Annotated in this window: 49 protein-coding genes (2 of these 49 only partly in view); 31 read left to right on the top strand and 18 right to left on the bottom strand. The window is 72.1% G+C overall.

The genetic code is table 11. The features are described 5' to 3' along the window. Positions 1–431, bottom strand: partial view of a class I SAM-dependent DNA methyltransferase gene (locus tag ACFVFH_RS28740; protein ID WP_383773858.1) — the 5' portion only. It extends 259 nt beyond the left edge of the window; 431 of the gene's 690 nt are visible here — the first part of the coding sequence; its start codon is at positions 429–431; the stop codon falls past the left edge of the window. A 111-nt stretch (positions 432–542) separates the two neighbouring features. Between ACFVFH_RS28740 and ACFVFH_RS28735 the strand changes: the two genes are divergently transcribed. Together ACFVFH_RS28735 and ACFVFH_RS28730 are read left to right on the top strand one after the other, a co-directional pair. Then, positions 543–737 (top strand): hypothetical protein, encoded by a 195-nt coding sequence (locus ACFVFH_RS28735; RefSeq protein WP_383773856.1) that lies wholly within the window; start codon positions 543–545, stop codon positions 735–737. Positions 738–1,125: 388 nt separating this feature from the next. After that, positions 1,126–2,058: a LysR family transcriptional regulator gene (locus ACFVFH_RS28730; protein WP_383773854.1), complete on the top strand. Its 933-nt coding sequence runs from the start codon at positions 1,126–1,128 to the stop codon at positions 2,056–2,058. A 163-nt stretch (positions 2,059–2,221) separates the two neighbouring features. Here ACFVFH_RS28730 and ACFVFH_RS28725 read toward each other — a convergent pair whose 3' ends face one another. Together ACFVFH_RS28725 and ACFVFH_RS28720 are read right to left on the bottom strand one after the other, a co-directional pair. Next, positions 2,222–2,785, bottom strand: a complete 564-nt coding sequence (locus ACFVFH_RS28725; RefSeq protein ID WP_383773852.1) for an isochorismatase family protein — start codon at positions 2,783–2,785, stop codon at positions 2,222–2,224. A gap of 218 nt (positions 2,786–3,003) precedes the next feature. Then, complete coding sequence (locus ACFVFH_RS28720; RefSeq protein WP_383773850.1) at positions 3,004–3,582, bottom strand: TetR/AcrR family transcriptional regulator; 579 nt, start codon at positions 3,580–3,582, stop codon at positions 3,004–3,006. A gap of 79 nt (positions 3,583–3,661) precedes the next feature. On the opposite strand from ACFVFH_RS28720, the gene ACFVFH_RS28715 reads away from it, so the two are divergent. Then, entirely contained in the window at positions 3,662–4,555 is an 894-nt protein-coding gene (locus ACFVFH_RS28715; protein ID WP_383774093.1) for an NADP-dependent oxidoreductase, read from the top strand. A 434-nt stretch (positions 4,556–4,989) separates the two neighbouring features. Here the strand turns inward: ACFVFH_RS28715 and ACFVFH_RS28710 are convergent, their stop codons facing one another. Next, on the bottom strand, positions 4,990–6,030 hold the full coding sequence (locus tag ACFVFH_RS28710) for an RNA ligase family protein (RefSeq protein WP_383773848.1): 1,041 nt from the start codon (positions 6,028–6,030) through the stop codon (positions 4,990–4,992). A gap of 344 nt (positions 6,031–6,374) precedes the next feature. Here ACFVFH_RS28710 and ACFVFH_RS28705 point away from each other — a divergent pair, with 344 nt between their 5' ends. Next, positions 6,375–6,851, top strand: a complete 477-nt coding sequence (locus ACFVFH_RS28705) for a hypothetical protein (RefSeq protein WP_383773846.1) — start codon at positions 6,375–6,377, stop codon at positions 6,849–6,851. 142 nt (positions 6,852–6,993) lie between these two features. Further along, entirely contained in the window at positions 6,994–7,389 is a 396-nt protein-coding gene (locus ACFVFH_RS28700; RefSeq protein ID WP_383773844.1) for a RidA family protein, read from the top strand. A 20-nt stretch (positions 7,390–7,409) separates the two neighbouring features. Here the strand turns inward: ACFVFH_RS28700 and ACFVFH_RS28695 are convergent, their stop codons facing one another. Beyond that, the gene (locus ACFVFH_RS28695; RefSeq protein WP_383773842.1) at positions 7,410–7,853 is read right to left on the bottom strand and encodes a MarR family winged helix-turn-helix transcriptional regulator; all 444 of its coding nucleotides are present in this window, start codon (positions 7,851–7,853) and stop codon (positions 7,410–7,412) included. 108 nt (positions 7,854–7,961) lie between these two features. Between ACFVFH_RS28695 and ACFVFH_RS28690 the strand changes: the two genes are divergently transcribed. After that, positions 7,962–8,912, top strand: a complete 951-nt coding sequence (locus tag ACFVFH_RS28690; protein ID WP_383773840.1) for a zinc-binding alcohol dehydrogenase family protein — start codon at positions 7,962–7,964, stop codon at positions 8,910–8,912. Between the two features lie 102 nt (positions 8,913–9,014). On the opposite strand, the gene ACFVFH_RS28685 is transcribed toward ACFVFH_RS28690, so the two are convergent. Continuing rightward, entirely contained in the window at positions 9,015–9,473 is a 459-nt protein-coding gene (locus ACFVFH_RS28685; RefSeq protein WP_383773838.1) for a hypothetical protein, read from the bottom strand. Between the two features lie 501 nt (positions 9,474–9,974). On the opposite strand from ACFVFH_RS28685, the gene ACFVFH_RS28680 reads away from it, so the two are divergent. Further along, complete coding sequence (locus ACFVFH_RS28680; protein ID WP_383773836.1) at positions 9,975–10,667, top strand: restriction endonuclease; 693 nt, start codon at positions 9,975–9,977, stop codon at positions 10,665–10,667. Positions 10,668–11,180: 513 nt separating this feature from the next. Here ACFVFH_RS28680 and ACFVFH_RS28675 read toward each other — a convergent pair. After that, positions 11,181–12,398: a hypothetical protein gene (locus ACFVFH_RS28675; RefSeq protein WP_383773834.1), complete on the bottom strand. Its 1,218-nt coding sequence runs from the start codon at positions 12,396–12,398 to the stop codon at positions 11,181–11,183. Positions 12,399–12,552: 154 nt separating this feature from the next. On the opposite strand from ACFVFH_RS28675, the gene ACFVFH_RS28670 reads away from it, so the two are divergent. The 5 genes from ACFVFH_RS28670 (at position 12,553) to ACFVFH_RS28650 (ending at position 19,543) form a co-directional block, all read left to right on the top strand. Next, positions 12,553–13,152: a hypothetical protein gene (locus tag ACFVFH_RS28670; RefSeq protein WP_383773832.1), complete on the top strand. Its 600-nt coding sequence runs from the start codon at positions 12,553–12,555 to the stop codon at positions 13,150–13,152. A 236-nt stretch (positions 13,153–13,388) separates the two neighbouring features. Further along, positions 13,389–14,132, top strand: coding sequence for a FadR/GntR family transcriptional regulator (locus ACFVFH_RS28665; protein WP_383773831.1), 744 nt, complete (start codon positions 13,389–13,391; stop codon positions 14,130–14,132). Next, entirely contained in the window at positions 14,119–15,381 is a 1,263-nt protein-coding gene (locus tag ACFVFH_RS28660) for a CynX/NimT family MFS transporter (protein ID WP_383773829.1), read from the top strand. Before ACFVFH_RS28665 ends, ACFVFH_RS28660 begins: the two co-directional genes overlap by 14 nt. Continuing rightward, positions 15,378–16,493: a hypothetical protein gene (locus tag ACFVFH_RS28655; RefSeq protein WP_383773827.1), complete on the top strand. Its 1,116-nt coding sequence runs from the start codon at positions 15,378–15,380 to the stop codon at positions 16,491–16,493. The genes ACFVFH_RS28660 and ACFVFH_RS28655 overlap by 4 nt, the downstream gene beginning before the upstream one ends. Before the next feature lie 1,187 nt (positions 16,494–17,680). Beyond that, positions 17,681–19,543 (top strand): ABC transporter ATP-binding protein, encoded by a 1,863-nt coding sequence (locus ACFVFH_RS28650; protein WP_383774091.1) that lies wholly within the window; start codon positions 17,681–17,683, stop codon positions 19,541–19,543. A 356-nt stretch (positions 19,544–19,899) separates the two neighbouring features. Here ACFVFH_RS28650 and ACFVFH_RS28645 read toward each other — a convergent pair whose 3' ends face one another. Beyond that, positions 19,900–20,358 (bottom strand): MarR family winged helix-turn-helix transcriptional regulator, encoded by a 459-nt coding sequence (locus tag ACFVFH_RS28645; RefSeq protein WP_383773825.1) that lies wholly within the window; start codon positions 20,356–20,358, stop codon positions 19,900–19,902. A 63-nt stretch (positions 20,359–20,421) separates the two neighbouring features. On the opposite strand from ACFVFH_RS28645, the gene ACFVFH_RS28640 reads away from it, so the two are divergent. Continuing rightward, positions 20,422–20,790: a VOC family protein gene (locus tag ACFVFH_RS28640; protein ID WP_383773823.1), complete on the top strand. Its 369-nt coding sequence runs from the start codon at positions 20,422–20,424 to the stop codon at positions 20,788–20,790. A gap of 159 nt (positions 20,791–20,949) precedes the next feature. Here ACFVFH_RS28640 and ACFVFH_RS28635 read toward each other — a convergent pair whose 3' ends face one another. Then, positions 20,950–21,528, bottom strand: coding sequence for a TetR/AcrR family transcriptional regulator (locus ACFVFH_RS28635; protein WP_383773821.1), 579 nt, complete (start codon positions 21,526–21,528; stop codon positions 20,950–20,952). A 91-nt stretch (positions 21,529–21,619) separates the two neighbouring features. Here ACFVFH_RS28635 and ACFVFH_RS28630 point away from each other — a divergent pair, with 91 nt between their 5' ends. From ACFVFH_RS28630 to ACFVFH_RS28615, 4 genes are all read left to right on the top strand, one after another. Next, the gene (locus tag ACFVFH_RS28630) at positions 21,620–22,063 is read left to right on the top strand and encodes an anthrone oxygenase family protein (protein WP_383773819.1); all 444 of its coding nucleotides are present in this window, start codon (positions 21,620–21,622) and stop codon (positions 22,061–22,063) included. A gap of 304 nt (positions 22,064–22,367) precedes the next feature. Further along, the gene (locus ACFVFH_RS28625; protein WP_383773817.1) at positions 22,368–23,303 is read left to right on the top strand and encodes an FAD-dependent oxidoreductase; all 936 of its coding nucleotides are present in this window, start codon (positions 22,368–22,370) and stop codon (positions 23,301–23,303) included. A 145-nt stretch (positions 23,304–23,448) separates the two neighbouring features. Beyond that, the gene (locus ACFVFH_RS28620; RefSeq protein ID WP_383773816.1) at positions 23,449–24,591 is read left to right on the top strand and encodes a serine hydrolase domain-containing protein; all 1,143 of its coding nucleotides are present in this window, start codon (positions 23,449–23,451) and stop codon (positions 24,589–24,591) included. A 145-nt stretch (positions 24,592–24,736) separates the two neighbouring features. Next, complete coding sequence (locus tag ACFVFH_RS28615) at positions 24,737–25,321, top strand: hypothetical protein (RefSeq protein ID WP_383773814.1); 585 nt, start codon at positions 24,737–24,739, stop codon at positions 25,319–25,321. A 97-nt stretch (positions 25,322–25,418) separates the two neighbouring features. Here ACFVFH_RS28615 and ACFVFH_RS28610 read toward each other — a convergent pair whose 3' ends face one another. Continuing rightward, the gene (locus ACFVFH_RS28610; protein ID WP_383774089.1) at positions 25,419–25,760 is read right to left on the bottom strand and encodes a winged helix-turn-helix transcriptional regulator; all 342 of its coding nucleotides are present in this window, start codon (positions 25,758–25,760) and stop codon (positions 25,419–25,421) included. A gap of 228 nt (positions 25,761–25,988) precedes the next feature. Here ACFVFH_RS28610 and ACFVFH_RS28605 point away from each other — a divergent pair, with 228 nt between their 5' ends. Together ACFVFH_RS28605 and ACFVFH_RS28600 are read left to right on the top strand one after the other, a co-directional pair. Further along, on the top strand, positions 25,989–26,714 hold the full coding sequence (locus tag ACFVFH_RS28605) for an SDR family NAD(P)-dependent oxidoreductase (RefSeq protein WP_383773812.1): 726 nt from the start codon (positions 25,989–25,991) through the stop codon (positions 26,712–26,714). Positions 26,715–26,785: 71 nt separating this feature from the next. Beyond that, complete coding sequence (locus ACFVFH_RS28600) at positions 26,786–27,250, top strand: GNAT family N-acetyltransferase (RefSeq protein WP_383773810.1); 465 nt, start codon at positions 26,786–26,788, stop codon at positions 27,248–27,250. A gap of 122 nt (positions 27,251–27,372) precedes the next feature. Here the strand turns inward: ACFVFH_RS28600 and ACFVFH_RS28595 are convergent, their stop codons facing one another. Continuing rightward, entirely contained in the window at positions 27,373–35,778 is an 8,406-nt protein-coding gene (locus tag ACFVFH_RS28595; protein ID WP_383773809.1) for a type I polyketide synthase, read from the bottom strand. Between the two features lie 274 nt (positions 35,779–36,052). On the opposite strand from ACFVFH_RS28595, the gene ACFVFH_RS28590 reads away from it, so the two are divergent. The 3 genes from ACFVFH_RS28590 to ACFVFH_RS28580 all read left to right on the top strand — a co-directional run bounded on the left by ACFVFH_RS28590 (position 36,053) and on the right by ACFVFH_RS28580 (position 38,984). Next, a complete protein-coding gene (locus ACFVFH_RS28590; protein WP_383773808.1) occupies positions 36,053–36,916 on the top strand; it encodes an aminoglycoside phosphotransferase in 864 nt (287 codons plus the stop codon). 193 nt (positions 36,917–37,109) lie between these two features. After that, on the top strand, positions 37,110–38,066 hold the full coding sequence (locus ACFVFH_RS28585; protein WP_383773806.1) for a 4-hydroxybenzoate octaprenyltransferase: 957 nt from the start codon (positions 37,110–37,112) through the stop codon (positions 38,064–38,066). 24 nt (positions 38,067–38,090) lie between these two features. Next, on the top strand, positions 38,091–38,984 hold the full coding sequence (locus tag ACFVFH_RS28580) for an oxygenase MpaB family protein (protein WP_383773805.1): 894 nt from the start codon (positions 38,091–38,093) through the stop codon (positions 38,982–38,984). Between the two features lie 13 nt (positions 38,985–38,997). On the opposite strand, the gene ACFVFH_RS28575 is transcribed toward ACFVFH_RS28580, so the two are convergent. The 3 genes from ACFVFH_RS28575 to ACFVFH_RS28565 all read right to left on the bottom strand — a co-directional run bounded on the left by ACFVFH_RS28575 (position 38,998) and on the right by ACFVFH_RS28565 (position 42,441). After that, positions 38,998–40,176: a GDSL-type esterase/lipase family protein gene (locus ACFVFH_RS28575; protein ID WP_383773803.1), complete on the bottom strand. Its 1,179-nt coding sequence runs from the start codon at positions 40,174–40,176 to the stop codon at positions 38,998–39,000. Between the two features lie 280 nt (positions 40,177–40,456). Further along, on the bottom strand, positions 40,457–41,026 hold the full coding sequence (locus tag ACFVFH_RS28570; protein ID WP_383773801.1) for a TetR/AcrR family transcriptional regulator: 570 nt from the start codon (positions 41,024–41,026) through the stop codon (positions 40,457–40,459). 77 nt (positions 41,027–41,103) lie between these two features. After that, a complete protein-coding gene (locus ACFVFH_RS28565) occupies positions 41,104–42,441 on the bottom strand; it encodes a PLP-dependent aminotransferase family protein (protein ID WP_383773799.1) in 1,338 nt (445 codons plus the stop codon). A gap of 88 nt (positions 42,442–42,529) precedes the next feature. On the opposite strand from ACFVFH_RS28565, the gene ACFVFH_RS28560 reads away from it, so the two are divergent. Further along, positions 42,530–43,153: a DJ-1/PfpI family protein gene (locus tag ACFVFH_RS28560; RefSeq protein ID WP_383773797.1), complete on the top strand. Its 624-nt coding sequence runs from the start codon at positions 42,530–42,532 to the stop codon at positions 43,151–43,153. Positions 43,154–43,844: 691 nt separating this feature from the next. On the opposite strand, the gene ACFVFH_RS28555 is transcribed toward ACFVFH_RS28560, so the two are convergent. Beyond that, positions 43,845–45,611 carry an SMI1/KNR4 family protein gene (locus ACFVFH_RS28555; protein WP_383773795.1) on the bottom strand — a complete coding sequence of 589 codons (1,767 nt, stop codon included), beginning with the start codon at positions 45,609–45,611 and terminating at the stop codon, positions 43,845–43,847. Positions 45,612–45,864: 253 nt separating this feature from the next. Between ACFVFH_RS28555 and ACFVFH_RS28550 the strand changes: the two genes are divergently transcribed. The 3 genes from ACFVFH_RS28550 to ACFVFH_RS28540 all read left to right on the top strand — a co-directional run bounded on the left by ACFVFH_RS28550 (position 45,865) and on the right by ACFVFH_RS28540 (position 48,952). After that, the gene (locus ACFVFH_RS28550) at positions 45,865–46,860 is read left to right on the top strand and encodes a phosphotransferase family protein (RefSeq protein WP_383773793.1); all 996 of its coding nucleotides are present in this window, start codon (positions 45,865–45,867) and stop codon (positions 46,858–46,860) included. Between the two features lie 302 nt (positions 46,861–47,162). Next, entirely contained in the window at positions 47,163–48,194 is a 1,032-nt protein-coding gene (locus ACFVFH_RS28545) for a hypothetical protein (RefSeq protein WP_383774088.1), read from the top strand. Positions 48,195–48,313: 119 nt separating this feature from the next. Further along, a complete protein-coding gene (locus ACFVFH_RS28540) occupies positions 48,314–48,952 on the top strand; it encodes a GrpB family protein (protein ID WP_383773791.1) in 639 nt (212 codons plus the stop codon). 81 nt (positions 48,953–49,033) lie between these two features. Here ACFVFH_RS28540 and ACFVFH_RS28535 read toward each other — a convergent pair whose 3' ends face one another. Next, positions 49,034–49,561, bottom strand: a complete 528-nt coding sequence (locus ACFVFH_RS28535; RefSeq protein WP_383773789.1) for a hypothetical protein — start codon at positions 49,559–49,561, stop codon at positions 49,034–49,036. A 325-nt stretch (positions 49,562–49,886) separates the two neighbouring features. Between ACFVFH_RS28535 and ACFVFH_RS28530 the strand changes: the two genes are divergently transcribed. The 4 genes from ACFVFH_RS28530 to ACFVFH_RS28515 all read left to right on the top strand — a co-directional run bounded on the left by ACFVFH_RS28530 (position 49,887) and on the right by ACFVFH_RS28515 (position 53,023). Beyond that, positions 49,887–50,465, top strand: coding sequence for a GNAT family N-acetyltransferase (locus ACFVFH_RS28530; RefSeq protein WP_383773787.1), 579 nt, complete (start codon positions 49,887–49,889; stop codon positions 50,463–50,465). Positions 50,466–50,823: 358 nt separating this feature from the next. Beyond that, a protein-coding gene (locus ACFVFH_RS28525; protein ID WP_383774086.1) for an IS5 family transposase occupies positions 50,824–51,704 on the top strand; the annotation gives its coding sequence in 2 pieces (ribosomal slippage) (positions 50,824–51,184 and positions 51,184–51,704; 882 coding nt in all). Positions 51,705–51,824: 120 nt separating this feature from the next. After that, entirely contained in the window at positions 51,825–52,331 is a 507-nt protein-coding gene (locus ACFVFH_RS28520; RefSeq protein WP_383773785.1) for a DUF6624 domain-containing protein, read from the top strand. Positions 52,332–52,420: 89 nt separating this feature from the next. Continuing rightward, positions 52,421–53,023, top strand: coding sequence for a GNAT family N-acetyltransferase (locus ACFVFH_RS28515; protein WP_383773783.1), 603 nt, complete (start codon positions 52,421–52,423; stop codon positions 53,021–53,023). A gap of 441 nt (positions 53,024–53,464) precedes the next feature. Here ACFVFH_RS28515 and ACFVFH_RS28510 read toward each other — a convergent pair whose 3' ends face one another. After that, a complete protein-coding gene (locus ACFVFH_RS28510) occupies positions 53,465–54,031 on the bottom strand; it encodes a YciI family protein (RefSeq protein ID WP_383773781.1) in 567 nt (188 codons plus the stop codon). Positions 54,032–54,454: 423 nt separating this feature from the next. Next, positions 54,455–55,081: a TetR/AcrR family transcriptional regulator gene (locus ACFVFH_RS28505; RefSeq protein WP_383773779.1), complete on the bottom strand. Its 627-nt coding sequence runs from the start codon at positions 55,079–55,081 to the stop codon at positions 54,455–54,457. A gap of 84 nt (positions 55,082–55,165) precedes the next feature. Here ACFVFH_RS28505 and ACFVFH_RS28500 point away from each other — a divergent pair, with 84 nt between their 5' ends. After that, on the top strand, positions 55,166–56,680 hold the 5' portion of the coding sequence (locus ACFVFH_RS28500) for a carboxylesterase/lipase family protein (protein ID WP_383773777.1). It continues 12 nt past the right edge of the window; the window shows 1,515 of its 1,527 coding nt (coding positions 1–1,515); it begins with the start codon at positions 55,166–55,168; its stop codon lies beyond the right edge, outside the window.

The raw sequence follows: 56,680 nt of genomic DNA, 5'->3' as shown, positions 1-56,680 counted from the left end.
GCGAACTGGGCGATGACCTGGGGGAGGACATCACGGGGGAGGTTGAACAGCGACCACCATCCGAGCACGCCGCCGAGGGAGGCTTCGGCGAGGTCGAGGTCGGTGGCGGAGGAGACGCTGAACCGGCACTCCGGATGGAGACGGCGCGCGTTCTCGATCATGCGGGGGGAGAGGTCGACCCCGGAGACGTCGAGTCCGCGTTCGGCGAGGTAGGCGGTCACCGTGCCGGGGCCGCAGCCGACGTCGAGGACGGGGCCGAGTCCCTTCACGGTGTCGGCGAAGGCATCGATCGACGCCTTGAGCCACGGATGGTGGCGGATGTCGCCGATTCCCGTCGTCACGACCATGTGGGCGTAGTTGTCGGCCACGCGGTCGTAGGACTCGCGGACCGTGTCGAGATCGGCTGGGCGTTCAATGGGGCGTGCGGGCATCGGCCCATGGTACGGAGTGCGCGACGGCCGGACCATCGGCACGGCGGTCGCCGAAGGACTTCGACGTCCGGGACAACGCCGTTGGCCCGGAAGGTCGTTGATGATGTCCGAATGACCCAGTGCATCGGTGCCGCGATCTCGGCCCTCGGCGTTCTCCTCGGCATGCTGCTGCTCGCCCTGGCCGTACGTGAGTACCGCTCCGGGGCGTCGGCCCTCTGGATGGTGGCCGCCGCCGTGCTCCTCCTCATCACCGTGCACACGCTCGTACGGGATGTGCGGCGCCTCCGTACGGGCCCGACCGCCTGACGGACTCGCGAGGTGTCGGCCGGGCTCCGGGCCAGGCCGCGTCCTTCACGCGGGGCGTGGTCGTACCGGGGGCAGGGAGGGGTGACCGGCACGAGGGGCCGACGAGGGCGATCGAGAGGAGGCCGGCCGGGGTGATCGAGAGGGGCCCGGCCGGGGCGATCGAGGTACGCGGGCCGGTGATGCCGACGAGCACCCCCACAGCCCGGTCACGGCCACGACCGTCGCCCCAGCCGCCCCCCCCGCTCACCCTGTTCAGCGCACCCCTTGCTGTCCCAGCCGAACAAACCGACGTTGACCGGTCGGGGCCTGGCGGATGGTGTAGGAGCAGGTCGAACACCCCGTCCATCAGCAAGCCACAACCAACGGTTGTGCACTAGGGTGAGTCGCCATGGACCTCGACACCGTCCGGACCTTTGTCGCCGCTGCCGAAGCGGGGCAGTTCCAGGAGGCCGCCGCCGAGCTGGCGATCACCCAGCAGGCCGTCTCCAAGCGCATCGCCACGCTGGAGCGCAACCTCGGCGTGCGGCTGTTCGTCCGTACCGCGCGCGGCGCCGAGCTCACCATCGACGGACAGGCTTTCCTGTCCCACGCGCGCGAGCTGCTACGCGTCGCCGAGCGGGCGGTCGCGTCCGTGCACACCGGTCGCCGCCCGCTCCGCGTCGATGTGATCGCCTCGCGTGTCGCGGCCTCGGGCCTGATGCGCGGCTTCCACCGCGCGCACCCCGACGTCGAGCTCGATGTGTTGATGCTGTTCGACATCGAGGCGGCCGTCACCGCCATCCGGTCCGGCGCGATCGACGCGTCCTTCCGCGCCGTCTCCGTACCCGGCCATCCTCTGCCCGAGGACATCGAGTCCGTCCGGGTGCTGGACGAGCCGCTTGAGCTCCTGACCGGCCCCGCCCATGCGCTGGCGGGCGCCCGGTCGGTGACGCTCGCTCAGCTCGCGGGGCACCGGATCTGGATGCCCGGCCTCGTCCCCGGCACCGAGTGGACCGCCTACTACGACGACCTCGGCGCCGCGTTCGGCCTCACCATCGAGGCGACCGGCCCCAATTTCGGCTCGGACGCGCTCCTCGACACCATCGCCGACACCCCGGCCCTGGCCACCTTCATGGGGGAGCAGACCCGTCTCGTCTGGCCCGCGGGCCATGGTCTTCGGCGCATCCCGGTGATCGACCCGACGCCCGTCTATCCGCACTCACTGATCTGGCGCCGCGACAGCCCGCACCCGGCACTCGCCACACTCCGCGACCACCTCGGCTCCGCCCAGCCCGGCCGCCCCGACAGCGAGACCTGGAAACCCGCCTGGGCACGGCGCTGAGCAGCACCGCGCCACCCGTCGGCAGCCCGGCATCGCACCACCCGTCGGCAGCATGGCACCGCACCATCCGTCGGCCGGATTGGGTGAAGCCGGAGTCGCGGAAGCCGGATTGGGTGAAGCCGGATTCGGTGAAACCTATGCGGCCGGGGCCGGCCGGGACGGGTCAGCCCGCGTCCGCCGCGAACGTCACCTCTGCCGTATCGACGACCTTCGCACGGCGGCCCGGAGCGCTCTGCCACCGCCAGTAGAGGTTGGTGTGCGCGACCACCTGCTGCGGGGCCGGCGCGCCGTACTCGCTGAGGTCCTGTGTCGTATGCGCGTCACCGACCAGCGTCACGTCGTATCCGCGGACGAAGGCCCCGTGAAGAGTGGAGCGGATACAGGCGTCGCTCTGGGCGCCCGCCACGACGAGCAGGCCCGCCCCACGCTCGGCGAGCAGCTCCTCCAACTCGGTGGCCTCGAACGAGTCGCCGTAGAGCTTGTGGACGAGGGGTTCGGTGTCCTGGCGGACCAATTCCTTCACGTACTGCCAGGGCTCGCTGTCCCGCGCGAGGTCGTCGTCGGAATGCTGCACCCAGATCACGGGCACGTTCTCGGCACGCGCCTTGCCCACCAGGGTGTCGATGTTCGCGATCACGCCGTCCCGGTCGTGGGCCCCCTCCACCACCCCGTTCTGGACATCGATGACGAGCAGCGCGGTGTTCGGTCGTTCGAGCAGGGTCGTCAAGGGAATCTCCTGACCATCGCCATGGAACCTGTGTCGCCCACACTAGGCCGGGCCACTGACAACGGCCCCGCCCGCAGCAACCAGCGGGCTCGGGCGGACCGGGACCTGGACCGGCGCCGGGACCGGGACCTGGCATCATCGGCCCGACATGTCCCGTCGTCGGCCCGCCACGGCCCGGCCGCGCCCGTGCCGCCCGGAGCGTCGGCTCACCGTGCGCGTCAGGAAGGGAAGGCCACTTCCCAGGCCGCCTCGATCATCCGGAAGATCTCGTCCACCGCGGCCTCCGGATCGGCCGCCTCACGGGCCAGCGCGTAGGCGTCGACCGCGAACCTCGCGATGGTCCGGCAGGACGTCGCGGTCGGTGGCAGTCCGCGATCGGCTGCGACGGCCGTGGCGAGCGAGTCGGCATGACGCAGCCTCATCGACTCCTCGTACTGCCGCAGGGCGGGCGACTCGTCGATCATCCGCCAGATCGGCGCGGCGTCGTCCGAGGCGCAATGCCGCACCAGGGCCTGGACCTCGCGGCGCAGCGCGGGGATCAGCGGCTCCTGCGGCGCCCGGTCGGTGACCGCCCCTGCAAGCCGGTGCTCGAAGTTCTCGTCCTGCTCGAAGACCAGGGCTTCCTTCGAGGCGAAGTGGGCGAAGAGCGTGGTGACGGCCACATCGGCCTCGGCGGCCACGTCACGGATGCCCACCGCGTCGTAACCGCGCTCAAGGAAGAGCCGCAGAGCGGTGTCAGCGATCTTCTGGCGGGTCGCGGCCTTCTTGCGTTCACGGCGTCCGGGAGGCACGGTCATGACCTGATGCTACCAGCTACAAAACTGAAACTGTTTTTAAACGCTAACCGTTAGTGTTACGGTCGGTCGCATGAAGAGCATGAAGAGAGTGAGCTTCGCCGAGTTCGGCGGTCCGGAAGTGCTGCGCGTCATGGACGCCGAGGAGCCCCACGCGGGGCCTGGTCGCATACGCATCGCCGTGCGGGCGGCGGGTGTGAACCCCGTCGACTGGAGGATTCGTGAGGGCCAGGTCTTGAAGGCCCATCCGATCGAGCTGCCCGCCGGGGTCGGGCTGGACGCCTCCGGGGTGGTGGACGAGGTCGGCGAGGGCGTCGAGGGGATCGAGGTCGGTGACCATGTGTTCGGTGAAGGGGCCGCCACCTACGCCGAGTTCGCCGTGTTGTCGGCCTGGGCCCGGATGCCCGTGGGCCTGACGTTCGAAGAGGCGGCCGGATACCCCTCCGTGGTGGAGACCGCGCTGCGCGTCATCCGCGAGGTCGGTGTGCGGTCCGGGCAGACGTTGCTGGTCAGCGGCGCGTCCGGGGGAGTCGGATCGGCGGTGCTCCAGATCGCGCGCGACCGCGGCATCGCGGTGATCGGCACGGCCGGGGCCGCGAACCAGGAGTACCTGCGCGGCCTGGGTGCCGTCGCCACCACGTACGGGGAGGGCTGGGCCGAGCGGGTGCGGCGGCTCGGCCCCGTCGACGCGGCCCTCGATCTGGCCGGTGCGGGCGTGATCCGCGAGCTCGTGGAACTGACCGGGGACCCACGGAAGGTGATCTCCATCGCCGATCTCGGCGCGCCGGAGTTCGGTGTCCGGTTCTCCGGTACGGCAGGGAGTGTGCCGGAGGCGCTGGCCGAAGCCGTGAGCCTCATCTCGCGGGGGAAGCTCCACATCCCGGTCGAGAAGTCGTACCCGCTCGCGGAGGCCGCGGCGGCGCACATCGACAGTCAGGCGGGCCACACGCGGGGGCGTCGGGTGCTGGTCGTCTGAACCGTTTCGTCCGAGCAGTTTCGTCCGAGCAGTTTCGCCTGAGCCGTTCCGGTGTGCCGTGGTACCGGCGCTCCGCCGGGGCGTACCGGGAACGCCCGACCTGGTACGCCCCGCACGGCGTCGGTAGTACGCGGGCCTCTCCTGCGGACACGTACCGCGGGCAGGCGAAGCTCGGCGCGGCCGAGGCGTAACGGCCTTCTCGGGGGATCAACCGCCCCGGGGGACGGGCGCGTACTGGCGGCCACGCGTGCGCGGGAGCGCAGGTACGCACACGCACGCACACGCACGTACACGCACGTACACGCACGTACACGCACGTACACGCACGCACACGCACACGCACGTACGCATACATACGTACGCACATGTACGCACCGGCACAGCCCGCCGCTCCCCGGCCTCCGGCCAGAGGTTCTGCGTGACGCGGGAAGGGGCTACGTCCCGCCGGTACGGGAGGTGCGGCGGTCCTCGGCGTCGAACGCGGCCAGGGAGCGCACCCCGGGCCGGAGGGCCTGGCCCAGAGCGCGCAGCAGCGCCTCTTCCAATCCCCCCACGGCTTCGGAGAGTTCCTCGGCCACGTCGAGCGTGATCTCCTCCACGACGGCGTCCACCGGGGCCCGGGGCCCGAGCTTGCTCACCGCGGCGGCCGCTCGGGCCGGGGTGAGCAGCGACGATGCCTGGACCAGCAGCCAGGCAGGGACACCCGCCGCACCCTCGGGCGGTGCCAGATAGGGGCGTGCGCCGTCGAAGCGCTCGTCCTCGGCGAAGGCCTTCTGCTTCACCTTCACCACCGGGCGTGCGCCGGCACCGGCCGGACCCGACTCCTGCCATGCGCCGGCCGGCTTGAGAACGTAGCCCTCGGCGAGGTTGTCCGCCAGCTCGGGAAGCCCGAAGAGGGCCGGGACCTGCGTGGGGAAGGCGCAGGGCAACTCCTGGAGCCGGTTCAGCGCGCCGTGCCCGACGACGGGTACGCAGACGAGCCCGGCGGCAGTCGCGGCCTCGCGCAGAACGCGGTCGGAGACCCACCACCGGCCCCCGTCCTTCTCGACCGAGGCGTCGAACGGCAGCCAGTGCAGGGCGGGCGCGTACCACACGCCGGTCTGCACCGGATCGGTTCCGGCAAGGGCGGGGACGTCCGGGTGCGGGTAACGGCCTCCGGCCAGCTCGCCGTAGACCGTCACCACGGCGGATTCGCCCCACGCGCCACGCAGGGCCGAGGCGAGACGCGCCGCCGCGACCGACAGCGCAGGCCAGATCCTGCTCACCCCGAAGAAGCCGTCCAACGCATCGTCACCCAGCAGCTCGCGCCGCTTGCCCGGATGGACCCCGGTACCGTCGCAGACCACCGCGAAATGCGCCCCGTGCACCTTCTCCGCGGCGACCCACTCCCTGGCCCCGGCCATGCCGAGCCGCTGCTTCGCGGAGACCTTCGGATACGGCCGTAGTGCGGAACCGGCGGGCACAGTGTTGGACACACGGGAATTGTCGCTGTGTGCCCGTACCCGGGCAACAGAGATTCACGGCCGGAGCCGTGGTGGCTGCTGCTACCGGGCACGCGGTACGTGGAACGTGGTACATGGCATACCGCACGAGGTACGCGGTACGGGGCATACCGCACGCCGTACGCGGCAGGTGGCACGCGTGACGTCCGGCGCTCCCCGCTCCCCGCTCCCTGCTCCTCGCTCCCCGCTCCTCGTCCGGTGCGTCTTCACGATGTGGAGATTGTCACCGTGCCGTCACAGCCCGAAGTTGATGAAACCCCCGCCTCCTGTCCGGTATCTCCCTTGGTGCCAGTCAACTTCCGGAACAGAGGATGTTCATGAGCTACCGTCAGATCACCGCCGCCGCTGCCGTCCTCGCCTCCACCGCCGCGCTCCTCGTGGCCGCGGCAGGGTCGTCCGGTGCCAGCCCGAACGACGCGGGCGTGCGGGCCGGGGCCGCGGGGACCACGGCCTGGCAGCCGTGCTACCTGCCCACCGGGTACAAGCACTTCTTCGAGCTGAAGTCCGCCAAGAACGTCCAGGGCAAGACGGTCGTGCGCGTCACCCCCGAGACGTGCAGTGTGAACACGGAGAACGACGAGGACGTCTCCTACACCCCGCTGGGAGCGGCCCGGTCGTTGACCATCGCCCCGGGCGCCTCCGTCGAGGTCTTCAGCGACATCAACAGCACGACGATGGAGTCGGTCGCCCCGGCGTGGCTGGTGAGCCACAAGCTCACCAACAGCCCGCACTTCTACTACCGCGTGAACGGCCGGAACCAGATCACCGCCATGCAGGAGATCTACCACCCCTAGAACCCCTCGGGGACCGGTGCACCGGCAGGTGGACGACGGCGCCCCGGCAGGTGGATGACGGTGCCCGGCCGTGGGGCGGCCGGGCACCGTCCGCGTCGGTGACAGCGGAAGCAGCCATGACGTGCGTGGCATGATCGGCGCCATGGAGCACTTCATACGTCCCCACGGCTCACCGCCCGTCAACGGCTACAGCCATGCCGTCGCCTTCACCGGTTCGATGGTCGCCGTCTCCGGTCAGGTCCCGGTCGACGGCGACGGCAATGTGATCGGTGAGGGAGACGCCGAGGCCCAGGTCCGGCAGGTCTACGCGAATCTGGCCAACGCGCTGGAGGCGGCGGGCTCCGGCCTGGAACACGTGGTCAAACTGACGGTCTACCTGACCGATCTGGACGACCTGGCCGCGTTCCGCGCGGTACGGGACGAACACCAGGATGCGGAACACCCGCCCGCCTGCTCCCTGGTGAGGGTCGCCGGCCTGGTCCACCCGGACTTCCGGGTCGAGATCGACGCCTTGGCCGTGGCGCCGACCGCCGGATAACGAGCCTCCGCAGCGCGGCGCTACGCCTCGTACACCCGGGTCAGCAGCTCCATCAGCTGCCGGCCCTCCGCCGCGCTGAGCGGTGCCAGCAGCTCGGCATTGGCGTGCTCCACCAGCTTCGCGCACCGTTCCAGCGTCTGCGCGCCCGCCGCCGTCACCGTCACCGCGTTCTTGCGGCGGTCGCGCGGGTCGGGTTCCCGCACCGCCAGCCCGGCCTCCTCCAGATGATTGAGCAGAAGGACCATGTCCTTCGCGTCGAAGCCCAGTCGGCGCACGAGATCCGCCTGCGCGACCGGCCCGTACTCGGACACCGCCGCGAGCACGGCGTGATGCGGAAGCTTCAGCCCCTCCCCGGCGATCGCCTCGGCGACCAGCCCCCGCCCACGCGCCGCCACCCGACCGGCCAGCCAGCTCGGCAGGGACTGGATGTGCGCCAGGGCGTGCGGGCGTTCCGAGGGAGTCATGGAAACAGGCTATCCCGAAATCGTTGGACTTCCCCATGACTTCTCCCTACGCTGCAACTCGTTGGTAATCCCAATGAATCCGCGTTCGTGTCACACCTGGAGGTGTCCATGCGGCGTGTCCGCTACGAGGTCAACGGTGGTCCCGAGGTGCTCTTCACCGAGGAGGCCCCCGTTCCGGAGCCCGGTCCGGATGAGCTGCTCGTTCGCGCCGAAGCGATCGGAGTCACGCTCCCCGCCGTACGGAAGGTGCGCGAGGGCGTCGAGCCGGTCCCTCTCGGCGGCGAGGTGGCGGGCACCGTGGCCGCAGTGGGGGAAGGCGTCACCGGTTTCGCGGTGGGCGACCGGGTCACCGGACTCTGCTTCTCCCACGCCTACGCCGAACTGGCCCTCATCCACCACGCGATGGCTTCCCGCATCCCCGACCGGGCGACGGCCGTCGATGCCGTGGCCCTGGTCCGCAGCGGTCTGGTGGCGCGCGGCGCCCATGAGGCCGCCCGCCCGCGCCCCGGCGAAGCCGTCCTGGTCACCGCGGCGGCCAGTGCGGTCGGCAGCCTCGCTGTGCAGTACGCGAAAGCGGGCGGGGCCTCGCGCGTGGTCGCGGCCGTCAGTACGGCGGACAAGGCGGACTTCGTCCGGGCCCTCGGAGCGGACGAGGTCGTGCTCTATACGGACGAGACCTGGGGCGATCCGGTCGACATCGTCATCGACGGGGTCGGCGGAACACTTCTCGACCCCGCGGTACGCGCCCTGGCCACCGGCGGCCGCCTGGTCGCCTTCAGCTCGGGCGGCGGCACGATCGACGCGTACCAACTGCTGGTCCGCGGCGCTTCGGTCATCGGCTTCCAGATGGCGGCCATCGCCCGGGGCGAGCCCGAGGTGTACGCCCGCCGGCTCGACGAGGTGTGGGAACTCCACCGCGCCAACACGCTGCGTCCCCGCGTATCCGCCGAGATCCCGCTCACCGAGGCGGCGCGCGCCCACGAGATCATCGAGTCCCGTCGCAACCTCGGCAAGGTGGTCCTTGTCCCGGAGACCCGGCAGGCTGGGCGGGCGAGGTAGGCCGAGCGGTCCGGGCGGCTCAGGTGAGCAGGCGGGCAGGGCGGGGCCGGCGGACAGGCGGTGCGAGCAGTCCGGCCGCTTCGGCCGTCCCGACCGGTCCGGTCAGTGTTCCTTGGGGAAGGCGGCGCGCAGTGCGGAGCCCCGGGTGATGAAGGCGACGCAGACGAGGGGCACCATACAGACGGTCTGCATCGCGGCGTACCACGGCGGGCAGACGCCGGGGATCAGATCGACGCCGATGATCGCGATCGGCATGATCACGGCGAGGGTCCCGACGCGCTCGAAGGCCCTGCGGGACCCCTGGGAAGCGGCAGCGGCCATCCGGTGGATTAGTACGGCGACCACCGGCAGCAGCGCTGCCCGGACCCACATGAACGTGTTCACCGAGTGACCGCTGCTCGCCACCACGACGACCGCCAGAAGGGCGACGACGCAGAGCGCGCCGTACACCTTGACGCTGGTCATCGTCATGCCGAAGGCGCGCAGGGCGTCGGGGGACCGGTGGGTGAGGTGGGTGTGGGGGAGCGTTGCTTCGGTGGCGGGGTGCGTGTTGGGTTCCATGGCTACGACGCTACGAAGTGCCCGGCCGCCCCGGTATGGGTCTGGACGCACAGCGGGGTGGGTCTGGCCCCACTCTCGACCTCCACCTCCACCTGCACCTGCACCTCCACTTCACCTTCACCTTCACCTCCACCTCCGGCCGAAGCGCCGGCCGGGCCCGAGCGCCCCTCGTTCCGCTTCTTTCCGGCCTACGGTTCTTCTTTCCGGCCTCCGGTTCCCGTTCGCCGACGGATGGCGCGCGCCCGGTGCCACGATGAGCGGTCGACGTCGACCTCTTCGAGGGGGAGTTCAGTTGCCGTGGAACGGGCCGTACGCGCGGGTGGGTGGAACGCGGACCGGAGGGAGCGCGGACCACGGGCGAAGTCCTTGCCCACGGGTCTGCGGTGCGGACGGAGAGACGGCCGTCGTCCCGGTGACCGGGACCGCCGCCGACGGCACGGACCGTACGGATTCGGTGGTTCCCCGTCCCGTCCGCCGCTTCGCCTCGTCCAGGGGCGGGAGATGACGGCGCGGCGCCCGTCGGCGCGACCCCGCAGGCCGCGTACCCGCAAGCGTCGGCCACGGCAGAGCGACCAGCTGTTCGGTCTGGCGATCGGCGGTCTCGTGGTGTTCGCGCTGCTGTCGGCACTGGTGTCCTGGCTGTCGGCGAACCCATGGGTCCTCGCCCTGCTGGGGGCCGTCGTGGTCGTGGCCGTGGCGTGCTGGGCGCACCACCACCGGCAGCGGCTCCGGCGGGAGCGGACCCGGCGGCAGGGCCTGCGCTACGTACTTCCACAGCTGGACGCCCTGCACCACCGGGACTTCGAGTACGCGGTGCGCGACCTGATGCGACGCGATGGGTGTACCGATGCCCGGCAGATCGGCGGGGCCGGGGACAACGGCGCGGATGTGCTGGCCACCGATCCGATGGGGCGGACCTGGGTCATTCAGTGCAAGCACCGCAGGGCCGGTGACCAGGGCTCGGCGGTCGGCACCCCGGACCTCCAGCGGGTCAACGGCTGCGCCCGGCAGCTCTACGGCGCCGATGTCGTCCTGGTCGTCACGAACGGCCGCTTCTCCACGCGCTGTCCGCCCCTCGCCGAGCAACTGCGCATGCACCTGGCCGACCGGCGCACCCTTGCCGCCTGGGCCGGAGGCGAGCAGCCGTTGTGGGAGCTGCTGCCGAAGGTCCCCGCACCCCGCAAGGGCCGGTAGGGCCTGTTTTCGAAGTGCCGTCTGCCATGCGATGACAGGCCCCGGCCCCGGACCGGTACGCGTCACGCGCCGGGGCACCACGCCAGGCGCTTCCCATCCCGTCCCCGCGGTCATCTGCCGACGAACGCCGCCTTGCCCGCCCTCGGGTCGGCCCGCCCGAGGCGACGGACGGACGCGGGGTGCCGCCGCAGGGCTGGGAAGGGGCGTCGGCCGATCTTGGACTGTGGAAGGACGCCGTCCATGGCTTGCATCCGAAGGGGCCGTGCCGCGTAGAACACCAGCTTCGCTTCGGTCTCGGGGACGCGGCTGGGGAAGGCCCTGGGTGCGGCATCGCGATGTCCCGGGGCTGTCGGGGGCGGCGAATGCCGCCGTTCGTGTCGCTGACGCTGCTGACGGCGGGTCAGCGGGCGGACCGCACAGTTCGAGCCCGCCATGGAGGGCTTCCGCTTTCCTGCGGCGGCGGGAAAATCTCCGCTTTCCGGCTCTGCCGGGTGGGTCTCCCTCCCCTCCCCGTTACTCTCCGGCCCAGACGGTTGTCCGTCCATCGGGCTGGACATGGACGGTGGGCGACATTTCGCGGTAGTCCCATGCCGCCTGCTGGGGCGGGCCGACCCAGGCCACCGCCTGGAACGCCGAGGTGGGCTGCTTGTGTACGACGCAGCTGCCCGGAGGGCTCATCACGCTCGTGCCGGGCTTCACCGTCAGTTCCACGCCCGTTCCCCACCGCCCGGGGCAGGGATGGTGAACGGCTGCGCGGACGTAGCCCAGTCTCGCTCTGACCCGTACCGGATCGGGTCCGCCGTTGGTCAAGCGCACCACGAAGGTCAGCTCGGCCGCATCGACCGTGGTGCACGGCGTCCACGACACGCCATCGTGAAAGCGGGGCCGCGCGCAGCGGTAGTCGCCGTGGAGGCCCGCGTTCGCTGCCGACGCCGATGGAAGCCGGCCCGCTTCACCGGTGGGCGACGCGGGCGCGCCGGATGTGCCGGGTGCGACGGCCGCGCCGGGGTGCGCGGCGTCCGTGGTCGCGGACTCGGGCGCCATGGACCGGCCGACGAGCACGGCACCCGCCACCACGGCGATCCCCGCGAGGGCCCACCCCGCCTTCTTTCCGTTCGGCCGCAGCCGTGTCCGGGTGCCGGGCGCGGCCGGTGGCGCCCCGGCCTGAACGGTCGGCGCCCGTTCGTCCGTCGGCTCGTCCGATGCCTTGCCCGTTCCTCCGCCCGTTCCTCCGCCGGTCCCTCCGCCGTTTTCTTCACCGGCTCTCTCGACGGTTCCCTCGCCCTCCGGACTACGGGGTTCCGCCTCCGGACTACGGGGCTCCGCTTGCTTCCGGCCCGGCTCCTCGCACTCCTGGCCGGATCCCTGGCTCTCCCGGCCGGGCGATGAGGACGGGCCGTCCGGTGCGAGCTCCGCTCTCACGTCCTGCCACCGCGACGCCCACGTACCGACGTCCGCCTCGATCTGCTCCCCGCTCGTTTTCGCGTAGGACAGGCAGGCCCTGACGAACGCGGACGTCACGTCCCACGACGGCAGCTCGTGACCGCGGGCGGCACTGGAGAGCGTCGTGTCGGAATAGGGCGTCCGGATCTTCCGGGTCCAGGAGGCGAGTTCCCGGTAGGTGGGCGATCCGCAGGTCTGCCTGAGGTCGCGCAGCCGCTGGGCGAAGCGCGCCTGCGGGCCGAGCGTCGGATCGATGGAGCTTTCCTGCCGCCCCTGTCGACCACTCATATGGGCTCCTCCGTGGCGTCTTTGATGACCGGTTGATGACCGGGAAGCCAGAGTGTGGCGGGTCATCAAGCCCCTTGCCAATCTGCGGTCAACGGACCTTCCAGCAGGTCACCGACCGGGTGACCCGAAGGACCGATCACAGAGGGGACACCCGATGACGAAACTTCACGAAAATCTCAAGCGGGCCGCCGTGGCGAGCTCCGCCTCGGTGGCGCTGCTCGCGGGCGGCTTCGTAGCCGGCCCCGTGCCCGCCGAGGCCGCCACGCTCGGCCGGGTCTGCATGGTGAACGCCCCCGACGGGGTGATGGAGAACATGAACATCGGGCACGCGGCCTTCATCGTGAAGGACCGCGCCCGGAGCGACCACTGGATCTACGGGTCCTTCGGCAGCACGGTCAACGGGCCGAAGACCGGATGGATCCGCGGCGGCACATGGAAGCAGGCCCGCGCCACGTTCACCAAGGTCAACTTCCCCGGTACCAAGAAGCAGTACTACACCCGCTACCGCTGCATCAACACCGCGGACGGCGACCTGAAGACCGCGCAGTCCTGGTACACCGCGGTCCGCAACCGCGGATACAAGGGCGGCACGAACAACTGCCTGCACATGTCCATGGCGGTCTTCAAGGGCTACAGCAGGATCCTCCGCAACGACAAGCGCCTCCCCAGCGCGACCGGGAAGTTCCCGAACACCTACTACGAGAAGATCCTCCAGAACGGGCACTGGGAGGTGTCGCACAAGCTCGACCGGTAGCAGTCCTGCGGGCGCCACGGGGGCCGGTCCTGCGGGACCGGCCCCCGCGGTCGCCGCAACAGCGACCACACCACACCACCATTCGTCTGCCGTCTGCCGTCTGCCGTCTGCCGAGGGCAATGGGGGCGGCAGCGCGATGTCCCATCAGAGGTGACGTGCGTCACACGCCTCTGGCTCGGTCGGCCATCCATGTGTTTCTCTGCAGATGTGCAGATGTCCAACATTTGGAGGGCTTGATGGAGGGGTTGCAGCAGCCGCGCCGCGCGACGACGCTGTCGGCGCAGGTCGCCGACCAGTTGCGGGAGCAGCTGACGTCCGGGCGATGGCCGGTGGGCACGCGTATCCCGGGTGAGCAGGAGCTGGCCGAGATGCTCCAAGTCAGCCGGAACACCGTGCGCGAAGCGCTGCGGGCGCTGATCCACCTCGGTCTACTGGAGGCGCGCGTCGGCGACGGCACATATGTACGGGTGACCAGCGAGCTCGAAGCAGTCCTGCTGCGGCGCACGGCCACCACGCGGCCGACGGACGTCCTGGAGCTGCGGGCGGTGCTTGAGGAATACGCTGCCGGTCTGGCCGCCGAGCGACGCTCCGAGGCGGATACCGCCCGCCTCCGGGAGCTCCTGGTGGCGGCTCGCGAGAGCAACCGCTCCGGGTCCATGGCCCAGGTCGCGGCCGCCGACGGGGCCTTTCACCTCGCGGTCGTGAAGGCGGGCGGCAACGAACTGCTCATGGAACTCTACGAACACCTGGGCAGCGCCGTGTCCGCCCTGCTGGCCGCGCTGCCCTGGGACGATGACGTCGCCGCCGAGCACGACCACTGGCATACCGCGCTTGTCGACGCGATCGGTGCCGGCGACGCGGTCGCTGCCCGGTACGCGGCGTCCACGCTGGTGCGGGCGACCAGCCGGCTGAGCGTGGAGGTCGTCGCCGAGCAGACCGGTGCCGGTGCCGCTGGGACCGGTCGTCATGCGGGTGAATGACGCGCCCGACCTGCCGGACGGGGGGAGGGCCGCAGCGCCGACCGGGCCGCCCATGGTGTGGCTGCTGATCGGCGTCGTCCTCGTCGCGGCGAATCTGCGTGCCGCCTTGACCGGGGTGGGCCCGCTGCTTCCCGGCATCGAGGCATCGACCGGACTGTCCGGCACATGGACAGGACTGCTCGGGACCCTGCCACTGCTCACGTTCGCCGCCACGTCGCCGCTGGTCGGCCGGACCGCGCACCGCTACGGCGCGTCGCACGCCCTGGTCGCCTCGCTGGCCGTGCTGGTGGCCGGGCTGCTCATACGCTCCGTGCCGGGCGTGCCCTTCGTGTTCGTCGGAACGGTGGTGATCGCGGCCGCGATCGCCTTCGGCAACGTGCTGCTGCCTTCCGTCATCAGGAGCACCGTGCCCGAAGAGCGCATCGGGCAGGTGACCGGCCTCTACGTCACCGCGATGGGTCTGCTGGCCGCCATCTCGTCCGGGGTCTCGGTGCCCATGGCCGACCACCTGCCGGGCGGCTGGCACACCGCGCTGGGGGTCTGGGCCGCATTGGCCGTGCTGGCCCTCGGGTTCTGGGTACCGCTCTGGAGGCGTACCGGCACCGCGGCGGCAACCCCCGCCGGGCGGGAGCGCATCCCCTGGCGTTCCCCCCTGGCCTGGCAGGTCAGCGTGTTCATGGGGCTGCAATCCCTCGGCTTCTACACCACGATCGCCTGGCTGCCGAGCATCGTGCACGACCACGGAGTGGGAGAGGCCGCCGCCGGCTGGCAGTTGTTCCTATACCAGATCGTCGGACTGGTGGCCAGCAGCGCACTTCCCCTGCTCGCCCGCCGGTGGAGGGATCAACGGCTCCTGGCGGCAGCCGCCTCGGCGATCGTCGCGCTGGGTTTCGCGCTGCTGGCCGTGGCCCCCCAACTGGCCATCGTGTCCAGCGTCCTCACGGGTCTGGGCGGTGGAGCGTGTCTGGTCCTCGCCCTGGCTTTTCAGAGCCAGCGAGCGGCGGACGCCTCGCAGGCGGCGGCGCTGGCCTCGATGGCCCAGTCCGTCGGCTACCTCGTGGCCGCCGTCGGACCGCTCCTCCTCGGCGCACTGCACGAACTCACCGACGGATGGACGCTCCCCCTGACGCTGCTCGTCGCGCTGACGCTCGCCCAGGCCATCGTCGGCGTCGGCGCCGGCCGCGACCTGCGCCTCGAATCCACTTCCCGTCCTACCCCAACCGAACGGATCGGAGACTCACTGTCATGACCATGACCGCACCCTTCAGTTACCTGGACACCCCGACGGCCGCGCCGCTGTCGATCACCGAGCTGATGCCCGGCGTCTACAACCTCCTGGAATACGCGGCGGTCACGGCGGGCGAGCAGGTGCTGGTCCTCGCCGAGCACGGCACCGATCCGGTGGTCATCCAGGCCATCACGGCGGCGGCCGCCTACCGCAACGCCGAGGTGCACGTGCTGTCCATACCGCCGATCAGCGCGGGCGGATGGGACCGCTCGACGCCCTCACCGCTGCCGTCCGCCGCTCATGCCGCCGCCGACGTCGTGATCTCGCTGACCTGGTGGGGGGAAGTGCACACCACCCGCCTGTTCTTCGACGAGATCGCAAAACAGCGCGCCCGGTTCGTCTCCCTGCACCAGACGGCCACGGCGTCGGCCCTGTCGACCGGTGCCCGGTTCCCGCTCGAACTGTACTTCGCGCTGGAGACCAAGGCGTACGCCCGGATCGGCGCGGCACAGGAGATCAGGGTCACGACCGCGCTGGGCACCGATGTGACCTTCCGCGCCTTCACCACCCCGGGCCACCCGAGCGCCCCCCTCAGCCCCGGCATGTGGCGGCCCTTCCCCTACGGAGGCGCCAACTTCTACCCCGACCAGACGGACGGCGTGGTCGTCGTCGAGGAATCCACCGTCACCGGCGTCCCCGCCGAGCGGACCACCCTGGAGCTGGAGAACAACCGCGTCACCGCCATCCACGGCGGCGCGGCGGCAGCCGAGCTTCAGCGCTACGCCCCGGACGGCTACTACATGCGCCACGCGCTCATCGGCATCAACCCCAAGGTCCGCTCGGCGGGCGGCACGCAGTTCGAACGCGAGAAGCACGCCGGCGCCTTCTACTTCGGCCTCGACGGCCTGACCCCGCAAGGAGCGGTCGACCGTACGGGCCCCGGCCACGCACACTGCGACTGCCAGTTCGACCAGCCCACCATCACGCTCGACGGCCGGCCCTTCGTCGACAACGGCCGTCTCCTCCTCCTCGACGATGCCGAAATCCGCGAGCTGGCTGGGAAGTTCGGACCGGTCGACATCCTCCTCGACCCCAATCCCCGCCTGGTCCTGCCTCCTCGCTACAGCCGCTGACCCACTGCGGGCAGCCCGGACGGACGACCCGTCGGGGCTGCCCGCCCTGCGTTCGTGCGCCGTCCCGGGCACTTGCCCGCAGCGCCGCGGGTGCCCTGGTGCAACCACCCGCCGGCGCATGGCTGTTTCCTCTCGCCCTTCGGCATCCGTGCCCCGGGCTCAAGATCCTTCTGGGTAGACCTACGCCGCCGTACACCGCGCACCCTCCAGCAACCCGGACTCGGCGCACACCCCCACTCGAACGAATGAAAGCCGTGTGACGGGGCTGACGTCCGGTCCGGACGGCCTGGGGTGCTGCCGGACGGCGCGCAACAATTCCGTTGCCCAGCCGACCGGCCAGGCTCCTTGATGGGGACCGTGAGTACCTCCGTATCCTCACCGCCTGCCACCGGCACGGGGCAACCGCCCCTGGTATGCCCGGCTTCGGACCAGTGCTTCGATGCGAGCGTCAACCCGTACGCGTGGGCGACGGCGCGCCGTCCGCCCGCGCCGACACCGTCGCGGCGGTGGTCACCGCGACGGTCGCCCCCTCGGCGGTCGCCACCGCGCCGCACCCGGTGATGGGGCGGCCACTCCGGCGATGCCCCGGTTCCGGCAGTTCGTGGGCCCGGCATCCCTCGGCCCGGCACTCCTCGGCCGGCATCCCTCGGGCCGGAATCTCCTGGGCCGCACCCCCCGGGGGAAGCGGCCGAGCGGGTGACCATCCATCGAACGAGGGCGTTTGAAACGCCTCGCGCCGCAGGCTCGGCAGGAACCACAGTATTCGCACAAGTATCCAGGATTCCCCTCGCCGTCACCCGTTACGGCGAGCCCTGGGCCCCGTTTTTAGTGCACCAGTGCCACACCGACGCCCAGATGGAGGAAGCCGTGCACCCCTGCCCCACTCTCACCAGCCGACCTCCCGGAATCGAACAGTCCGGCTCGGCCACGCCCGACGCCGACAGCAGCCGTACCTCGACAGGACCGGATACGAGGTGGGAAGCATGAGCGAGCCCGATCCGTCAGCCCGTCGGAAGGTGCCGGGCCCGCGTACCGCCTCGTCCCGGCCCGCCGCAGCCACCACGCCGGGCCGCTCGGAAGGCGTGGCGGACGACACCGCATCCCGAGCGACCGGACACGCCACTGAAACCACCGAACCCGTTGAAACCACCGACCCTGCTGAAACCACCGACGCCTCCGCCCCGTACCTGCGGTACGTCGACGTGACCGGGAGCCGTGAAGCGGCCGGGCGTTCCATCAGGATGCGCGACATGGCCCGGCGCCTGCCCCAGCTGGTGCGCCGCTCCCTGGCTCTCGCCTGGCAGGTGGACCGGCGCGCGACCATCGGCCTCCTGCTGTGCCAGGCCGTCGCCGGAGTGATGCAGGCCCTGGGCCTCGTCGCCATCGCCGGCACCCTGACGGCCCTGCTGAGCAGCGGAGACGTCTACCACCGGCTGTTGGAGGCATGGCCGTCCGTGGCCCTGCTGGCGGGTGCCTCCGGTGTGCGTGCGCTCCTGGGGATCACGGTCAGCTGGCTGTCCTCCAGGCTGGGTCCGCTGATGTCCCGCGAGGCCGAGCAGATGCTCCTGACCGGCTGCGCCGGGGTGGAGCTCTGCGCCTACGACGAGCCCGACTTCAACCGCGACCGGGAGGCCGCCGACCGCGGGGCGCAGGTCACCGGGGACCTGATCGACGAGGGCCAGGACCTCATCGCCTCAAGCGCCAGCTTCCTCGCCGGGGCAGTCGTGCTGGCCGGTGTGCACGTCGTCCTCCTCCCACTCCTGGTGGCGGCCAGCCTGCCGCAGGCCCTGGCCCAGGTCAGCGCCGCCCGGGTGCGGTACCTGGCGAACCTGCGCAGCAATGGTGACAACCGGATGCTGTCGGTGCTGCGTTGGCACATCTTCACGCGGGAGGCGGCCGACCAGATCCGCGCCGGAACCATGGCCGCGTTCCTGTCCGGCCGGTACCGGCAGACGGTCGCCCGGATCAATCGCGAGGACCGGGCCGCGGCGGACACCGGTGCCCGTATGTCCTTGGTCGGCGCGCTGTGCGGAGGCGTGGGGTCCGCGGTGGTGTGGTCCGCGGTCGTGTGGCTGCTGGCCAACGGCCGTATCAGTGTCGGGCACGCGGGGACGGCCGTCTTCGCACTTCAGACGGTGGGGCAGTCGGTCCGGGGGCTGGTGGCCGTCGGCGCACGCGCCGTGCGCACGGGTCTCTACATGGACGACTGGAGCGGCTTTCTGGACAAGGCCGGAGGGTTCCGGATGCGGCGGGGTCCCTACCGTCCGGAGGCGCCGGAGAAGATCGAGGTCACATCGGTCACCCACCGCTACGCGGGCAAGGACCGCGACGCGCTGTCCGAGGTGTCGCTCACCTTGCGCCGGGGCGAGGTCACCGCCCTGGTCGGCTTCAACGGCTCGGGAAAGTCCACGCTGTCGAAGCTGGTCAGCGGTCTGTACCTGCCCACCGACGGACAGGTGTTGTGGGACGGTGTGTCCACCGGCGACGCCGACCCGCAGGCGCTCTGGCGGCAGGTGGCCCTGGTGCCGCAGGACTACGCCCACTGGCCACTGACCGTGCGCGAGAACGTGACCCTGGGGCAGCCCACGGAACGCGGCGACACCGCAGTGCGCGAGGCGTGCGAGGCGGCCGGCGCCGACGAGGTCGTCGACAAGCTCGGCGCCGGCCTGGACACGCTCCTCGCGCGCGAATGGCTCAACGGGGAGGAGCTGAGCGGCGGTCAGTGGCAGCGCATCGCGCTGGCAAGGGCGTTCTTCCGCGAGGCAGGGCTGCTGGTTCTCGACGAGCCGACCGCGAATCTCGATCCCCGCGCGGAGTACCGGATCTTCCAGCGGCTGCGGGACCTGGCCCGGGACCGGGTGGTGCTGCTGGTGACCCATCGCATCACCAACGTTGCCGTGGCCGACCGGATCGTCGTCCTCGACGAAGGCAGGATCGTTCAGGAGGGCACGTACCAGGATCTCGCCCAACAGCCCGGACTGTTCGCGCAGTTGCTGTCCTACCAGGTCACGTCCGAGCGCGATGAGGAGAAGGACGGGACGCCGGCGTGAGTCACGCCGCCGCCCGGACCCGTGCCCGCGCGCGGTTCCGGGCGGCGGCATCGCCGGTCGGCCTCGACGGCGAACCGCTGTGGCGCCCGATGAAACCGATGCTCCCAGGGGCGCGGCCTCACCACCGGGCTGCCCGCCGCGGTCGGGGGCTGCCGGTTTCCGCAGCCACCTGTACGGATCTCCCCGCGCGGCGGCACCTCTGTCCGAGTGCGACGGGACGTGCAACGACAGGACACGCGCCGATGAGACATGTTCCGAGGAAGCAGGTACCGATGAGGCATGTACCAGCGAGGCGTGCATCAGCGGGACGTGCGCCGACGTGACGTGCACCAGCGGGACGTGCGCCGAGGAGAGGGCTATGTGCCGTCGTTGTCGTCGCGCAGGGAATGAATCATGCTCCGCAGGATCCGGAACGCGCCCGACTGCTCGGTCTCGGTCATGCCGGACAACATTCTGACCTCGACGGACCGGACCGCTACGGTCGCCTGCTCCAGGCTCTGTCGGCCGCGGGGCGTGAGCCGCGCGGGAAGCACCTTCCCGACGGGCGCCGCCGCGGGCCTGGTCACGTAACCGTCTCGCTCCAGGGCCTGGAGCAGCACGTTCATCGACTGCCGTGTCACGAACGCGCCACGCGCGAGCTCGGAGTTCGACAGACCCGGCCGCTGGGCGAGCAGTTCGAGGCAGGAGTAGTGCGTCACGCTCATCCCGAGGGGCCGCAGCACCTCCTCCATGGCTACGCGCAGCGCGCTCGAAGCCTCTTTCAGCAGGTAGCCCAGCGATTTGTCCAGGTCGACACCGGCATTGTTTTGACTCATGTCAGGATTCTGACATACGTTGGTTCGTGTCAGGAATCTGACACGAAGAGAAGGAGCATCATCATGCCCGCCACCGGTCCCGACTTCATCTCCCTCCAGGCGCGCGACCTCGACGCTTCGCAGGCGTTCTACGAGCAGTACCTCGGTCTTGTCCGCTCGCCCGCCGGACCCCCGCACGCTGTCGTCTTCGAGACGAAGCCGATCGCGTTCGCGCTCCGCGAGATCGTTCCCGGCACCGACCTCGCGTCCGTCGCTCAGCCCGGCATCGGTGCCGCGATCTGGCTCCACGCGACCGAGGTCCAGGCCATCCACGACGCTCTCGTCGCGGACGGTCACGCCATCGTCTCCGCGCCGATCGACGGCCCGTTCGGCCGGACCTTCACCTTCGCCGACCCCGACGGCTACCACGTCACTCTCCACGACCGCGCCTGATACGTCAGGTGCCGCCGCCACCGTCCGTCCGTCGGTCCGCCCGGTGGGGTGGATCCGCGACCGCGCCGCACGGGCGCGAGCGACCGGAAGGGGCACCGCAGGTGGGCGGGTGCGTGGCGGGGGCCGAAGCCCCGGCCGCGCACCCGCCCACCTGGCGTGTCAGACGATGGCGAGCCGGTCCACCAGCAGCTCCACCCTGGGTCCGGTGACCTCCGGCGGCAGCCGTCCCGCCCGGGTCAGGGTCGCGAGGCCGTGCAGGGCGGCCCAGAACACCTCGGTGAACAGCGCCGGGTGGACGCCGTCCCCGGCGACCTCGCCGAGGGTCTCCAGCAGCGCGGCGAAGCCGTCCTTCAGCGGCTCCGGGGTGTCCTCGTCCGCGAACGCCAGGCCGCCGTCGAGCTGGAACATGGCGTCGTAGACCGCCGGGTTGCGCGCGGCGAAGTCCAGGTACGAGCGGGCGAGTGCGGTGACCTGGGCGCGCGGGCCCTCCGCGGTGGAGGTCGCCGCCCGCAGTGCCGAGGCCATCTCGGCGGCGCCTTCGAGGGCGACGGCGCCGATGATCTCGCGCTTGCCGCGGAAGTGGCTGTAGAGGACGGGCTGGCTGTACTCGATGCGCTCGGCGAGCCGACGGGTGGTGACCGCGTCCCAGCCCTGCTGCTCGGCGAGTTCGCGGGCCGTCGCCACGATGAGGCGCTCGCGGCCGGCCCGTTCGCGTTCCTTGCGTTCTTGTACCGACATGCCTCGATCCTAGCATCGCTAGACAATCGAGCGGCAGTAGTACTAGCGTTGCACCATCAGCTAGCAACGCTAGATCCCAGGAGGATTCGTCATGCTCAGCGCACTTGAGGTGTTCACCACCGTGGTCGTCGGCGTGATGGTGGGGGTGGAGTTCTCCGTCGCCTTCGTCATGAACCCGATCTTCAGCGCACTCCCCAGCGACTGCGGCCAACTCGCCCGCTCCCACGGGGGCCGGATGCTCGGCGCCGTGATGCCGTTCTGGTACATCACCTCGCTCGTCCTCGTCGTGGTCTGGGCCATCGCGCAGTGGCACCACGGCGCCGCCCTCGTGGTCACCGCCGGCGCGCTGCTGGCCCTCAGCGTCCTCATTTCGGTCCTGCTGCTCGTCCCGATCAACAACCGGAGCAAGGCGTGGACCCCTGAGAACCGGCCCGCCGACTGGCAGCAGCAGATGGACCGCTGGGACCGCCTCCACTACGTCCGCGTGGCCGTCATCATCGCCGCCTTCGCGCTGCTGGCCGCCGCACTCGTCTGACGCCACGGGCCGACGCCGCCCATGCGGCGGCCAGGTTCCCTCCCGGGCGGCAGCCGGCCATCGAACTCCGGACATCCGGGAAGGCCGCTGCCGCTCGCTCTCGTACGAAGGGGCGGGCGGTTGCCACCGCCACGAGCAGCCCGGTGACGAAGCCGCTCGGCCCGTCGCACTGCCGGACGGCGTTCGGACCGGCATGCACAGCGGCGTTCGGACCAGCATGCACATCGGCGTTCGGACCGGCATCCAGGAAGGGATTCACCCCGCACGGGTCACCACAGAGGGGCCCTGGTGCTGGAATGGCTCCATGTCCGACACCCCGTCCCGCACCGGTTCGCGTACGACCCACGACACCGACCTGATCATCGTCGGCGGCGGACCGGCAGGCTGCGCTGCCGCCCGCATGGCCGCGGGCGTCGGCATGCGTTCGGTCCTGGTCGAACCGGACGCGCTGTGCCGCAATCTGTACCGCATCCCGGCCCTGAACAACGTCCTCGGCGGCCACACCACCGGCCCAGGTCTCGCCGACTCCATCACCGCGGAGCTGAACGGTACGGAGCTGTGCCGCCTGGAGCTCGGCCGCCGCGCCGTCGCACTCCGCGCCGACGACGACCACGCCGCCGTCACCCTGGACACCGGTACGCGCCTGACCGCTCCGTACGCCGTCGTCGCTACCGGCGTCGGCCCTCTCCAGCCCCGGGACGCCCCCTGGATCACCGCTCCCGGCAGCCCCGTCCTTCCCCCGCTCTGGCAGGCGGAAGCGGCCGACGCGGAAGGCCGCACCCTGCTGGTCCTCGGCGGCGACCGCCCGATCGGCACCTTCCTGCGCGCCCACCCGGCCACCGAGACCCGCCTGCTCGTCGCTCATCCCGAGGCCGACGCGTACAAGACCGAGGAGGTCCGCGACGACCCGCGCGTCACGCTCCTGCCCGTCGAGCACCTGACCCTGCACCCGCCCGGACGGACCACGGTGGCGGCAGAGACGCTGGGCCGGGACGGCGGGCGGCGTACGGTCACGGCCGACGCCGTCTACGTCAGCCTCGGAAGCGCGCCCACGGCCCCGCCCGGTGACCTCGACCGGGACGGGGACGGCTACTGCCCGCCGGGCCGCCAGCACCCCCGCGTCATAGTGGCCGGGGACCTGCGCTCAGCCCGCTTCCAGCGGATCATGACCGCCCTGGGCTCCGGCAGCGAGGCCGCGCTGCACGCCTACTACGCCCTGCGGGAGCGGCCGGGCCGTTGACGTCTGCGGGGCCCGTACGGGCCGCCTCCGTCCGCTGGTGCGAAGTCGGCCCGTACGGCTGTCGAAGGAACGGTGACGGCCGGAGCCGCGTTGTACCGACGGGCGGCCGCGACCGCGGTTTCCGGGGGTGGCAGGGGGAGAGACGGTGCACACCACAAGCACGGTGCCGGACAACCCGGCGCAGCGGCGCGTCGAGGAAGTCCTGGCGGAGGTGACGGCGTCGGGTGCGGAGGCCGGGGTGCAGGTGGCGGCCTGGCACGACGGCGAGTTGGTGGTCGACGCCTGGGCGGGAACGGCCGACGCCGCCGAGGAGCGGTCGATGGGCCCGGACACCCTGGTGCCGGCCTGGTCGACGGGCAAGGGGGTGGCGGCGGCCCTGGTCGCGGTGCTGGTGGACCAAGGAGTGCTGGCGTACGACGCGCCGGTGGCGCGGTACTGGCCGCGATTCGGCACGGCCGGGAAGGAGCGGATCACCCTGGGGCAGGTGCTCGGTCATATGGCCGGATTGGCCCGGCTCCCGGCGGACACCACCCCCGAGCGGCTGCTCGACCTTCCGGCCCTGGCCGACTGGATCGCGGGTCAACGGCCGCAGTGGGAGCCCGGCAGCGCGTTCGGGTATCACGCCTGGACCTACGGTGTGCTGCTGGCCGAGATCCTGCGCCGCGCCACCGGCCGGACCTGTGACCAGCTGCTGCGCGAGGAGCTGGCCGGTCCGCTCGGGATCGGTGACGAGCTGCTCTTCCATGTCCCCGAGCACCTGGCGTCGCGGGTGGCCACCTGTGACGACGGCGGCTGGGCGGCACGGCTGGAGCGGCTGCCGCCCGGGGCGCCGTTCTTCGACTGCGTTCCCCACGCGGTGCTGCCGGTGGCGGAGTTGGGAAACCGCGACGACTTCCGGCGTACGGCGCTTCCCGCCAACGGGATCATGACCGCGCGCGGGGCCGCCCGTCTGTACGCGGCGCTGGCCTGCGGCGGTGAGCTGGAGGGGGTGCGGCTGCTGTCGGCGGCGACCCTGAAGGAGGCGACCACGGGGTGGGTGAGCGGGGTGGACAGGATGATGGGCACCACCTGCACGATGGGCGGCGGCTTCGTGATCGGGGACAGCGGGCCGAAGCGGTTGCGCCCGGCGGGCGGCTTCGGCCACAGCGGGTCGGGCGGCAGCACGGCCTTCGCCGACCCGGCGCACCGGTTCTCCTTCGCCCTGGTCAAGAACCGGATGACCGTACCCGGCCTGGACGTGCGGCTGGCGGCCGAGATCCGTACGGCCCTCGGCATCGCGAGCGGCTGAGCACCTGCGGACGGGCAGGGCGCGGGGGAGGGGAGGGTGCTGACGACCAGTCAAGAGACGTCTGAAACAGGGGACATGCGGCGCGGGACGTGTGCGCTGCGGCGGTGTTGCCGTGAGCGGGGAGCTGCTCCGACAATGAGGGCTTATGGACATCAGCCGCTTGAGTGCGCACGCTCAGGACGATCTGCGTCGGAGGAGCCTGTTCCTCAGGTCGGGCGACACTCCGAAATCCGTGGAGATCCGCGTCGACGACGGAAGCCGCGACGGGTTCGTCATCGGCTGGGTGCGGCAGGAACCCCATGCCTTCCGTCCACGGAGCCTCGCGTGGCAGGCGTACGCGAGGCATGCCATGAACGATCCCGACTACTGGCGCCGTCGCGTCGAGGGCCGGTACGCGGAGTACGGGGGAGGGGGCGAGGAAAGCGTCGAGAGCGCCATCCGCGAAGTGCTTTACGCCGCTTCCTACGGGGATGTGCTGGCCGCGCGCGAAAGGGAAACCGGCGGAAACGGAACCTATGTCGGCACGATCGACGAACGCCAGGCCCAATGGCTGGGCTCTCTCGACGAGCCGAAGGGCATGACTCACCTCGGCGGAGGAAGGATCCGGTTCACCGGAACCGCCGCCGCGTATTTCCGTGGAGGCCCTCAGTCCGGCCCCTACATCGACGCCACCCACCTGCTTCACCTCGACCCGCTGGACGAGCCGTATCAGCTCACCCGCGAACGGTGAGGGGAGCGCGGACCGGCCCCCGGCCCCGGCTCCGGCCTGTGAGCCGACCCGCCCGGGTCGGTCCTCGGGATCCGGGGATCTGCCCTCCGCCCGCGGATCAGGACTGTTTCTGCGGCGGATGGGTGTCGTCGTAGCGGCGCCGGTTCTCCCCGATCTCCGCCCGGTGGACGGTGGCCCAGTTGCCCAGGGCGGTGGCGGCGTCCAGCAGCGTCGAGCCCAGCTCGGTCAGGGTGTACTCCACGCGGGGCGGAACGCTGGCATAGACGGTGCGGGTCAGCAGCCCGTCCCGTTCGAGCTGTCGCAGCGTCAGTGTGAGCATCCGCTGGGAGATGCCGGTCACGGCACGGTGGAGTTCGCCGAAGCGCAGCGTGCCGTCCCGGAGCTGCCCGACGACCAGAATGCTCCACTTGTCGCCGATCACCCCGAGAATCTGCAACACCTGCCGGCACACGTCGTCATCGGGCTCGTCGCCCGCGCGCTCCTCGATGCCGGCTGTCAGCGGGCTGTCAGGGATGGGGGACAACGGTTACCTCCGTGTCGGTGACCGACAGCAATGTGCCGTCTTGTTCCTCTCATCGTAGTGACGAAGCATGTGGCTACGTACAGAAGATAAGTAACGGAGTCCGTAAGGGTGTTGGGCCCGGACTCCGTTCGGAGAGGAACGTCGATGGCGAAGACACTGGTTGTGGTCGGTGCGGGTCCGGGGCTCGGGATGGGGGTGGCCCGTGCGTTCGGCCGCCATGGGTTCAGGGTCGGACTGATCGCGCGTACCCAGGAGAAACTGGAGCTCCTGGTGGCGGAGTTGGCGCAGCTGGGCGTCACCGCCGCCGCCTTTCCCGCCGATGTCCGCGACCCCGGGTCCCTCACCGCCGCTCTCGCCGCGGCGGAGGGCGTGCTGGGGCCGATCGACGTCCTGGAGTTCGGTCCCAGCCCGACCGGGCCGATCACGCACGCCGCCGCGACCACGGTCGACTCGGCCACCGCGCAGTTCGAGCTGCACATACGGGGAGCGGTGGCGGCGGTGCGGTACGTACTGCCGGAGATGCGGGCCCGGGGCAACGGCACACTGCTGCTGACCACCGGCGTCTCCTCGGTGATCCCGGCCCCGTTCCTCGCCAACGTCGGCCTGGCCATGGCCGGTCTGCGGAACTGGGCACACGCCCTGCACACCGAACTCGGGCCGGAAGGGATCTACGTCGGCACGGTGACCATCGCCTCCGGCATCGTCCCCGGTGACGCCGAGACCGATCCGGACGTCATCGGGGACCGGTACTACACGCTGTACGGGCAGCGGGACCGTGCCGAGGAGGTCGTCGGAGACCCCGGCGCCTTCCGGGCCCTTGTCGACGAGCGGAGCGGTGTGGTGCCGCGGGCTCATGTCCGGGGGGGCTGAGTGCCCCCCCGGGGGCGGGGGCTTCGGGCGAAAGAGGGGCGGAACCTTCTGCGACGGACGAGGCGCCTGCCATGATCGTCACCATGGGGACACACATCGCACCGGCCACGGTGGCCGACTTCCACCAGGTCCTGACCGATCACCCCCGATACTGGGGCGAACGCGACCTTCGGTCGCTGCACCTCCTGGCACTGGTCCAGGAGTTCGGCTCCACCTGCTTGGCAGCCCGGGGCGAGGACGGAATCCGCGGGTACGTCTTCGGGTTCGTCACCCCGGACGGCACCGGCTATGTGCATCTGATCGCCACCCGGGACGACGCCCGTGGCACCGGCCTCGGACGTCGTCTGTACGCGGCGTTCGCCGAAGCGGCGGCGCGACAGGGCGCACGGCGGCTGAAGGCGGTCACATCGGTGGGGAACACCGGCTCGATCGCCTTCCACCGCAGCCTCGGCTTCGCCACCGAGATCGTCGACGACTACAACGGCCCCGGCCGGACCATGGCCGTCTTCCATCGGGATGTGCCATCAGCGGTCTGACGACGGACGCGGTGAGCGGGTGAGCGGGTGAGCCGGTGAGTGGGGTGGGCGGGTTGGGCGCGGGGGCGTGTGGTGGACGGTGCGTCCACACGCCTCCGCGCCTCTGCCGGGACGGGACCTCCTCAGAACCTGCTGTCGAGCCACTCGTGGACGGCGAGCGCGGTGGTACGGGCGTGCTCCTCCAGCATGGTGAAGTGGTCCCCGGGCACCGTGATCCCGGTGTGCGGCAGGCTCCAGTCCGGGGCGGGAGCGGCGCCGGGCAGCGGATCCCTGGCTCGTACGTACAGCGTGGGACAGGCGAGCGGAGTGGGCTTCCAGTCGCGGAAGAGATCGAAATACCCGGCCATGGCGGTGAGTCGGCCGGGGCTGGTGGAGGCGAACTCCGCCGCGCGGCGCAGCATGTCCGCCGTCATCGTGGAGAGGTCCTCCCCCCGGTCACCGTGCCCGGGAGGATAGGTGTCCACCAGGACGACGGCCAACGGGGCGGCGCCCTCGGACTCCAGCCGCTCGGCCACGGCATGGGCCACCCAGCCACCGGCCGACCGCCCCAGCAGGACCAGCGGGCCTTCGGCCGCGGCTGAACGGACGGCAGCGGCCTGGGCGGTGACGAGAGCGTCCAGTGTGGCGGGCAGCGCCTCCCGTGGCTCGAACCCCGGGTGCCGCAGCGCGGAAACCGGCCGGAGCCCTCGCAGCCCGGCACCGAAACGCGCGTACTCCTGCGGTCCGGACAGGGCGCTGAGCGCGGGGGAGCAGACCACCCGGGCCCCCGTGCCACCCGCCGTGAGCACGACCGGTTCGTGTGCCGTGCCGGTCGCCCCGGTTCCGTCGAAGACCGGGCGGAGGCGTGCGGCGAGGGTGAGGAGCACCATCCCGTCCCAACTCCGCCCCCGCGCGCACGCGGTACGGAACAGCGCGCCCAGGGAGTCCGGGGACTCCTCGGGCTGCGGCGCTCCGGCGGCCCGCACCCGGGCGTCCGGCGAAGCGCCCGCCCCCGCACCGCTCTCCGGGCCGTCACCCGGTGTGTCCTTCGCACCGGCCCCCGGTCCGGCCCCCGGTCCGTCCTCCGCCGGTCGGGCCGGGAAGGACGGGGCGCCGTCGGTCCCGGACGGCGTCCGGACGGCGGGCGCGGTGCCCGTGCCGGGTGCCTCGGTGGCGTACCACCGCGTCAGTTCGGTGGCCAGCGCGCGCGGCGTCGGGAAGTCGAACAGCAGCGTGGACGGCAGTGCGAGTCCTGTCCGCGCCGCGAGTTCGTTGCGCAGATCGACCGCGGCCAGGGAATCCAGCCCCAGATCCGCCAACAGGGCGTCCTCGTCGATCTCGCCCGCCCCTTCCTGATGGCCCAGGACGTGCGCCGCCAGCGTACGGACCTCGGCGAGCAGCACCCCGTGCAGTTCGTCGGGGGAGGCCATCGCCGACAGCCGGCCGAGTCCGTTCCCGCTCCTGTCGGCCGGGTCGCTCCCGTCGTTCCCGCCACTCGCGTCGCTCTCGGGGCTCCCGCCGCTCCCGCCGCTTCTGTCGCTCCTGTCGTTCCTGCGGGCAGCAGGGGCGCGCAGCGGGTCCGTCGCCGTGCCGCCGCCGTGGAGAGCGGCCGGGAGGAGGCGGGCCGCCACCACCACGGGCTCGTCACCGGCCACGGCCGCGTCGAAGAGCGCCAGGCCCTCCTCCGGCCCGAGGGGGGCGAACCCGGAGCGGGCCATCCGCTGCCGGTCCGCGTCGCCGAGGTGCGCCATCATGCCGGCGCTCTGCTGCCAGGGGCCCCAGGCGATCGACGTAGCGGGCAGTCCGAGCCGGCCGCGGTGCCGCGCCAGGGCGTCCAGCGCGGAGTTGGCCGCGGCGTAGTTGGCCTGGCCCCCGGAGCCGAAGGTTCCCGCGATCGAGGAGAACAGCGCGAACACGGCCAGGTCATGACTTCGGGTCAGTTCGTGCAGCGCGAGCGCGGCGTCCACCTTGGGGCGCAGCACGCGCTTCAGCCGCTCGGTGGTCAGCGCGGCGACGACGCCGTCGTCCAGGACCCCCGCGGTGTGCACGACGCCGGTCAGCGGGTGGGCCGCCGGTACCGTGTCGAGCAGGGCGGCGAGCGCGGCCCGGTCCGCGACGTCACAGGCGTGAACGGCCACTTCGGCGCCCGCCCCGCCCAGCTCCGCGACGAGTTCCCGCGCCCCCGGGGCGTCCGGCCCGCGACGGCCGACGAGCAGCAGACGCCGGACGCCGTGAACGGCGACCAGATGCCGCGCCACCAGCATGCCCAGCGAACCGGTGCCGCCGGTGACCAGGACGGTGCCCTCCGGGCCGAGCGTCCGTGCCTTCCGCGCCGCCCGCGGCTTCGATGCCACCTCTGTCACGGGCACCAGCTCCGGCACGTGCACCGTCCCCCGGTGCACGGCCGCCTCCGGCGGCGGGGCCGCCAGCAGGGCGGGCAGGGCGCTCCACGAGTCGGGGCGCCCGTCCACGTCGACCAGGGCGAAACGGCCCGGGTTCTCCCGCACGGCCGAGCGGACCAGTCCCCACACCGGAGCGTGCGACGGCAGGGGCGCCGTCGCATCGGACCGGCCCCCGGTCCCGCGGCCGGTGCCGTCCGCGGGGAATCTGTCCTCGTCCGGAGCCACGACGCCGGAGGTCACCAGGACGAGACGGGAGCGGGACAGACGCGGCTCGGCGAGCCACTCCTGTACGAGCCCCAGCGCCCGGTCCGCCGCCCGCAGCAGACCGGCGGCCCGGTCCGGCCCCTCGTCGGCCGTGTCCGGCGGGCAGGGTGCCACGACGACGGCCGGTGCCGCGTCGCACGCCGCCGGTGCCGCGTACACCGGTACGCCGGACCCCGGCGGCGCGAGCGCGTCCACCAGCGGGGTGCCCGCCGCGCCCAGAACCGCCCAGCGGGGCGGCGCCACGGGCGCGGGCGGCTCGGCCGCCGGCACCCAGCGCAGCCGGTGGAGAGCGCCGGTGGCCGGGGCCGCCGCCGCTCCGGCAGGCGGGAGCCGCCGGAGTGCCAGCGAACGGACCGTCGCCACCGGTGAGCCCGACTCGTCGGTCAGTTCGACCTCGGCCCGCCCGTCCGGACCCGGGGCCACCCGCACCCGCAGCTGCCGTACCCCGGCGGTGTGCACGCGCACCCCGCTGAAGGCGAACGGCAGACGGAGCCCCTCGCCCGCCGGACCGGCGGCCCCGGAACCGTTCGCGACGAGGCTGTCCAGGGCCACGGCGTGCAGCGCCGCGTCGAGCAGCGCGGGATGCAGGACGAACCCCGGGCCGTCCGCCGCCCGGTGCGCGGGCCGGGCCGCCACGGGCAGCTCGACGTCCGCGTACAGCTCCGCCCCGAGCCGCCAGGCGGCGCGCATGCCCCGGAAGGCGGGGCCGTAACGCAGCCCGTCGACGGCCAGCCGCTCGTACGGACCGGCCCCGCCGCCTGCGGCGTGCAGAAGGGGCACCGCCGCCTCCGGGGGCCAGGACGCGTCCGGCCGGGGCGCGCCGCCGGACGCGTCGGCGCCGGACGGAGCCGGTGCGAGCGTGCCGGTGGCGTTCCTGATCCAGGGTTCGTCGCCCGCCGGGGTGTGCGGCCGGGAGTGGAAGAGCACCGTCCGCCGTCCCGTGCCATCCGCCCCCGCCACCCTCACCTGGAGGGCGACGGCACCCTCCGGGGGCAGGGCGAGCGGCGCGGTCAGGACGAGCTCGTCCAGGACGTCCGCGCCCGTCGACGCGCCCGCGTGGAGGGCCATCTCGACGAAGGCGGTGGCCGGCAGCAGGATCTCCCCGGCCACCACGTGGTCGGCGAGCCACGGCTGGTCCCGCACCGACAGCACCCCGCTCAGCAGCAGCCCGTCGTCGTCGGCCGTGCGGGTGCCCGACCGGAGGAACGGATGCGGGTGCCCGGCCTCCGGGGAGGGGCGAGGACGCTCCGGTACGGCCTCCAGCCAGTACCGGCGGCGCTGGAAGGCGTACGTGGGCAGGGCCACGCGCCGCCCGTCGCCCCCCGCGAGGACCGACGGCCAGTCGACGGGTACGCCCCGGGCGTGCAGCGCGGCCACCGTGTCGAGCAGGGCATCCGCCTCCGGCCGCTTCCCGCGCAGGGTCGGCAGGACCAGCGGCAACGGGCCCCGCCCGCCGCCCGCTTCATCCGGATCCGGGGCCGCCGGTGCCGCCCCGGACACGGCGAGGCAGTCACGCACCAGGCCGGTGAGCACCCCCTCCGGGCCCAGCTCGACGTAGTGGGCCACGTCCTGCCCGGCGGCCAGATGCGCCACCGAGTCGGCGAAGAGGACCGGACGGCGGACATGGTCCACCCAGAACTCCGGCGCGCACACCTCCTCGGCGGTGGCCGCCCGGCCCCGCACCGCGCTGACCAGCGGCAGCCGGGGCGCGGCGAAGGACAGACCCCGGACCACCTCCCCGAACTCGGCCAGCACGGGCTCCATCCGGGCCGAGTGGAAGGCGTGGCCGACCCGCAGCGGTTTCACCGCACGGCCCCGCTCCCGGAAGTACGCGCACACCTCCCGTACCGCCGACGCGTCGCCAGAGACCACCACCGAGGCGGGCCCGTTGACCGCGGCGATCTCCACCGCGCCCCCGGCCCCGGCGAGCCGGGCGGCCACCTCGTCCGCACCGGCCGCCACCGCCGCCATCGCACCGCCCGGCGGCAGCGCGTCCATCAGCCGGCCCCGGGCCGCCACCAGCGTGCACGCGTCCGCGAGGGACAGCACCCCGGCGACGTGCGCCGCCACGACCTCGCCCACCGAATGCCCGGCCACCGCGCCGGGGCGCACCCCCCACGCCTCGAACTGCCGGAACAGCGCCGTCTCCAGGGCGAAGAGCGCCGGCTGTGCGAACCGGGTGGTGTCCAGCAGCGCGCCCCGCTCCGTACCGGGCCCGGCGAACACGACGTCCCGCAACGGCACCGGAAGCAGCGGGTCGAGCAGGTCACAGCACTCGTCCAGCGAACGGGCGAAGGCCGGATGCAGCTCCCGCGACGCGTACAACTCGCCGCCCATGCCCGCACGCTGGCTGCCCTGACCTGTGAACAGGAAGGCGGTCGCGCCCGGTTGGCGGGACGTGCCCAGGTGCACCCCGGACCGGTCGTCGCCCTCCGCCACGGCCCGCAGGGAGTCCAGCAGCCCGGCACGGTCCCGGGCGACCACCACGGCCCGGTGCTCCAGGGCCGCACGTGTGGTGGCGAGCGAGTACCCGATGTCCGCCAGGGACACGTCGGGAGCGGCGGCCACATGGTCGTACAGCCGTCGCGCCTGGGCCCGGAGCCCCGGCACGCTCCTCCCCGACACCGGGAAGGCCACCGCGGCCCGCCCGGGACCCTGCGCACGCCCCGGCGCCGCCCCGGGCCCGCCCCGGTCACCGGCCGCCCCGCCGCCCGGGGCCTCTTCGAGCACCACATGGGCGTTGGTGCCACTGATCCCGAACGACGACACCCCGGCCCGGCGCGGACGGTCCGTCGCGGGCCACTCCACCGCCCGGGTCAGCAGCGCGATCCGCCCCGACGACCAGTCGACCCGGGGCGACGGCTCGTCGGCGTGCAACGTACGCGGCAGCAGCCCGTGCCGCATCGCCTGCACCATCTTGATCAGACCGGCCACCCCGGCGGCTGCCTGGGTGTGACCGATGTTCGACTTCACCGAGCCCAGCCGGAGAGGAACCGGCCGGTCCCGCGCCCCGTACGTCGCGAAGAAGGCCTCCGCCTCGATGACGTCCCCCAGCCGGGTGCCGGTGCCGTGCGCCTCCACCGCGTCGATGTCCGCGGGACGCAGACCCGCGTCCGCGAGCGCCTGCCGGATCACCCGCTGCTGCGCCGGTCCGTGCGGTGCGGTCAGCCCGTTGCTCGCCCCGTCCTGGTTGATCGCCGAGCCGCGCACCACGGCCAGGACCGGAAGCCCGGCGCGGCGCGCCTCGGACAACCGGCTCAGCAGCAGCATCCCGGCGCCCTCGGCCCACCCCGTGCCGTCGGCGGACGCGCCGAACGCCTTGCAGCGGCCGTCCGGCGACAGCGCCCGCTGCCGGCTGAACTCCACGAACGACGAGGGCCCCGACATCACCGTGGCACCACCGGCCAGCGCGAAGGCGCACTCGCCCCGGCGCAGCGCCTGGGCGGCCAGGTGCAGGGCCACCAAGGACGAGGAACAGGCCGTGTCCACGGTGATGGCCGGGCCTTCGAGACCGAAGGCGTACGCGATGCGGCCGGAGGCGACGCTTCCGGCGTTGCCGAGGCCGAGGTACCCCTCGACCTGCTCGGGCGTCCTCGTCAGGCCGCGCGCGTAGTCGCTGTACATCAGCCCGACGTACACCCCGGTCGCCGAACCGCGCAGCGTGCCGGGGACGAGACCGGCGTACTCGAAGGCCTCCCACGCCACTTCGAGCAGCAGCCGGTGCTGCGGGTCCATGGCCAGCGCCTCGCGGGGCGAGATGCCGAAGAAGCCGGGGTCGAAGCGGTCCACACCGGAGAGGAAGCCCCCCTCGCGCACATAGGTCCGGCCCGGCCGCCCGGGGTCCGGGTCGTACAGGGCCCCGACGTCCCAGCCCCGGTCGGTGGGGAAGGGCCCGATGGCGTCCTTCCCGTCGGCCACCAGCCGCCACAGCTCCTCGGGAGAGGTCACCCCTCCGGGATAGCGGCAGCCCATCCCCACGATCACCACGGGGTCGTCGTCCGACCGGACCGCGCCCCGGTCCACGGGCGCGGCCCCGGCCGGTGCGGTGGCGTGGCGTTCCCCGAGGTGCGCGGCGAGCGCCGCGGCGGTGGGGAAGTCGAAGGCGACGGCCTCGGAGAGCGGCAGGCCGGTCGCCGCCGACAGCCGCTCCCGCAGCACGGTCGCCGTCAGGGAGTCCATCCCCAGGTCCCGCAGCGCCGTGTCCGGCTCCACCGACCGGGCCGTACGGCCGAGCACGGCCGCCACCTCGTCCCGCACCAGGGCCAGCAGGTCCTCCGACGGCTTCCCGCCGGCCTCCGCACCCAGCGCCCGAGCGGGCAGTTTGGCCAGATCCCGGCGCACGGTCTTCCCGGAGGCCGTACGGGGAAGCTCCGCCACCTCGAACAGTTCGGCGGGCACCTTGAAACCGGACAGTTCCGCGCGGCAGGCGGCGAGGACGCGCCCCCGGTCCAGCACCCCGCCGGGCTCGGCGACGAGATAGCCGACCGGCACCTCGCCGAAGACGGGGTGCGGGCGTCCGGCCACGGCGGCGTCCGCCACCCAGGGCAGCCGCCGCAGCACCGCCTCCACCTCGGAGGGATGGATGTTCACCCCGCCCCGGATGATCAGATCGCTCGCCCGGCCGGTGATCGCCAGCCCGCCGGAGGCGTCGATGACGGCCAGATCGCCCGTGCGGAACCAGCCCTCGCGCAGCACCGCCGCAGTGGCTTCCGGCCTGCCGTGGTACCCGGCCATCACCCCGGGCCCGCTGACCCACAGCTCGCCCTCGCCCGCGTCCCGGCCGTCGGTGCCCCCGCCGACCCGGACCCGGACGCCGGGCAGCACCCGGCCGCACCCTCCGGACGGCGTCGCCGCGCCCGGCTCCGGCATGGTGACCGGGCCCGCCTCCGTGCTGCCGTAGTGCTCCAGGTACGGCACACCGCAGACCGCCTCGAAGGACTCGCCGAACCCGGGCCCCGCCGCGGCGCCACCGCTGACACAGCACCGCAGCTCCGGGCCGCCGAGACCACCGCCGCCCTCCTCGCCCCGGACCGCGTCGAGCAGCGCCGAGTACGTGGTCGGAACCCCGCCGAGCAGGGTGAACGAGGCGCCCTCCCGGCGCAGTTCGCCCAGCACCCCCGCCACCGAGAACCGGGGCAGCAGCACCGCTCCCGCCCCCGCGGCGATCACCCCGAGGAAGCACACGATCTGGCTCATCGCGTGATGGAGGGGCAGCGGCCACAGCACACGGTCCCGTCCGGACAGGCCGAGGACACCGACCAGGCCCGCCGCGACCGGCGCCAGGCGGTTGCGCTGGGTGGACAGGACACCCTTGGGCACGCCGGAGGAACCCGAGGTGTAGAGCAGCCAGGCCACTTCGTCCAGGGCGAGATCGTCGCGGGCGGGCGTCCGGGGCTCCGTACCCGCCAACTCCTCGAACCTCAGCACGCCGTCCGCCGCCGGGGCCCGCTCACCGGTGTCCTCCTCGGCGCCGCCCTCGGCCACCACCAGGACCGTCCCGGGCCGGGACAGCAACGTCCGACGACGCGTCAGGCAGGCGTCGTCGGTGAGGAGCACCCGCGCCCCGCTGTCGTCGAGCAGGCGCGCCAGCTCCTCCTCCGAGCTCCCGGGGTCCAGCAGCACGCCCACACCGCTCGCCCGGGTGACGGCGAGCAGGCTCTCGACGGCCTCGACGCGGTTGCCGAGCAGTACGGCCACCCGGTCACCGCGCTCCACGCCGAGTCCGGCCAGGTGACCGGCCAGCCGCGCGGTCCTCCGCTCCAGCTCCCGGTACGTCACCCGCCTGAGCCGGTCCTCGAAGGAGACCCGGTCCCCGTGGCGCCGGGCGTGGTGCCCGAGCAGCTCCGGCAGCGGTTTGACGATGTCGGCGTGGCTGTCCACCACATGACCTCCTTGAGACGACCCGCCGTTGAGGACGGCGGCGTGCCGCACCAGGTTCCCTCCTGGCGGCCGGTCACCCCCGGCGGGGGTACGGGATGCCGATCGGTGAATCCCGTGGTCATGCGCCGTGTGCACGGATCGGCGGCACCGGGAACCCGCTGCCGTGGAGGACAGCCGGGGCGGCCCGCCGGGGCAGCCCGTACGCGGCCGGGGCGGCCCGGCACCGCGGCGGAAAAAGGGGTGCGCCGGGCGGGAGGGAGTAGGCAGGATGCCCGGCGTGACCGAGCAACCGAGCAACGCCGTCCCGCCCCGCGCCGTCCTCGATGCCTTCGGTGTGCGGGGCACCCCTGTCCCCCTGTCCGGCGGGCAGGGACGAAGCGTTCTCGTCGGCGGGGCTGTCTTCAAGCCCGCCGACGCCACTGCGGGAGACGGGGCCGGGGGCGGGACCGAGGCCGAGTGGGCCGCCTCCCTCTTCGAGCGACTGGCGCCGGGCCGTGGCTTCCGCGTCCCGCTGCCGCTGCGGGCCGCCGACGGCCGGAGTCTCGTGGATGGCTGGACGGCCGCCGAGTTCCTGACCGGTGAGCCCGGTCCGAGCAGGCACTGGACCGGTGTGCTCGACGCGGGCCGCGCCTTCCACGCCGCACTGCGGCACCACCCCCGGCCCGACTTCCTCGAACGGCGCACCCATCCCTGGGCGGTGGGCGACCGGGTCGCGTGGGGCGAACAGGACATCGAGGTGGTCGACGACCTCGCCGCCCCGTTCGCGGCGCTGCTGGCACTGAGGCGCCCCGTGGAACAGAGCGCGGCTCAGCTCATCCACGGCGACCTCACCGGCAATGTGCTCTTCGCCCCGGACGAGGCGCCCGCGGTGATCGACTTCTCGCCGTACTGGCGGCCCCCGGTGTTCGCCGAGGCCGTCGTGGTCGCCGATGGACTGCTGTGGTACGACCTTCCGCCCGGCCTGCTGACGCGGGGCAGCGATCATCCCGACTGGCAGCAGATGCTGATCCGGGCGCTGATCTTCAGACTCGTCGCGCAGAGCGGCATCACGGGGCCCGCGGGGCGGACGGGGCCCGGTGAGCGGGACCGGTACGCACGGGCGACCGATGCGGTGGTGAGAAGCGTGACGGCGCGTCACTGATGGTCCCGGTCCGGTCGCCGGCCGCCCCGCGACGGCCCGAACGGAGAGCGTCAACTCCCTGCCGATATAGGGTGGTTGGCCCGGTGTGTCACCCGATCGTGAGGCACCGCGCAACCATTTGAAGGCACCGGCCGGCCGGGGCTAGGTTGGACCGATCGGCATGCGCGCCCCCTGGAAAGGGACATGAATCGGTATGACCGTCGCCTCACGAGCCCCGGCCCCCGCCGCGCCCCGGTTACCGGCCCCCGTCCCGGCCCGGGGCTGTGCCGCCCGGCTGGTGGGACGGGCCCCGGCCGGCGTGCGGCCGTATCTGGAGCTGCTGCGGCTGGACCGGCCGGTGGGGGCCTGGCTGCTGGTGGTGCCCGGGTGGATAGCCCTGGCGGCGATCGCCGGGCCCCGGGACGGGGGCCTGCTCGGACTGCTGCTCCTGGTGTACGGGGTGCTGTCGCGAGGGGCCGCCTGCGGGCTCAACGACGTGCTGGACGCGGGGTTCGACGCCCAGGTGCCGCGCACGGCGGGGCGGCCCGTCGCCTCCGGCCGACTGGCGGCCCGGCGGGCCCTGGTGCTGTGTGTCGCGGTGGGGGCCATCGCTCCGCTGGTGATGGGGTTCTGGGGTGTTCGGGCCGTGCTGTGGGCGGCGGCCGGTGCGCCCCTCGCGGCGGTGTATCCGTACATGAAGCGGATCACCCACTGGCCGCACGTGTGGCTGGGGATCACCATGAACTGGTCCGTGCCGCTGGTGTACGGCCTGCTCACCGGAGGGCTCGGGCTCGGCGGCGGGGTGCTGTACGGGGCGCTGATCTGCTGGGCCGTGGGGACGGACGTGATATACGCCTGCCAGGACCGGGAGGCCGATGTGCGGGCCGGGGTGCGGTCCGCCGCCGTGCTGCTGGGGCGGCACAGCCGGGTGCTGGTGGGCGGTGTGTACGCGGGGTGTGTGGTGCTGCTCGTCTGGTTCGGGGCGCTGGCCGGGCTCGGACCGCTGTACTGGCCCGGACTGTGCGTGGTCGCGGGGCAGTTGGGCTGGCAGGTGTGGCGGGCCGACCCCATGGACGTCGGCGCCTGCGGGCGGGCGTTCGGCACCAACCCCCTGTGCGGACTGCTCATCCTCGTGGCCGTGCTCGCCGGGCGGGTCGGTACCCTCGGCTGAGAGACACGGATCCTGGAGGCGCTGGTGGGACTGCGGGAACGCATCGCGGCGGAACTCACGGCGACCATGCACGGCGGGGACCTCGGTCTGGAGCGGTACGCGGGGCCGCCCGGTGACCCCGGGCTGTTCGGGATCGCGCCCGGGGATCCGGTGTGGCGGGTGCACGGACATGCCACCGGGATGCTCACCGGCGGGTTCGCCGCGCTCATGCTCCAGTCGTTGCATCCGCTGGCCATGGCCGGGGTCGACCAGCACTCCGACTTCCGCGCCGATCCGGTCGGGCGGCTCAACGGAACCGTACGGTTCATCACCACGACCACCTTCGGCTCCTCGGACGCCGCCCGCGAGGTGATCGACCTCGTCCGGCGGATCCACACCCGCGTCCACGGCACCGCCCCCGACGGCCGGCCGTACCGCGCGGACGACCCCGACCTGCTCACCTGGGTGCACACCGCCGAGGTGCGCAGTTTCCTCGCCGGTCACCAGACCTACGCACCCGGGCCGCACCGGCTGACACCCGCCGAGTGCGACTCCTACTACCACCGGGCCGCTCCCATGGCCGAGGCGCTGGGCGCCCGTGACGTACCGCGCACCTCCCTCGAAGCCGAGCGCTATCTGACCCGCCTGCGCCCCCGACTCCACGCCACCCCGGCCGCGTTGGACTCGGTGCTGTTCCTCCGCCGCTTCGGACGCACACGACGGGAACGGCTGGTCGTGCGCCTGCTCATGAACGCCTCGATCGGGCTGCTCCCCGACTGGGCCCGTACCGAACTGGGCATCCACCGCCCGGCCCCCGTCCGCGCGTGCTGGGACCGGCCCCTGGCGACGGCCGTCGGACACGTCATCCAGTGGGGGCTCGGGCCCTCGCAGATCCAGGCTGCCGCGCGGGAGCGGCTGGCGGGGGCGGGACAGGGGTGACGCCGGGGTCCGTTCAGACGGTCCCGGTGGCGAAGGCACCGCCGTCGCCGAACGCGAGCCGCGCGAAGTTCTCGCCGATACGGCGGTGGGCCGCCGGGTCGGGGTGGATCGCGTCGGGCAGCGGGAATTCCGCGTAGTCCTTCTCGCCGTACAGCTCACGGCCGTCGAGGTAGTACAGCTCCGGGTCGTCGGCCGCCCGCTGTTCGACGATCCGGGCGAGTTCGTCACGGATGACGTTGAGCGTCAGGCGCCCGGTGGCGCGGTCGGCCGGATCGCCCGTGGCCTTGAACCGCAGGGTCCCGCCGACGAAGTCGGGCATGAGGGGGCCGGGGGTGTCCTCCTGGACCGGGCACAGGATGGGCGACACGACCAGCAGCGGTGTGGCCGGGTGACCCTCGCGGATGGTGTCGAGGAATCCGTGCACCGCGGGGCCGAAGGCCCGTAGACGCATCACGTCACCGTTGACGACGTTGATGCCGATCTTCAGGCTGATCAGGTCCGCAGGGGCGTCCCGCATCGCGCGTGCGGTGAACGGGTCGAGCAGCGCGCTGCCGCCGAACCCCAGGTTCACCAGCTCGGCTCCGCCCAGTGAGGCCGCCAGGGCGGGCCAGATGCCGGTCGGACGGGTGGCGTTCGAACCGTGGCTGATGGAGCTGCCGTGGTGCAGCCACACCCTGCGCCCGCGGTCCGGCATCGGCTCGACGGGGGCGTCGGTGCGCAGCGCGACCAGCTCGGTGATCTCCGTGTGCGGAAGCCAGATCTCGATGTCCTTGTCGCGCTCGGGCAGACCGGTGAACCGGGCGGTGCCGACGGGCCCCTCGGTCAGCTCGGACGACTGGGTGACCATGTCGGTGATCGTGCGTACGTTTCCGCCGGCCACCGTGGCCTGGGCGGTGGGGGTGCCGTCCACCGACAGGTCGTACACACCGTCGGGCAGCGCGGGAAACCCCTGGTAGGCCCGCTTGGTGGGCAGTGTGTCCAGCTCGATGTCCGTGGCCCGGGTGCGGAAGGCCAGCCGTACGCCGGAGGGCTGGGCCTCGGCCATGGCCAGCTGGTCGTCGGGGATCTGCCGACGGGCCCGAGCGGGCAGCCGGTGCGGCAGCAGACCGTGTGCCGTCGTCTCCACATCGAGGTGGCCGCGGAGGAGGTCCGCGGTGACGGGTGTGGTGATCCAGTCGTGCTCAGCGTTCATCGTTCATCGCCCCAGCCATGTGCAAGATTTTTGTCATCGTTCGTCATGATTCAGCAGCAGGTGTTCCCGTGCCCGGCCGTCTGTCCGTGTTCCTGTGCCCGGCCGTCCGCCTGTGCTTCTGTGCCCGGCCGTTTGTCCGTGCTTCTGTGCCCGGCTGTCTGTCCGTGCTTCTGTGCCCGGCTGTCGCTGTTCCTGCGCCCGGCCTTCCCCGTGTCGTTGATCGCTGCTCCGGGCGGCCGACGCGAGCGAACGCGCCTCCGGCGGTGCGGTCCTCGGCCGGTCAGCGTGCGGCGCGGGCCCGCAGCAGGGCGTCGAGAGAGTCCACGACCCAGGCCCAGGACTCGTCCGCTCCGGGGGCACTGTGCTCGAAGCCTCCGGCCAGCTCCAGGCTGACGTAGCCGTGGAACATGCCGCCCAGCATCCGGACCGCGTGTGTCTGGTCCGGTTCCGGCAGGTCGTAGCCGCGCAGGAGCGCCCGGATCATCTGCGCATGCCGTACCCCGGCACTGGCGGCCGCCGTCTCGGGATCGAGCCGGAGCCGCGCGGCGTCGTAGCGGCCGGGGTGCTCGCGGGCGTAGTCGCGATAGGCGGCCGCGCAGGCGGCGAGGGCGTCCTTGCCCGCACGTCCGGCCAGGGCGTCGGCGACCCGGTCGGCGAGCTCCTCCAGCGCGAACAGCGCGATCCTCGTCTTGAGGTCTTGGGAGTTCTTCAGGTGCGAATACAGACTCGCGACCTTGACGTCGAACCGCCGGGCGAGCGCCGAGACCGTCACCTGGTCGAACCCGACCTCGTCGGCCAGCTCCGCCCCGGCCAGGGTCAGACGCTCCGGGGTCAGTCCTGCTCTGACCATAACCTTCCTCCGATCTGGCGATAACCATTATGTGTTTGCCTAAAGCTTTTAGGCAAACTGGCCCGTCTCCAGGGGGCTCAGAGGTAGGCGTCCTCGATGGCCACCCGTCGCACGGTGCGCAGTGTCGACCGGAGGCTGTCCGGATCGGTCGAGCCCAGGGCGAGGCGGATCGCTTGCGGCGTGTGCACCGAGGTGGTGAACGGCTCGGCCGTGGACACCGAGATGTGCTGACGCGCGAGGCTGGCGGTCAGACGATCGGCGCGTGCGTCGTCGGGCAGCGGCAGCCATGCGAAATAGGACGCGGGGTGGCTGATGAGGGGGAGACCTGCCAGCTCTTGCCGGGCCAGCCTTTGGCGGGCCTTGGCGTCCTCCCGTTTCCGTGCCTCCAGGCGGTCCACCGTGCCGTCGTCGAGCCAGCGGCAGGTGATTGCCACGGTGAGGGCCGGGGTGTTCCAGGTGGTTGCCCGGATCGCGCGTTCGAGCGACGGCACCGTAGCGGCCGGGGCCACGACGAAGCCGACCCGGAGGCCGGTGGCGACGCTCTTGGACAGTCCCGAGACATGGACGGTGACGTCCGGCGCGGTGGTGACCAGAGGCGGTGGCGGATCCTCCACCAGGTAGGCGTAGGAGGCGTCCTCGATGAGGAGCGGACCGTACCGTCGAGCGATCCCGACGAGGCGGTTCCGGTCGGGTGCCGACATGACCCAGCCCAGAGGGTTGTGCAGGGTGGGCATGGTGTAGATCGCCCGCACGGGGCGGGTCGCGCACAGCTTCTCCAGGACATCGAGATCCGGTCCGTCGGTGGTGACGGGTATCGGCTCCAGGTCGAGGTGGAAGGCGTGCGCGAGCACCTTGAAACCCGAGTAGGTCAGCGCGTCGACCGCGACGACGTCGCCGGGCTTGAGCGCGGCCATGACCGTGACGGCCAGGCCGTGCTGCGCACCGTTGGTGATGAGGATCCGGTCCGCGTCGGCGGTGATTCCCCGACGCCCCAGGTGCCGCGCGATCGAGGCCCTGTCCTGGGGGCGCCCCTGGTGCGGCTGGTAGCGCAGCAGCGAGTCGAGATCACCGGAAGTGGCCACCTCGCGCAGTGCCTGCCGGAGGAGATCGGCTTGTCCGGGGAGCGACGGATAGTTGAAGTTGAGGTCGACCGCATCCGTGGCGACGGCCTGTTGGTCGATGCCGTGACCGGCGGGCACCGCGATGTCGCGCACGAACGTGCCACGGCCCTGTTCCCGGCTCACCAGGCCCATCGTCTCCAACTCGGCGTACACCCGGGTCGCGGTCACCACGGCGATGCCTTCACGGGTGGCGAGCCCGCGGTGTGTCGGCAGCCGCACGCCCGGGGCGAGCCGCCCGGTCCGGATGTCCCGTGCGAACGCGTCGACCAGCGCTTTGTACCGCGAAGTTGCCATGTGCCGGATTGTATGCATGACAATTTCTCGACTGTCCTGGTCGTGGGTCTCTACGGTCGAGACCCACCTGCCGGGAAGGACAGCCGCCATGCACATCGCCATCCTCACCTTCGAGGGCTACAACGAACTCGACTCCCTGATCGCGCTCGGTGTGCTCAACCGCGTCAAGTCCGACGACTGGCGCGTCACCATCGCCACCCCGAGCCCCACGGTGACGTCGATGAACGGCGTGGTCATCGAGCAGATGTCCACGCTTGAGGAGGCGTGCGCCGCTGACGCCGTCGTCGTCGGCAGTGGCATCGCCACCCGCGAGGTCGTCGAAGACCCGGCGATCATGAGCGTCCTGCGCCGCCTGGACCCCTCGCGCCAACTCATCGCGGCACAGTGCTCCGGCGCGCTCGTGCTGGCCAGGCTGGGCCTGCTCGACGACATCCCCGCCTGCACCGACCTGACCACCAAGCCCTGGGTGGTCGCCGCCGGTGTCGAGATACTCGACCAGCCCTTCTACGCCAAGGACAACATCGCGACCGCGGGCGGCTGTCTGGCCTCGCACTACCTCGCCGCCTGGATCATCGCCCGCCTGAAGGGCAACGACGTCGCCGAAGGCGCGCTGCACTATGTCGCCCCGGTCGGCGAGAAGGAGGAGTACATCGAGCGCGCCTGGCGCAACATCACCCCCTACCTGCCCGCCGCCGCACCGGCGCTCGTCTGAACGACACGCCGCAGACGACCCGACCGGACAACCACCCCGACCGCCCCGACAGCCCCAACGGCCGCAATGGCCGCAATGGCCTCCGGCGCTGCCCAGCAGCCCCGACAGTTCCCAGGAGCCGCCCGGTAGCCCTGGCGCCGTTCGGTAGCCCCGGTGCCGTTCGGTAGCCCTGGCAGCCCCGACGCTGCCGGGCAGCCCCCATCGTTCCCAGGTGCCGTCCGGTAGCCCGGCGCCGCCCGGCAGCCCTCGTAGGCCCCCTCCTGTACCGTCCGGCAGCCCCGGCAGCCCCGGCAGCCCCGGAACCCTCCGGTAGTCCCGGCAGCTCCCGCAACCATGGCGCCCCCGGCGCCGTCCGGCACCCCCGGGCAGCCGGGCGGCGCGCCGGGCCGGTCGCTCGCGATCCGCCCTCTCGCGCCCGTCTCTCTCGCGCTCCGCCCCCCGCGACCCCCCCCCGCGACCCGCCCCCCCACGACCGCCCCCTCGGGCGCCACCGCCTTCGACCTTCGATGCGATTGCTGTGCCCCGGAACCGGCCCGGTGGCTGAGCCTTCGTCGACGTGTCCCCTTGTTGTCCGCCCCGGCGCGGGCGGAGAACAAGGGCTGAGGGGTCTCCGGTACCCACCCGCTGTTCACGGGGTCGGGTGCCCGCGCCGTGAACAGCTCCACGGGCGATCACCCCACCTGACGTGACCTCAGCCCGCCAGGTCCGCCGCGAGGTCGTCGCGCCAGCGTATGGACCGGCGTTGGTTCAAGACCGTTGCCGCCGCGATCGGCAGGGGCGAGAGCAGGAACTCGCGCAGTGCCCCGGCCGCCGAGTCCCGCACGCCCCACGTGATGGCGTCGGCCGCCGGGAGGGGCGAAGGGGCGGATTGGTGCCGCGCCGCTTCCTTCAGGCCCCGCGCCGCACGGGCCTCCGCCGCGAGGGTCCGCAGCCGCAGGTCGAGCGCCCCGTCGGCGGCGAGATCCACCGGCTCGTCCCGGCGGATCCGCTCCAACGCCTGCGCGATCTCCGGGTAGGTGTCGATGCCCGTCTCGGACGCCAGCCGGGCCAGCTGCGCCGCCATCGCGGAACGGAACCGCTCCGGCGGCGTCCGGTCGACGAGCCCGCCGAGGTCGAAATCACGTACCGAGGAGACCGGGTACCGTGCAGGCACGTCATCGAGGACAGGCAGCAGCAGCGCGCTCTCCAGCGGCGCGTCGCCGTCGTCCTGCGGATCCCAGGTGATGCCGTACTCCGTCGCCAGACCGGCCAGCAGCTGGGCGTACGCGGCCGTCGACCCGGGCCAGGGGTCGACGCCCAGCCGCTGCCACTGCTGCCCGGCCGGTCCGGTCCAGTAGTCCTCGCGGGGCGAATCGACCCCGCGCGCCGCCTCGGGGCGCTCCACGCCGTCCTCGATGAGGGTGACGTGCACCTCCGGCCCCTGTTTCGTCAGCCGCACGACCCGGGCCCCGCGGGACAGCCTGCGCAGCACCTCCGGACGGTGGAACTGAGCGTCACCGCCCTCCTGGGTGGCGTACGACCAACCGTCACCGCACTGGCCGACCCGGACCATGGGACGGTGCGCCGCCCAGGGCGCGGTGGCCGACAGCCTCGCCTGCTCCCGGCTGCGCGGCCCGGCGGTCGCGGGCACGTGACCCAGCCTGACCCACAGCTCCTCGGGCGGTATGCCCGCCACGAACACGACGTCCGGTTGTACGGGTGCTGCTGCTGCCCGCTCGGCCGATGTTCCGAAGGAGATGACGGCGTACGACCCGTCGGACTCCGGGACGGGCGGGGCCGGTTCGGCCGCATCGGCCGCAGCCGGGAGCAGCGGCTCGGCGGCCTCGGCGGCGAGGCCGAGCGGGGAGAGCGGATCGGGGAGGGGCGGCCTGTCGTCGTCCCAGATCAACCGGCCCTCGAAGCCGAGCGGCGTACGCCCGTTGAAGGGAGTGCCGTTGTCCAGCGCAGCGGCGAAGTCGGCGAGGACGTGCCGCAGGCCCGGCCAAGGGGTGAAGGACGGCATGTCCTCGTCGAAGTACTTGCCTACGCGCCCGTGGTGCGGGCCGGGGCGGGAGACCAGGAAGAGCCCGTCGGAGGACTGCCAGCCGATGCCCAGGGTGACCAGCAGCCGTCCGTGCGGCCAGTACGCGTGCTCGTCGCTCTCCTCCTCGTCGAGATCGTCCTCGTCGAGGTCGGCGCCGACGGTCCGCAGGAACTCGGTGCTGCTGACGATGTCGTCGACGCCGGACAACGGTCCGTAGTAGCCCAGCGTCGGCGCCCCGTCCTGAAGTTGCACGCCGTCGTGACGCAGCAGCGACTCCTTCAGGTCGGGAGGGAACGTCACCCCGAGACGGAGCTCGGCCGCCGCGATGTCCTCGGGGAGGGCCGGCGGCCGGAGCAGCCCGTGGCTGACAGGTGCGTGTTCGGCGAGCCAGGTCTCGATGCGGGCCCAGGACTGTTCGACGGTGAGCGTGGTCATATCGGCACTCTAGGAGCAGCCACTGACAGTCCCGCGAGGCGGACCGGTACCGGAGCAGGCGACCACCGATGCGTTGCCCCCTGCTCGGCCACCGCCGCCCCGACCCCGTGCATGCCCGCGCGGGACGGAACGGGACGCAACGCCGCGCGGCCCCCTGCCACACACCCGCCTCGGCTCCTTGTTCGGCCGACGCCGTACGGCGAGGCGCGTAAGGTGCCCCAGTCATCGAGACGGAAGGCGGGGTGCGGGCCACATGGCACCGAAGAGAGCGACGCGAGAACAGCTGGAGCGTGCGGCGCGGGCCGCGCTGGGCGGCGGGCGACGGCTGGAGACGGTCGAGCGACTCGCGGGCGGCACCAGGAAGGGCGTCTACCGGCTGACGATGGACGATTCCACGACGGCGATCGCCTATCTGTGGGAGGAGTCCGAGAGCTACTGGCCGACCGCCGATCACGACGGCGACCTCGCCGACCCCTTCTCGCCCGGCGTCGGGCTCGACCTGTTCGAGGCCGCACACGCGCGGCTGGCGGCGCTGGGCCTCCGGGTCCTCGACATCCACCTGGTCGACCGCGACCGTACCCACTACCCGGCCGACCTCGCGATCGTCGAGGACGTGCCCGGCGAGGCCCTGATGGAGCTGCGCAACCGCGACCCGCGCGCCGCGGAGCCGACCATGAAGCTCCTCGCCGAGAGCCTGACGACGATGCGCGCACACCGTGCGCCGTCGTTCGGCAAGGTGAGCCTGATCGACGGGGGCGGCACGTCGAACGCCGCCTCGTGCGAGCAGGCGGCCCTGGCCTTCGCGCTGCGCTGCCTCGCCGAAGCGACCGGGCGCGACCACAGGATCGCCGAGGCCCGCGACCAGTTGGAGGAGCGGCTGCGTCGACTGACCGGGGCGGTGCGGCCGCGCGCCGAGTACTCCGTCGTCCACGGCGAGCTGGGCCTGGACCACGTCATGGTCGACCGGGACGGCAGACCCGTGCTGATCGACATCGAGGACCTGATGTACTTCGACGTCGAGTGGGAGCACGTGTTCCTGCGCCTGCGCCACAGCGACGACCAGTACCGGCAGCTGGCGGCGGACGGCCTGGACGAGAACCGCCTCACGCTCTACAAACTCACCCAGCACCTGTCGCTGACGGCCGGCCCGCTGCGCCTGCTCGACGGGGACTTCCCCGACCGGGAGTTCCTGAAGGGGATTGCCGAGCACCATCTGAACGAGGCGCTGGCGATGGCCCCGGGAAGTTGAAGGCGCGACCTGCGTGTGCGGGTCGCAGGGGCCTGCGGCTCCCTGGCGTCCTCAACTCGGCTCCACCGCACCGCTGTTATGCCATTGCGCGGTGATCCGTTCCACCGTTCCACCGCTATGTCGTTATGCCGCTGCATTGCTATGCGGCTACGTTGCCATGCCGCCACATCGTTACGTCGCCGAAGGGGGCGCACCTCCACATCCGCCTCGGGTGGTGTGCCGGGCTCGCGGCAATCCGTTCGCGCCACGTCTCCCCGGCTGCGTAGGGTCTTCGGATGACGAGGACCACACCGGCCAGACCGGTGTCCGTGGAGGCCGTGTTCCCGGAGCTGGCGCCCTACCGGGGCCGGACGACCCGGTTGCACCCCCGGCCTGGGCGGCCCGGCATCCACGACAGCCACGTCGGCGGGCCGATGCTGTGGCCGGACGGCGAACCATGGCCGGTCTGCTACGAACCGCACCGGCCCGAGACCGAGGGGTACACGCGGGCCGAGATCCTCCGCGCCCGGACCGCAGGCACATGGCCGCAGAGCCGACCGTGGCCCGGCACCGTAACGCCCGGCACGCCCGGCACGGGAACGCCCGGTACCGGAACGCCCGTAACTCCCGGCACCATGGCGCCCGGCGAGGACGGACCGGTGCCCTTCGCGGGGCTCGCCCAGTTCTTCCGGCGCGACATCCCCGGCCTCGCGTCCGGGCCCGAGGGCGCGGACCTGGTGCAGCTCTTCCGCTGCCCACTCACCCATGGCCCGCACCTGGAACGCCGGTACCACCTGCGGTGGCGACGGACGCGGGAGACCGAGCAGGCGGAACGCTTCCTCGCCACTCCTCCCGAAGTGCCCCTGTTCCGATGGGAGCACGAACTTCCCGAGCCGTGTGTCCTGCACCCGGAAGAGGTGGACACGTATCCCTGGGCGGAGGGCGACACACTGCCTGCCGCGCTGATCGCACGCATCGACGCGTGGGACGACGCCCAGGCGTCCGAACAGGGCCCCGACGCCCCCGACTACCAGTCCGACCTGTCGATCCCGCCCGGCTGGCGGGTCGGCGGCTTTCCGAGCTGGGCCTCGACGGGCCCGATGGCCCTCGGCTGCGCGTCCTGCGCGACCCCGTTGCGACTGCTGCTGACGGCCGGGGGAGAAGAGATGGACGCGGGCTCGCACAGCTGGGTGCCGTTGGAGGACCGCGACCCGTCCCTGCGGGGGAAGGCATCGATCCGGGGTGGTCCCTCCGTCGCCCGGCCCACGCGGCTCCGCTTCGGCCGGGACCGGGACCTGCACGTCTTCACCTGCCCGGCCGACCCCGGACACCCGCCCCGGTGGGTGCTTGCCTGATACGCCGTCATGGGTCGTGCCCAGCCACGCGCACCGCAACGGCCCCGGACCGCTCGCCTTCCCATCCGCTCACCCTCCCATCCCCTCACCCACTCACCGGGGATGTAGCGTGTGCCGATGTGCCTTTTCCCGATGAGCGCAGCCAGGTTGCCGTAGTCGAGTACCGTCCTCAGTGGCCGGCGGAGTTCGCACTGCTCGCCGGGAGGTTGCGCGATGCGCTGGGTGATCCCGTCTGCGGGGTCGATCATGTGGGATCCACCTCGGTGCCGGGCCTGGCAGCCAAGGACTGCATCGACGTACAGGTACGGATGAGGTCGATCGACGAGGCGCGGGATGTGCCGCTGCTCGCGGCGATCGGATTCCGGTGCCGCCCCGAGCCGTGGAACCGCGTCGAGGTCTCCGGCGGCCGGGAGTGCCGCAAACTCGTCTTCGCGCCCCCGGTCGGCGCCCGCTCCTGCAACGTCCACCTGCGGGAGCACACCGGGTCCAACGCCCGCTTCGCGCTGCTGTTCCGCGACTACCTGCGCGCGGACGAAACCGCCCGCCGGGCCTGGGGAGCGTTCAAGCAACGGCTGGCCCTGAGCGTGCCGGACCTGGCGGACTACGGCCGGATCAAGGCCCCCGCCACGGAGGTGCTGATGGGAGCGGCCGAACGATGGGCCGCCGAGACCGGCTGGAGCGTCCCGCGAGCAGACGGGTGCGAGCCGGGGTCGGAAGCGAGGATCGGCCACCGTCCGGGCCGGTCGACGCACCGGTGACTCGCGCTCCACCCCACCTGCGCGCCCGGCGCCGATGGGGAGCGGGCGCCCTGCCGCGACCGGACCATCGGCGGCCGCCCGTCAGTCCGCCCTCTCGATCGCCTGTCTGGCTGCGGCCGTGAAGGCGGTACGTCTGAGCAAGCGCATCGTGAAATCGGGGCGCTGCTCGGGATCGCACAGTTCCACGGCCTTCCGGCTGTCGCCGATGTTGTCCCCCAGCACCCTGAGGATGACCTCGAACTCTTCATTCGCGCGGAAGTAGAGCTCTGCCGCCTCGATGTCGATGGACGGCGGACCGTGCAGGCTGGCAACGTGCAGGGCCTGGTCGAGTCGCTTGAGAGCGGAGAGACCTTCGTCGACCTCCTGCCCCATGGGGTCGCCCCCGTTCTGCGGCGGTACGAGCCTCCACATCGCGTCGATCGCGAACCATGTCTCCGTCGACGCGGAGAGCAAGCCGGCATAGGCCGCGCGACGTGCCTCCTCACGAGCACGGAGTCGTTCGACCGCAGCCTGCCGACGCTGCAACCGGAGGGTGAAGGCCCCGGTCAAGCCGGCCGCGAAGAGTGTGGAGAGCGCGGTGATCAAGGCGACTGCCACGGTGTCCTTCATAGCGTCAGTTTCCCTTATATGAAGGCGACTTGGCGCTCGCGCAGAACTCTGCGCCACGGCCGTCCCGGATGCCGGAGCCCGGCGGCGCGGCCAGGACCCGGCCGGACGGTCCTTCTCGTGCGTCGGCACGGCGCGACGGCTCGGGCGACCTCGCAGGCCAAGGTGGTCGCTGCGGGCGACATCACCGGCGTCCGTCTCAGCAGCCGCACTCCGGGGGAGCTCCGCCGCGCCGATGAGCGGGCCCGTCCACCGGTCGCCGGGAAAACTCCTTGCGAGTGACCCGCGTCGAATGTCTGAATGATCGGCCACCGGTCAGAGAGGGAACATGAAGACATCGCTGCCCACCCCCTCGTTGCACACCGCTCGCCTCCGACTGCGCGCTTTCGAAGACACGGACGCGGACGACCTCTTCGCACTGCACAGCAGCGCCTACGTGCTGCGCTACTGGGACTCGCCACCGTGGAGCGAACGCGGGCGCGCCGAGAAGTTCATCGCGGGTTGCCGACGGCTGGAAGAGGAGGGCAGCGGCGCGCGGCTGGCCGTAGAGCGCGTCTCCGACGGGGCGTTCATCGGCTGGTGCAGCCTGAGCGGCTGGAATCCGGACTACCGCAGCGCGTCACTCGGCTACTGCTACAACGACGCGGCATGGGGCCACGGCTACGCGACCGAGGCCGGGCGCGCCCTGCTGAGGTGGGCGTTCGACACGCTGGACCTGAACCGCGTCCAGGCCGAGGCCGATACACGCAATGCGGCATCCGCCCGCGTGCTGGAGAAGCTCGGCTTCGTCCGTGAAGGAACGTTGCGGGAAGACTGCGTTGTCGACGGCGAGGTCTCCGACTCGTGGGTGTACGGGCTGATCAGGCGGGAGTGGCAGCCATCGCCCGAGCAGGTCCGCGCCCCCTGAACACTGCAAACACTCCGAGCACTCCGAACACTCCGAGCACTGAGAACACTCCGACGCCTCTTCCGGGCAAACCGCCGCCACCGCCCGGACCACTGCGTGGTGCGGCCCGGCCGACCAGCGGAGGGAGTACGACGGACACGGCACGGGCCACCGCTCCTGACGACGGGCCGCCCCGGCAGGCGCGCCCCTCGGGCTGGGCCGGCCAGGGCGTGTATCGAAGACACCGCCGGACACCGCCGGACACCGCCGGACACCACCGGGCCCGCCCTCCGGGCGGACGACGCCCCTTTCGACATACGGCCTAGGGTCTGTCCAGCGGATCACGTGACTTCTCGCGCTCCGGCGCGTTGGCATGTTCATGGGGCGGGGAGATCTCACGAACGAGGAATGGGCCCGACTGAAGCCGCATATGCCCAAGTCCGGTCAGCGCGGTGGGCGTTGGGTCAGCCACCGCAGGATCATCAACGGGATTCTCTATCGGAACCGGACTGGGGTGCCGTGGCGGGATCTGCCTGCGCGGTTCGGCAAGTGGAAGACCGTGTACGAGAGGCACAGACGCTGGTCGGCGGACGGCACGTGGGACAAGACCTATGCGGCCGTCCTGGCTGACGCGGATGCCCAGGGCCGCATTGACTGGTCCGTGGTGAGCGTGGGCTCAACCACCTGCCGGGCCCAGCAGCACGCCGCCGGAGCGCGCAGGAAACCACCGCGGGTGCCGGGAAAAGACGCACGCCTCGGCAGCACCGCCCCGACGAGGGACTCGGACGCTCCCGGGGCGGCCTCACCTGCAAGATCCACCTCGCCGGAGAAGGTGGACGCCGCCCCCTGGCCTTGCTGATCACCCCGGGCCAGTGGGGCGACGCCCCGCAGCTCATCCCCATCATGGAACGCCTCCGTGTCGGCCGGATCGGTGGCGGGCGCCCCCGCACCCGACCGGACCACCTCGGCGGCGATAAGGCCTATTCCTCCCGGCGTAACCGCCGCTACCTGCGCAGACGGCGGATCAAGCACACCATCCCCGAGCCGAAGAACCAGCGGGCCAACCGCCAACGCCGCGGCAGCAAGGGCGGACGGCCCGTCGGCTTCGACAAAACAATCTACAAGCGCAGAAACGAAGTCGAGCGCACGGTCAACGCCCTCAAGAGCTGCCGGGCCGTGGCCACGAGATTCGACAAGCGTGTCTACGTATTCCAGGGCACCGTGACCGTCGCAGCGATCCGGCTCTGGCTCCGGGGGTAGATCCATTATCCCGATGCGGCGAGGCGTCTGTCACCGTCCTCCGGAATGATCTTTACGTCCAATTTGCACCTCTAGGCTTACGGGCGGACCCAAAGCATTGATCTGACCTGGGAGTTGAGAGTGGCGCACGACGTTGCCGCGCTGGCGGTGGAACTCACGGACATGGCTGCGGCCGATCACAAGTCCGCTGTCCGCGCGAACAGCGATGATCCCGCCGAGCAGCTGGCGTGGCGGCGGCTGACCGCTCGGCACGGTGACCGGCTGGGCGAGATCATGGAGGAGTACGGCTGGCCGACGGCAGAACTGGTCGGCGAGGAGGCCGCACGCGCGGCATGGCTGATCGCTCAGCACGCCGACCGGCAGCTCGACGTTCAGCGTCGCGCCCTCCAGCTGATGCGGCAGGCGGTGTCGGCCGGGTCGGCCAGCCCACGCGAGCTGGCCTTTCTGCACGACCGTATGCTGGTCAATGAGGGCCGCGAGCAGGTCTACGGCACTCAGATCGCCGGCGTGAAGGACGGATCACCGGTTCCGTGGCCCTGTGAAGAACCCGAGCGCATGGACGAACTCCGTGCGGAAGTCGGCATCGAACCCTTCGACGAGTACGTCGCCAAGTTCTCCATGGCGTGACGCCCGTTTCCCGTCGCGTCCGGTGGATCACTGCCCGGGCTCACCTGCCGCAGGCAATGATCCGCCGGACAGGCCCTACGCTGCTCGCCATGAACCCCGTCACGACCAGCGGTGCGGCCGCCGACCCCGTCATCCTCCGCGCCGAGGAGCTGATCTCCGACCCGGGGCTGGAAGCCCGGTTCGCGGAGCCGGTCCACCAGATCCTTTCGCACCTGGTCGGCGGAGGTGCCGCACTGGGCTGGGTCGAACCGCCCTCGCGGGACGATGTGGCGGAGCTTCTCGACCATGTCTTCTCCGCCGTGCGCGCCGGGGACGGGGCCCTGCGCGCCGCCTACCTCGGCCATCGGCTCGTCGGGGTGGGGTACTGGCTCCGCTACGCCCGGCCGACCCACCGGCCGCACGCCGATCTGGAGAAGCTCGCGGTGGATGCCGCCGCCCATGGCCGTGGCATCGGCCGGGCGCTCACCACTGCCCTGATCGCCGACGCCCGGGAAGCGGGGATCGAGGTCCTCACTCTGGACGCCCGTGGCGACAACACCAACGCCCTGCGCCTCTACCGGTCTCTGGGGTTCGCCGAGTACGGCCGCCTGCCCGACTTCGTCGCCGTCGGCGAACGCCGCTACGACAAGGTGTTCTGCATGCTGGATCTCCGGCGATCGGACGGACCGCCGCCCCGCCCGCATGCGCTATAGTTGATCTTGGCAGTCGGCCGGAACCACCGGTAACTGACCATGCGTTGGTGGTCCAAGGAAAGACGCCCCACTTCCCGTGGGGAAATGCAGGTGCAAGGCCTGCCCAGCGCTCGTTCGCGAAGCCCTTCCCCCACGGGGGAAGGGCTTCGTCGTGTTGTGTCGACACGGCACGTTCCACTGGCGCGGGCGTGGGCGCGGCGCGGCAGACGGACCGCGTCCCCCGGGGCCTGCCGCCACCCTCCCCGCCGCCGCGCCCGCTCATGGTGCGGCACGTCGGTGCCACGGCCGACAGAGATGCGCCCGCTCACTGCTGGGCCGCGACCTCGCCCAAACCCTTCGGCGCCGCCCGCACCTGTCGGCGTGAAGTCCCGGGAACGCCGGTGCCGTTCCGCGTACGGCGCGCCGCCGCGCGCCCTGTACGCGCCCGCCCTGCACGCGCCCTCAGTTGCGTCCGCCGCGCTGCCAGCGCCGGACCGTGAGGGGCGCGGGTCCACCCGCGAGCCGGTCCGCCCACGACTGGACCAGGCTCCGCGCCTCGTCCGGGAGCGCCCGTACGGCGGCGACCACGCCCGTCGTGGTGGCCTGGTCGTCGTCGACCAGGACCGCCGCGAAGTCCAGCCGGTCGTCCGGCTCCGCCCCCAGCAGCCGTGGTTCGACCTCGCCCGGGGTACGGGCCCGCGGCGACCACTGGGCGGTGACGAGCGTGTACGGAACCTCCGCAGCCGGCTCGCGGCGGAGCAGTACGACCGCCGGGACGGCCGTGAACTCCTGGTAGAGACCGGCCTTCCAGTACGGCTCCTCCGTCGCGAACCGCTCGGCGGCGGCACGGTCGGCGAGGTCCACGACGTGGACGCTTCCCGTGTGCTCCTCTCCGTCCTCGGAGAGAGTGGGGCCACGGAGTATCATCCGGCCGTCGAACCGGTCCATGTAGGACCAGTGCGCCTCGGCGAACCGGAACAACTGGTCAGCCACTCCCGGCTTGTCTTGCGCATGAACGTAGAACAACATGCCGCGACCGTACCGGAGGGTTCGAGCCACACCCCGCGAGGAGGGCCGCAGCCCCGAGGCGGCCGCCTCCCCCCACGCCCCCGCTCCCGGCCGAACCGGCCACCGATTCATGGAGGAACCGCTCCCAGTCCTCGTCGGACACCGACGACCCGTCCCGCCCCCCAGCCCCACCCACGCCGTGCTCCCGTTCTCGCTCGATCGCTCGATCACTTCGGTGCCCGACTGCTGGCTGCCCGGCGCCCCCTCGCGCGCCCGCCTGAACAGCCGTCTCCGCACCGGTCCAACGGGAGCCGCCCGTACGATCGCACGACCGACCGGTCGGCCTGCCGGGCGCGGTGGGAGCGGAGGGCGGCGGCGCCGCACCGGCCTCCGGTACGGGCATGGCAGGTGGAACGCGCTCGCGTCGGCACGGACCCGGGCCCGCTACGCGTCGGCGGGCGGGTGCGGTCCGGGCCCGCTGGTGAACAGCCGGTCGAGGTGCTGGTCGACGGCGGCAAGGGCCTCCTGAGGTCCGATCACGCCCAGTTCGATGAGCGGGGTCAAGCCGGTGAGCGTCAGAAGCAGATTGGTCTCCGTCGCCGGATCGCGGTCCGAGCCGATGAGGCCGTCCGCCATCGCCTGGCGGACGAGTTGCTCGACGAGGCGGCGACCATGGGCCAGACCCTCGCGTGCGCGCGTGTGGATGGTGGCGTCGTGCAGCGCCTCCAGGACGTAGGCGGTGCTCATCCGGCTGGTCGCGCGTGCGTCGGGATGCAGCGGAAGCATCTCCGCGAGCATCACGCGGAGCACGTCACGGGGGTGCGGCGGGCTGCCGAGTTCCGCGATGCCCTCGGCGACGCGCAGCGCCGTCTGTTCGGACGCGAAGTCCATGGCGAAGACCAGCATCTCTTCCCGGGTCGCGAAGTAGTGCTGCACCGCGCCGTGGGAGATGCCCGCCTCCTGGGCCACCTCCCGGACGCTCGCATGCGCGATGCCGCGTTGTTCCACCACGCGCCACAGGGCTCGGGCGATCGTCTCGCGGCGTTCCCGGTGGTCCACCTGCTTGGGCATCGCTGTCCGCCTCCTTTTCCATACGGTTGACATATTACACCTGACAGGTAAAGGCTGGAGCTCCGTTCGCGGAAAGGATGCGACATGTCCGAACAGCCACGAGTACGTACGGCGGAGGGCCTGGTCGAAGGGTGCCGACGGGGTGAGCACGCGGTGTTCCGCGGCATCCCGTACGCCCGGCCGCCGGTCGGGCCGCTGCGCTTCCGGGCGCCCGCACCGGTCGAGGGGTGGAGCGGGGTGCGGCGGGCGACCGAGTTCGGCCCCGTGGCCCCGCAGTCGGGGCCCACGGCCGAGAGCTCGGCCGGGAACGACTGGCTCACTCTCGATGTCAGCACCCCCGCCGCGGCCCCGGGAGCGGCCGGGCTGCCCGTGCTGGTGTGGATTCACGGGGGTGCCTACATCGCGGGCTCCTCCAGCGACCCGATGTACGACCCGGCCGCCCTGACCGGTGCGGGCCTGGTCGTGGTGAGCATCAACTACCGGGTGGCGGCCGAGGGTTTCCTCCTGATCGAGGGCGCCCCGGCCAACCGCGGCTTCCTCGACCAGATCGCGGCCTTGGAATGGGTGCGGCGCAACATCGCCGCTTTCGGTGGGGACCCCGAGCGGGTCACGGTGGCGGGGCAGTCCGCCGGGGCGGGATCGATCGCGGCCCTGCTGACGATGGAGCGGGCGCGCGGGCTGTTCCGCAGGGCCATCGCGCACTCGGTGCCGGGAACGCTGTGCACCCGCGCCCTGGCGGAGGAGGTCGCCGCCGAACTCGCGGGCCGGGTCGGTGCGACGCCTGACGCCGAAGCCCTGTCCGGCATCGACCCCTTGCGCCTGGCCGACGAGCTCACCGCCCTCGGCGCCGGCCTCTCCGGCCGACGCGGGGGATGGGGCCGGCTCTCGCGGACGGGTGTCGCCGTCTGCCCGGTCCTCGACGGTGCGGTGTTCACCGAAACCCCCTGGAAGGCGCTGGGCGAGGGCCGTGCCGAGGGGATCGAGCTCCTCGTCGGCCACACCCGCGATGAATTCCGGCTGTTCAGCGTCATGATGGGGCGGCGGGGCACCTTCACCGAGGAGGAGGCCCGTACGGCCCTGGACCTGTTCGCCCCTACGCCGGACGGCGCCCACGCCTACCGTGCCGCCCACCCGGGGGCCACCGCTGAGGAACTGCTTGAACTGGTGTACTCCGACGCCCTCTTCCGGATGCCCTCGCTGCGGCTGGCCCAGGCGAACCAAGCGGCTGGAGGCAGCTCGTATCTCTTCGAACTGCGACTGCCCGCCTCGGCGTCCGGCGGGATTCTGGGCGCCTGCCACAGTCTCGATGTGCCCCTGGCCTTCGGCACGTTGGACAGTCCCGTCGGCCGGAACCTGTTCGGTGACCGCCCGACGCCCGAGGTCTCGGCGGTCTCCAGGGAACTGCGGCAGAGCTGGGTCCGTTTCGCCACGACCGGCGACCCCGGATGGCCCGCCCACCGGCCCGAGCACCGGCTGACCCGTGTCCTGGACGTCGAGTCGACGACCTCGCCCTACCCGGAAGAGGCCTCTCGCCGGATCTGGGAGCGGCACGAACCGACCCCCTTCGACCTCATGGAACCGGGCCGCGTCGTGGCGGAG

The sequence above is a fragment of the Streptomyces sp. NPDC057697 genome, from assembly GCF_042799335.1.
Lineage (GTDB): Bacteria > Actinomycetota > Actinomycetes > Streptomycetales > Streptomycetaceae > Streptomyces.
This window is presented reverse-complemented; position numbering and strand designations above follow the sequence as displayed.

What these genes read in the sequence shown, in the direction of transcription:
- ACFVFH_RS28530 (WP_383773787.1), top strand. Translation starts at nt 49,887, where the DNA reads ATGAAGACATCGCTGCCCACCCCCTCGTTGCACACCGCTCGCCTCCGA.
- ACFVFH_RS28720 (WP_383773850.1), bottom strand. Translation starts at nt 3,582, where the DNA reads ATGACCGTGCCTCCCGGACGCCGTGAACGCAAGAAGGCCGCGACCCGC.
- ACFVFH_RS28560 (WP_383773797.1), top strand. Translation starts at nt 42,530, where the DNA reads ATGCACATCGCCATCCTCACCTTCGAGGGCTACAACGAACTCGACTCC.
- ACFVFH_RS28565 (WP_383773799.1), bottom strand. Translation starts at nt 42,441, where the DNA reads ATGGCAACTTCGCGGTACAAAGCGCTGGTCGACGCGTTCGCACGGGAC.
- ACFVFH_RS28555 (WP_383773795.1), bottom strand. Translation starts at nt 45,611, where the DNA reads ATGACCACGCTCACCGTCGAACAGTCCTGGGCCCGCATCGAGACCTGG.
- ACFVFH_RS28550 (WP_383773793.1), top strand. Translation starts at nt 45,865, where the DNA reads ATGGCACCGAAGAGAGCGACGCGAGAACAGCTGGAGCGTGCGGCGCGG.
- ACFVFH_RS28585 (WP_383773806.1), top strand. Translation starts at nt 37,110, where the DNA reads ATGACCGTCGCCTCACGAGCCCCGGCCCCCGCCGCGCCCCGGTTACCG.
- ACFVFH_RS28695 (WP_383773842.1), bottom strand. Translation starts at nt 7,853, where the DNA reads ATGACTCCCTCGGAACGCCCGCACGCCCTGGCGCACATCCAGTCCCTG.
- ACFVFH_RS28615 (WP_383773814.1), top strand. Translation starts at nt 24,737, where the DNA reads ATGGACATCAGCCGCTTGAGTGCGCACGCTCAGGACGATCTGCGTCGG.
- ACFVFH_RS28670 (WP_383773832.1), top strand. Translation starts at nt 12,553, where the DNA reads ATGACGAAACTTCACGAAAATCTCAAGCGGGCCGCCGTGGCGAGCTCC.
- ACFVFH_RS28680 (WP_383773836.1), top strand. Translation starts at nt 9,975, where the DNA reads ATGACGGCGCGGCGCCCGTCGGCGCGACCCCGCAGGCCGCGTACCCGC.
- ACFVFH_RS28705 (WP_383773846.1), top strand. Translation starts at nt 6,375, where the DNA reads ATGAGCTACCGTCAGATCACCGCCGCCGCTGCCGTCCTCGCCTCCACC.
- ACFVFH_RS28665 (WP_383773831.1), top strand. Translation starts at nt 13,389, where the DNA reads ATGGAGGGGTTGCAGCAGCCGCGCCGCGCGACGACGCTGTCGGCGCAG.
- ACFVFH_RS28605 (WP_383773812.1), top strand. Translation starts at nt 25,989, where the DNA reads ATGGCGAAGACACTGGTTGTGGTCGGTGCGGGTCCGGGGCTCGGGATG.
- ACFVFH_RS28685 (WP_383773838.1), bottom strand. Translation starts at nt 9,473, where the DNA reads ATGGAACCCAACACGCACCCCGCCACCGAAGCAACGCTCCCCCACACC.
- ACFVFH_RS28510 (WP_383773781.1), bottom strand. Translation starts at nt 54,031, where the DNA reads ATGTTGTTCTACGTTCATGCGCAAGACAAGCCGGGAGTGGCTGACCAG.
- ACFVFH_RS28575 (WP_383773803.1), bottom strand. Translation starts at nt 40,176, where the DNA reads ATGAACGCTGAGCACGACTGGATCACCACACCCGTCACCGCGGACCTC.
- ACFVFH_RS28515 (WP_383773783.1), top strand. Translation starts at nt 52,421, where the DNA reads ATGAACCCCGTCACGACCAGCGGTGCGGCCGCCGACCCCGTCATCCTC.
- ACFVFH_RS28600 (WP_383773810.1), top strand. Translation starts at nt 26,786, where the DNA reads ATGATCGTCACCATGGGGACACACATCGCACCGGCCACGGTGGCCGAC.
- ACFVFH_RS28635 (WP_383773821.1), bottom strand. Translation starts at nt 21,528, where the DNA reads ATGTCGGTACAAGAACGCAAGGAACGCGAACGGGCCGGCCGCGAGCGC.
- ACFVFH_RS28640 (WP_383773823.1), top strand. Translation starts at nt 20,422, where the DNA reads ATGCCCGCCACCGGTCCCGACTTCATCTCCCTCCAGGCGCGCGACCTC.
- ACFVFH_RS28675 (WP_383773834.1), bottom strand. Translation starts at nt 12,398, where the DNA reads ATGAGTGGTCGACAGGGGCGGCAGGAAAGCTCCATCGATCCGACGCTC.
- ACFVFH_RS28730 (WP_383773854.1), top strand. Translation starts at nt 1,126, where the DNA reads ATGGACCTCGACACCGTCCGGACCTTTGTCGCCGCTGCCGAAGCGGGG.
- ACFVFH_RS28645 (WP_383773825.1), bottom strand. Translation starts at nt 20,358, where the DNA reads ATGAGTCAAAACAATGCCGGTGTCGACCTGGACAAATCGCTGGGCTAC.
- ACFVFH_RS28735 (WP_383773856.1), top strand. Translation starts at nt 543, where the DNA reads ATGACCCAGTGCATCGGTGCCGCGATCTCGGCCCTCGGCGTTCTCCTC.
- ACFVFH_RS28535 (WP_383773789.1), bottom strand. Translation starts at nt 49,561, where the DNA reads ATGAAGGACACCGTGGCAGTCGCCTTGATCACCGCGCTCTCCACACTC.
- ACFVFH_RS28690 (WP_383773840.1), top strand. Translation starts at nt 7,962, where the DNA reads ATGCGGCGTGTCCGCTACGAGGTCAACGGTGGTCCCGAGGTGCTCTTC.
- ACFVFH_RS28625 (WP_383773817.1), top strand. Translation starts at nt 22,368, where the DNA reads ATGTCCGACACCCCGTCCCGCACCGGTTCGCGTACGACCCACGACACC.
- ACFVFH_RS28505 (WP_383773779.1), bottom strand. Translation starts at nt 55,081, where the DNA reads ATGCCCAAGCAGGTGGACCACCGGGAACGCCGCGAGACGATCGCCCGA.
- ACFVFH_RS28700 (WP_383773844.1), top strand. Translation starts at nt 6,994, where the DNA reads ATGGAGCACTTCATACGTCCCCACGGCTCACCGCCCGTCAACGGCTAC.
- ACFVFH_RS28630 (WP_383773819.1), top strand. Translation starts at nt 21,620, where the DNA reads ATGCTCAGCGCACTTGAGGTGTTCACCACCGTGGTCGTCGGCGTGATG.
- ACFVFH_RS28655 (WP_383773827.1), top strand. Translation starts at nt 15,378, where the DNA reads ATGACCATGACCGCACCCTTCAGTTACCTGGACACCCCGACGGCCGCG.
- ACFVFH_RS28660 (WP_383773829.1), top strand. Translation starts at nt 14,119, where the DNA reads ATGCGGGTGAATGACGCGCCCGACCTGCCGGACGGGGGGAGGGCCGCA.
- ACFVFH_RS28570 (WP_383773801.1), bottom strand. Translation starts at nt 41,026, where the DNA reads ATGGTCAGAGCAGGACTGACCCCGGAGCGTCTGACCCTGGCCGGGGCG.
- ACFVFH_RS28715 (WP_383774093.1), top strand. Translation starts at nt 3,662, where the DNA reads ATGAAGAGAGTGAGCTTCGCCGAGTTCGGCGGTCCGGAAGTGCTGCGC.